Source organism: Shewanella sp. YQ_9, from assembly GCF_043103185.1.
Lineage (GTDB): Bacteria > Pseudomonadota > Gammaproteobacteria > Enterobacterales > Shewanellaceae > Shewanella > Shewanella algae.
Map to the genome: position 1 here is coordinate 1 of NZ_JBICJO010000028.1, position 57,379 is coordinate 57,379.

Annotated in this window: 51 protein-coding genes (1 of these 51 cut by a window edge); 26 read left to right on the forward strand and 25 right to left on the reverse strand. The window is 53.8% G+C overall.

Translation table 11 applies throughout. The features are described 5' to 3' along the window. Positions 1–29 precede the first annotated feature (29 nt). Complete coding sequence (gene asnC, locus ACF8D4_RS08835; protein WP_025888669.1) at positions 30–491, reverse strand: transcriptional regulator AsnC; 462 nt, start codon at positions 489–491, stop codon at positions 30–32. 108 nt (positions 492–599) lie between these two features. Continuing rightward, positions 600–1,277 (reverse strand): bifunctional tRNA pseudouridine(32) synthase/23S rRNA pseudouridine(746) synthase RluA, encoded by a 678-nt coding sequence (gene rluA, locus ACF8D4_RS08840; RefSeq protein WP_107005079.1) that lies wholly within the window; start codon positions 1,275–1,277, stop codon positions 600–602. Between the two features lie 197 nt (positions 1,278–1,474). Here rluA and ACF8D4_RS08845 point away from each other — a divergent pair, with 197 nt between their 5' ends. Continuing rightward, a complete protein-coding gene (locus ACF8D4_RS08845) occupies positions 1,475–3,583 on the forward strand; it encodes a winged helix-turn-helix domain-containing protein (protein ID WP_392464929.1) in 2,109 nt (702 codons plus the stop codon). A 188-nt stretch (positions 3,584–3,771) separates the two neighbouring features. Then, positions 3,772–3,960 (forward strand): hypothetical protein, encoded by a 189-nt coding sequence (locus ACF8D4_RS08850; protein WP_025008933.1) that lies wholly within the window; start codon positions 3,772–3,774, stop codon positions 3,958–3,960. A 204-nt stretch (positions 3,961–4,164) separates the two neighbouring features. Here ACF8D4_RS08850 and ACF8D4_RS08855 read toward each other — a convergent pair whose 3' ends face one another. Genes ACF8D4_RS08855 through ACF8D4_RS08865 form a run of 3 tightly spaced genes read right to left on the reverse strand, consistent with a single transcriptional unit; the run spans position 4,165 to position 5,414 of the window. Then, complete coding sequence (locus tag ACF8D4_RS08855) at positions 4,165–4,455, reverse strand: hypothetical protein (protein ID WP_028779462.1); 291 nt, start codon at positions 4,453–4,455, stop codon at positions 4,165–4,167. A 33-nt stretch (positions 4,456–4,488) separates the two neighbouring features. After that, positions 4,489–5,007, reverse strand: coding sequence for a class I SAM-dependent methyltransferase (locus ACF8D4_RS08860; RefSeq protein WP_392464931.1), 519 nt, complete (start codon positions 5,005–5,007; stop codon positions 4,489–4,491). Next, a complete protein-coding gene (locus tag ACF8D4_RS08865) occupies positions 5,004–5,414 on the reverse strand; it encodes a hypothetical protein (RefSeq protein ID WP_025888676.1) in 411 nt (136 codons plus the stop codon). The genes ACF8D4_RS08860 and ACF8D4_RS08865 overlap by 4 nt, the downstream gene beginning before the upstream one ends. Before the next feature lie 390 nt (positions 5,415–5,804). On the opposite strand from ACF8D4_RS08865, the gene fccA reads away from it, so the two are divergent. The 3 genes from fccA to ACF8D4_RS08880 all read left to right on the forward strand — a co-directional run bounded on the left by fccA (position 5,805) and on the right by ACF8D4_RS08880 (position 9,694). After that, the gene (gene fccA / locus ACF8D4_RS08870) at positions 5,805–7,589 is read left to right on the forward strand and encodes a fumarate reductase flavoprotein subunit FccA (RefSeq protein WP_025888678.1); all 1,785 of its coding nucleotides are present in this window, start codon (positions 5,805–5,807) and stop codon (positions 7,587–7,589) included. A 198-nt stretch (positions 7,590–7,787) separates the two neighbouring features. Further along, complete coding sequence (locus ACF8D4_RS08875) at positions 7,788–8,777, forward strand: 2-hydroxyacid dehydrogenase (RefSeq protein WP_215794522.1); 990 nt, start codon at positions 7,788–7,790, stop codon at positions 8,775–8,777. Positions 8,778–8,956: 179 nt separating this feature from the next. Next, positions 8,957–9,694 (forward strand): dienelactone hydrolase family protein, encoded by a 738-nt coding sequence (locus ACF8D4_RS08880; protein WP_025888680.1) that lies wholly within the window; start codon positions 8,957–8,959, stop codon positions 9,692–9,694. Here the strand turns inward: ACF8D4_RS08880 and ACF8D4_RS08885 are convergent. Next, positions 9,691–10,236 carry a mechanosensitive ion channel family protein gene (locus ACF8D4_RS08885; protein WP_045283018.1) on the reverse strand — a complete coding sequence of 182 codons (546 nt, stop codon included), beginning with the start codon at positions 10,234–10,236 and terminating at the stop codon, positions 9,691–9,693. The two genes, ACF8D4_RS08880 and ACF8D4_RS08885, sit on opposite strands and share 4 nt — an antisense overlap. 93 nt (positions 10,237–10,329) lie before the next feature. On the opposite strand from ACF8D4_RS08885, the gene ACF8D4_RS08890 reads away from it, so the two are divergent. The 5 genes from ACF8D4_RS08890 to ACF8D4_RS08910 all read left to right on the forward strand — a co-directional run bounded on the left by ACF8D4_RS08890 (position 10,330) and on the right by ACF8D4_RS08910 (position 15,569). Continuing rightward, entirely contained in the window at positions 10,330–11,073 is a 744-nt protein-coding gene (locus ACF8D4_RS08890; RefSeq protein ID WP_028779458.1) for a spermidine synthase, read from the forward strand. An 89-nt stretch (positions 11,074–11,162) separates the two neighbouring features. Beyond that, positions 11,163–12,701: a leucyl aminopeptidase gene (locus ACF8D4_RS08895; RefSeq protein ID WP_156018816.1), complete on the forward strand. Its 1,539-nt coding sequence runs from the start codon at positions 11,163–11,165 to the stop codon at positions 12,699–12,701. Between the two features lie 189 nt (positions 12,702–12,890). Then, positions 12,891–13,460 carry an alkyl hydroperoxide reductase subunit C gene (gene ahpC / locus ACF8D4_RS08900; RefSeq protein ID WP_025008939.1) on the forward strand — a complete coding sequence of 190 codons (570 nt, stop codon included), beginning with the start codon at positions 12,891–12,893 and terminating at the stop codon, positions 13,458–13,460. Between the two features lie 104 nt (positions 13,461–13,564). Next, positions 13,565–15,124: an alkyl hydroperoxide reductase subunit F gene (gene ahpF / locus ACF8D4_RS08905; protein WP_071238453.1), complete on the forward strand. Its 1,560-nt coding sequence runs from the start codon at positions 13,565–13,567 to the stop codon at positions 15,122–15,124. 196 nt (positions 15,125–15,320) lie between these two features. Then, entirely contained in the window at positions 15,321–15,569 is a 249-nt protein-coding gene (locus tag ACF8D4_RS08910) for a hypothetical protein (protein WP_025008940.1), read from the forward strand. A gap of 78 nt (positions 15,570–15,647) precedes the next feature. On the opposite strand, the gene ACF8D4_RS08915 is transcribed toward ACF8D4_RS08910, so the two are convergent. Beyond that, on the reverse strand, positions 15,648–15,848 hold the full coding sequence (locus ACF8D4_RS08915; protein WP_392464937.1) for a cytoplasmic protein: 201 nt from the start codon (positions 15,846–15,848) through the stop codon (positions 15,648–15,650). Positions 15,849–16,013: 165 nt separating this feature from the next. Then, positions 16,014–17,414 carry a cytochrome C biosynthesis protein gene (locus ACF8D4_RS08920; RefSeq protein ID WP_107353048.1) on the reverse strand — a complete coding sequence of 467 codons (1,401 nt, stop codon included), beginning with the start codon at positions 17,412–17,414 and terminating at the stop codon, positions 16,014–16,016. Between the two features lie 288 nt (positions 17,415–17,702). Between ACF8D4_RS08920 and ACF8D4_RS08925 the strand changes: the two genes are divergently transcribed. Beyond that, on the forward strand, positions 17,703–19,595 hold the full coding sequence (locus tag ACF8D4_RS08925) for a methyl-accepting chemotaxis protein (RefSeq protein ID WP_392464939.1): 1,893 nt from the start codon (positions 17,703–17,705) through the stop codon (positions 19,593–19,595). A 119-nt stretch (positions 19,596–19,714) separates the two neighbouring features. Here ACF8D4_RS08925 and ACF8D4_RS08930 read toward each other — a convergent pair whose 3' ends face one another. After that, positions 19,715–20,134: a hypothetical protein gene (locus tag ACF8D4_RS08930; protein ID WP_044735148.1), complete on the reverse strand. Its 420-nt coding sequence runs from the start codon at positions 20,132–20,134 to the stop codon at positions 19,715–19,717. Between the two features lie 509 nt (positions 20,135–20,643). Continuing rightward, positions 20,644–21,060 (reverse strand): organic hydroperoxide resistance protein, encoded by a 417-nt coding sequence (locus tag ACF8D4_RS08935; RefSeq protein ID WP_025008945.1) that lies wholly within the window; start codon positions 21,058–21,060, stop codon positions 20,644–20,646. Between the two features lie 113 nt (positions 21,061–21,173). Between ACF8D4_RS08935 and ACF8D4_RS08940 the strand changes: the two genes are divergently transcribed. The 3 genes from ACF8D4_RS08940 to rlmC all read left to right on the forward strand — a co-directional run bounded on the left by ACF8D4_RS08940 (position 21,174) and on the right by rlmC (position 24,013). Beyond that, positions 21,174–21,605 carry a MarR family winged helix-turn-helix transcriptional regulator gene (locus tag ACF8D4_RS08940; protein ID WP_025888690.1) on the forward strand — a complete coding sequence of 144 codons (432 nt, stop codon included), beginning with the start codon at positions 21,174–21,176 and terminating at the stop codon, positions 21,603–21,605. Positions 21,606–21,618: 13 nt separating this feature from the next. Then, positions 21,619–22,806, forward strand: coding sequence for an FAD-dependent oxidoreductase (locus ACF8D4_RS08945; protein ID WP_144379982.1), 1,188 nt, complete (start codon positions 21,619–21,621; stop codon positions 22,804–22,806). A 73-nt stretch (positions 22,807–22,879) separates the two neighbouring features. Further along, positions 22,880–24,013, forward strand: coding sequence for a 23S rRNA (uracil(747)-C(5))-methyltransferase RlmC (gene rlmC, locus ACF8D4_RS08950; RefSeq protein ID WP_392464940.1), 1,134 nt, complete (start codon positions 22,880–22,882; stop codon positions 24,011–24,013). Between the two features lie 11 nt (positions 24,014–24,024). Here the strand turns inward: rlmC and ACF8D4_RS08955 are convergent, their stop codons facing one another. The 4 genes from ACF8D4_RS08955 to ACF8D4_RS08970 are packed head-to-tail and all read right to left on the reverse strand — an operon-like array spanning position 24,025 to position 27,155. Beyond that, entirely contained in the window at positions 24,025–25,218 is a 1,194-nt protein-coding gene (locus tag ACF8D4_RS08955; RefSeq protein WP_096140972.1) for an ATP-binding protein, read from the reverse strand. Beyond that, complete coding sequence (locus ACF8D4_RS08960) at positions 25,215–25,925, reverse strand: response regulator transcription factor (RefSeq protein ID WP_156018822.1); 711 nt, start codon at positions 25,923–25,925, stop codon at positions 25,215–25,217. The genes ACF8D4_RS08955 and ACF8D4_RS08960 overlap by 4 nt, the downstream gene beginning before the upstream one ends. Next, a complete protein-coding gene (locus ACF8D4_RS08965; RefSeq protein ID WP_037436155.1) occupies positions 25,922–26,296 on the reverse strand; it encodes a DUF3019 domain-containing protein in 375 nt (124 codons plus the stop codon). The genes ACF8D4_RS08960 and ACF8D4_RS08965 overlap by 4 nt, the downstream gene beginning before the upstream one ends. Positions 26,297–26,303: 7 nt before the next feature. Beyond that, positions 26,304–27,155, reverse strand: coding sequence for a MipA/OmpV family protein (locus ACF8D4_RS08970; RefSeq protein WP_392464942.1), 852 nt, complete (start codon positions 27,153–27,155; stop codon positions 26,304–26,306). A 615-nt stretch (positions 27,156–27,770) separates the two neighbouring features. Here ACF8D4_RS08970 and chrA point away from each other — a divergent pair. The 3 genes from chrA to ACF8D4_RS08985 all read left to right on the forward strand — a co-directional run bounded on the left by chrA (position 27,771) and on the right by ACF8D4_RS08985 (position 32,626). Then, complete coding sequence (chrA, locus tag ACF8D4_RS08975) at positions 27,771–28,919, forward strand: chromate efflux transporter (protein ID WP_392464944.1); 1,149 nt, start codon at positions 27,771–27,773, stop codon at positions 28,917–28,919. A gap of 100 nt (positions 28,920–29,019) precedes the next feature. Continuing rightward, positions 29,020–30,678, forward strand: coding sequence for a methyl-accepting chemotaxis protein (locus ACF8D4_RS08980; RefSeq protein WP_392464945.1), 1,659 nt, complete (start codon positions 29,020–29,022; stop codon positions 30,676–30,678). A gap of 283 nt (positions 30,679–30,961) precedes the next feature. Then, positions 30,962–32,626 (forward strand): methyl-accepting chemotaxis protein, encoded by a 1,665-nt coding sequence (locus ACF8D4_RS08985; protein ID WP_335899744.1) that lies wholly within the window; start codon positions 30,962–30,964, stop codon positions 32,624–32,626. 92 nt (positions 32,627–32,718) lie between these two features. Here the strand turns inward: ACF8D4_RS08985 and fdhF are convergent, their stop codons facing one another. After that, complete coding sequence (gene fdhF / locus ACF8D4_RS08990; RefSeq protein WP_392464947.1) at positions 32,719–36,966, reverse strand: formate dehydrogenase subunit alpha; 4,248 nt, start codon at positions 36,964–36,966, stop codon at positions 32,719–32,721. A 187-nt stretch (positions 36,967–37,153) separates the two neighbouring features. After that, the gene (locus ACF8D4_RS08995; protein WP_392464949.1) at positions 37,154–38,131 is read right to left on the reverse strand and encodes an ion channel; all 978 of its coding nucleotides are present in this window, start codon (positions 38,129–38,131) and stop codon (positions 37,154–37,156) included. A 273-nt stretch (positions 38,132–38,404) separates the two neighbouring features. Between ACF8D4_RS08995 and prfB the strand changes: the two genes are divergently transcribed. Continuing rightward, positions 38,405–39,503, forward strand: a protein-coding gene (gene prfB, locus ACF8D4_RS09000; protein ID WP_162173410.1) for a peptide chain release factor 2 whose coding sequence is annotated in 2 segments (ribosomal slippage) — positions 38,405–38,479 and positions 38,481–39,503 — 1,098 coding nt in all. Because the reading frame shifts where the segments join, the coding sequence is not laid out codon by codon here. A gap of 17 nt (positions 39,504–39,520) precedes the next feature. Further along, on the forward strand, positions 39,521–41,023 hold the full coding sequence (lysS, locus tag ACF8D4_RS09005; protein WP_025008954.1) for a lysine--tRNA ligase: 1,503 nt from the start codon (positions 39,521–39,523) through the stop codon (positions 41,021–41,023). Positions 41,024–41,100: 77 nt separating this feature from the next. On the opposite strand, the gene ACF8D4_RS09010 is transcribed toward lysS, so the two are convergent. Then, the gene (locus tag ACF8D4_RS09010; protein ID WP_335899712.1) at positions 41,101–42,030 is read right to left on the reverse strand and encodes a diguanylate cyclase; all 930 of its coding nucleotides are present in this window, start codon (positions 42,028–42,030) and stop codon (positions 41,101–41,103) included. 136 nt (positions 42,031–42,166) lie between these two features. Here ACF8D4_RS09010 and ACF8D4_RS09015 point away from each other — a divergent pair, with 136 nt between their 5' ends. Further along, a complete protein-coding gene (locus tag ACF8D4_RS09015; protein WP_392464951.1) occupies positions 42,167–42,706 on the forward strand; it encodes a hypothetical protein in 540 nt (179 codons plus the stop codon). A 36-nt stretch (positions 42,707–42,742) separates the two neighbouring features. On the opposite strand, the gene ACF8D4_RS09020 is transcribed toward ACF8D4_RS09015, so the two are convergent. Together ACF8D4_RS09020 and ACF8D4_RS09025 are read right to left on the reverse strand one after the other, a co-directional pair. Then, entirely contained in the window at positions 42,743–43,909 is a 1,167-nt protein-coding gene (locus ACF8D4_RS09020; RefSeq protein WP_096140965.1) for an AAA family ATPase, read from the reverse strand. A gap of 31 nt (positions 43,910–43,940) precedes the next feature. Next, on the reverse strand, positions 43,941–44,798 hold the full coding sequence (locus tag ACF8D4_RS09025) for a DUF72 domain-containing protein (RefSeq protein ID WP_109247860.1): 858 nt from the start codon (positions 44,796–44,798) through the stop codon (positions 43,941–43,943). A gap of 333 nt (positions 44,799–45,131) precedes the next feature. Between ACF8D4_RS09025 and ACF8D4_RS09030 the strand changes: the two genes are divergently transcribed. Then, entirely contained in the window at positions 45,132–45,569 is a 438-nt protein-coding gene (locus ACF8D4_RS09030) for a hypothetical protein (protein ID WP_025008957.1), read from the forward strand. Between the two features lie 90 nt (positions 45,570–45,659). Here ACF8D4_RS09030 and ACF8D4_RS09035 read toward each other — a convergent pair whose 3' ends face one another. Beyond that, positions 45,660–46,865: an aromatic amino acid transport family protein gene (locus tag ACF8D4_RS09035; RefSeq protein ID WP_107005061.1), complete on the reverse strand. Its 1,206-nt coding sequence runs from the start codon at positions 46,863–46,865 to the stop codon at positions 45,660–45,662. A gap of 369 nt (positions 46,866–47,234) precedes the next feature. Next, complete coding sequence (locus ACF8D4_RS09040) at positions 47,235–48,125, reverse strand: LysR family transcriptional regulator (RefSeq protein WP_044735137.1); 891 nt, start codon at positions 48,123–48,125, stop codon at positions 47,235–47,237. Between the two features lie 99 nt (positions 48,126–48,224). Between ACF8D4_RS09040 and ACF8D4_RS09045 the strand changes: the two genes are divergently transcribed. From ACF8D4_RS09045 to ACF8D4_RS09060, 4 genes are all read left to right on the forward strand, one after another. Then, entirely contained in the window at positions 48,225–48,692 is a 468-nt protein-coding gene (locus ACF8D4_RS09045) for a CidA/LrgA family protein (RefSeq protein WP_025008958.1), read from the forward strand. A gap of 4 nt (positions 48,693–48,696) precedes the next feature. Next, positions 48,697–49,386 carry an LrgB family protein gene (locus ACF8D4_RS09050; protein WP_025008959.1) on the forward strand — a complete coding sequence of 230 codons (690 nt, stop codon included), beginning with the start codon at positions 48,697–48,699 and terminating at the stop codon, positions 49,384–49,386. 296 nt (positions 49,387–49,682) lie between these two features. Beyond that, the gene (locus tag ACF8D4_RS09055; protein ID WP_392464954.1) at positions 49,683–49,940 is read left to right on the forward strand and encodes a hypothetical protein; all 258 of its coding nucleotides are present in this window, start codon (positions 49,683–49,685) and stop codon (positions 49,938–49,940) included. A 180-nt stretch (positions 49,941–50,120) separates the two neighbouring features. After that, positions 50,121–51,365: a dicarboxylate/amino acid:cation symporter gene (locus ACF8D4_RS09060; RefSeq protein WP_028779431.1), complete on the forward strand. Its 1,245-nt coding sequence runs from the start codon at positions 50,121–50,123 to the stop codon at positions 51,363–51,365. A gap of 30 nt (positions 51,366–51,395) precedes the next feature. On the opposite strand, the gene ACF8D4_RS09065 is transcribed toward ACF8D4_RS09060, so the two are convergent. The 3 genes from ACF8D4_RS09065 to ACF8D4_RS09075 form a co-directional block, all read right to left on the reverse strand. Then, positions 51,396–51,842 carry a hypothetical protein gene (locus ACF8D4_RS09065; protein WP_101060040.1) on the reverse strand — a complete coding sequence of 149 codons (447 nt, stop codon included), beginning with the start codon at positions 51,840–51,842 and terminating at the stop codon, positions 51,396–51,398. Positions 51,843–52,277: 435 nt separating this feature from the next. Beyond that, positions 52,278–52,805 carry an inorganic diphosphatase gene (gene ppa / locus ACF8D4_RS09070; RefSeq protein WP_044735135.1) on the reverse strand — a complete coding sequence of 176 codons (528 nt, stop codon included), beginning with the start codon at positions 52,803–52,805 and terminating at the stop codon, positions 52,278–52,280. Positions 52,806–53,012: 207 nt separating this feature from the next. Further along, a complete protein-coding gene (locus tag ACF8D4_RS09075) occupies positions 53,013–54,002 on the reverse strand; it encodes a class 1 fructose-bisphosphatase (RefSeq protein WP_107005058.1) in 990 nt (329 codons plus the stop codon). A 183-nt stretch (positions 54,003–54,185) separates the two neighbouring features. Here ACF8D4_RS09075 and ACF8D4_RS09080 point away from each other — a divergent pair, with 183 nt between their 5' ends. Further along, a complete protein-coding gene (locus ACF8D4_RS09080) occupies positions 54,186–56,423 on the forward strand; it encodes a DPP IV N-terminal domain-containing protein (RefSeq protein ID WP_392464956.1) in 2,238 nt (745 codons plus the stop codon). 59 nt (positions 56,424–56,482) lie between these two features. Here ACF8D4_RS09080 and ACF8D4_RS09085 read toward each other — a convergent pair whose 3' ends face one another. Then, positions 56,483–57,379 carry the 3' portion of a cation:proton antiporter gene (locus tag ACF8D4_RS09085; protein ID WP_044735132.1) on the reverse strand. 300 nt of this gene lie beyond the right edge of the window, so 897 of the gene's 1,197 nt are visible here — the last part of the coding sequence; the start codon falls outside the window, past its right edge; it ends in the stop codon at positions 56,483–56,485.

Here is a 57,379-nt window from a genome sequence, read left to right on the forward strand (position 1 = left end):
CAATTTGGCAGCCTTTTCTTTATCTGTTGTTAAGGTTTTACCGCCCTGACAATTGGATTCTGCAGACTTATCAGGGTTTCGGTAGATTGAATTTCGTCTATCGACTGGATACGGTTAATCAGCACGTGCTGCAGGGCATCTATAGATTGACACATCACTTTGACAAATACGCTGTAGTTGCCTGTGGTGTAGTAGGCCTCTACCACTTCTTCCAACTCATTGAGCTTGGAGATGGCGGCGGGATAGTCACCGGCACTCTTGAGATTGATGCCGATAAAGCAGCAGACATCATAGCCCAGAGCTTTGGGGTTAACCGTTATTTGGGCACCGGTGATAATACCTGCCTGTTTCATCTTTTCGACCCTGACATGAATCGTGCCTGCGCTGACGCTGAAGCGTTTGGCCAGCTCGGCAAAAGGAGTTCGTGCATCCTGCATCAGGGCTTCCAGGATCTGATTGTCCAGTTGATCTCTTTGAAATGATGTATCCACAGCATCACGCCTAAATTGCTTGTAATCAGGCATGAATCTACGTGTTTTATTGTAAAATTGCCAGTCTTATGGCGACTTTTGGCTCAACATCTATGGTGACGTTAGCCGTTATTGCTCACCTTCGGGCGCGAGAAAAGGCACAGGTGCACTGAAGCTCATGGGTTCGCCCGAGTAAGGATGCTTGATGCTGAGGCTGGCGGCATGCAGCAGCAATCTGGGAGCCAATCTTTTTGCCCAGGAGTCGGCGTAGAAACCATCGCCCAGAATGGGATGACCCAATGCCATCATATGCACCCTGAGTTGGTGTGAGCGCCCTGTGATGGGGATCAGCATGACCAGAGTTGAATAGCGCCCCTTGCTAATCACTTCATAGTGGGTCAATGACGGCTTACCCACTTGATGATCGACTTTCTGTCTGGGTCTGTTGGGCCAGTCGCAGATGAGTGGTAGTTCTATACTGCCTTGAGTGGCCTTGATATGGCCGGCGACTCTGGCGTAGTAACTCTTTTGGGTTTCCCTGTCTCGAAACTGACGTTTCAGCTCCCGTTCGGCACTGCGCCTCAGTGCCAGCAAGAGCACGCCCGAGGTGGCCATATCCAGGCGGTGAACCACTTGTGCCTGTGGATGTTCGGCCAGGACTCTGGCATAGGCGCTGTCGTGATGGGCCGGATCCCGTCCGGGAACCGAGAGAAGTCCTGAAGGTTTATTGATGACTATGATGTCCTTGTCTTGATAGAGAATATCCAGCCAAGGTTCGGTTGGCGGATTGTAGACAAAATCTGACATGTCATGGCCTCAATGAAAATGGACGGCAAAGATAACCGCGGCAGCAGGTAGATGCAAGCTCTTGGGCGTTGTTGCATCCAGGCTTCAAAGCATGCGGGGAGTTATTCGCACCTGCCTTTGGTTAATTTGAGCGCTTTACTTCTCTTTTACAACATGGGCAATTAGTATCTTAGTGTTTGAATTGAAAATGGATTGATATGGGAAGGCGCTCAGGTTACCTGTTGGAAGATTGGTTGGTTGACCCTCAGATGAGTACGCTGAGCCGCGAAGAGGCTCAAGTGCGGCTCGAGCTCAGGGTGATGCAGGTATTGCTGTGTCTTATCCATCATGCCAACACCCTGGTGAGCCGTGAAATGTTGATCCAGGAGGTTTGGCACGGCGGCATCATCACGGATAACGCCATTAACCGCATTATCGGCTTGCTGCGTCAGCATCTGCAGGATAATCCCAGAGAGCCACGTTTTATCAAGACAGTGCCCAAGCAGGGCTATGTGTTGATAGCGAAAGTACGCGAGACGACACTCGATGACGATTCGCAGGATGAACCTTTACCGGCAAAACTGGCAGACGCCGAGACTGAGCAAAAGATAGCAGCAGGCGGCAGCAAGTGGGGCTATTTGGGCGGCGCCTTCGGAGTGCTGGCGGCGGGTATTGCCAGTTGGCTCTATCTGGCTCCTGCCCAGGAAAACACCCAGCTTGAGTTGACAGATGTGGCCATCCGGCGTCTGACTCCACTGACTTCGCTCAATGGTCAGGAAGTCGATCCCAGCCTGTCCCCCGATGGCAGCATGCTGGCATTTTCCTATCGGGAACTGAACGCCGATAAGTGGCATATTGAGCTGATGGCGCTCGGCGACAGAGTCATCAAAACCATTCCTGTAGTGGATGATTACAGTCTGCGCTACCCGGCCTGGCGCCACGATGGCAAGGCCTTGGCTTATTTGGCATTCAGTGAGACTCAGGGCTGTCGCATTATGGTGACAGAGCTGACCGAAGAGGGGATGCGAAGCCGCATAGTCAGCCAGTGCCATCAGACGACACAGTCGACCAGCATCGCCTGGAGCCCCTCTAACCGCTCGCTGTTTTATGTTGATGCCGAAGGGGTTGAAGGTTTCAAGCGTGTTTTTCTGCTCAGCCTCAGCGACGGTCGGCGTCAGCAGTTGAGTCAACCACATGTGGTGGGACGCGGTGACTATGCCCTGGCCTTGTCTCCCGACGGTCACAGCCTGGCCGTGCTGCGCAGTATCAACTGGTTCGACACCCAGATCTTACTGTTCGATATCGAATCCGGTGATTGGCAAAACCTGCAGCGGGTGGGGTATCCACTGCGCAGTATCGCCTGGGATAAAGGCGGTAACGCCTTGGTCTACCGAGGTGAAGAGGGACAACTTCACCGCTTGCAACTCAAACCCCGTAAGTTAACCCGGCTGACGAGCGTGTTGCAGGAAATCAATTCTCCCTCGGCCAATAGTGCCGGACGCATGGCGGCGGTTGTCGGTGAACTGTTTGAAGAGGAGATCTGGTTTTGGTCATCGCCCTTCGATGAGACTTCCAAACCGCAGCGCTTTGTGGCGTCCAGTCGCCGTGATACCGCCGGTACCTTGCGCCACGATGGCAAGGAGCTGATCTTTGTTTCCAATCGCAGCGGATTGCCACAACTATGGCGTCGGGACGAACAGGGCACGGAGAAACAACTGAGTCGCCTGAGCACTTTTTCCCATATAGATGAACTCAGTTATTCAGCCGATGACAAGCTGGTGGCCGGCAGCCTCAACCAACAGGTGTTTGTCCTCAACCCTGAAAACGGTGAACTCAAGTTTTTCCCTCAGCTGGGCAATGTTCGTAATGTCAGTTGGGGGCGCAGCAGCAATGAGCTGCTGGCAGCGGTCAGCGTCGATGGTCGCTGGCAGATAAACAGTCTGCTGTTGGACAGTGGCGAGCAGCAGCCTTTGCTGACAGATGGTTTTTCTGCCAAGTATGCCGCCGACGGTACTCTTTATTTTACCCGCCTGTACAAGAAAGGGATTTGGCGCCTGAAGCGGGGCGTCGAAGAACTCTTTTATGACCAATACACCCCCCACTTCGGCAGCAGTTGGCAACTGGCTTCCGAGGCACTCTGGTTGCTGCGGCCCAACGACAATGCCATGGGCATTCTCAAGATAGATCTCCACACGGGCAAGAGAGAGGGGCGCGACATTCCGATGGAGAAAGTTTCCCCAAGATTGCTGTCAGTGACAGATGATGGCCAGATTTCGCTGGCATTATTGGGGCCTGCCAATACAGATATAGTTGAAGTAATTAACTGATTTATAAGACATCACCTTTCCGTCACCTTTTCATTATGGTGCTTTTCCCTGCCTGAGATAGTTTTAGGGACAAGGTTGATTGCCTGACCACCAAAGCGCTTGGTTTTTACCCTGAGTACCGGGCCAAAAGGTCAAAGCAATCTCGGGCGCAGTTTGCGCCCACCCATTTCCCAGCAGGAGAAAAGACGATGAAAAGTTTGAATCAGTTTGTGAAAAATGCGATTGGATTTGCGTTACTTTCTACTCTGTTTGCTTTACCGCTACTGCTGGCGTCGACACCCACCAAGGGCAAGGATGAAGTCAATACGCCATCTCTGTGTGAGCCGTATCCAGAGTGTGTGATTTACAAGATCCCCGATGAGTCCATCAATCTATAACCGTCAGTGGAGGCCATCATGTTGCAGGTCACTCTCTATTTGGTTGGTTCACTGAGCGCTTTTGTATTGGTGTACTACCTGTTTTTAAACTTGGTTCTTGCGTCCGAAGAATCAAGGTTGCTCGACCCTAAGGACAAATAACTCTCCCTTTCCAAGCCAAAGGGGCACGGTGTAAACCGCGCCCCTTTTTATTTATCCGGAAGCTTAGGAGAAGCTGTGACCGCCCACATGCATGATGCAAAAGGTCCAGACCACGAAAGCCAGAATACCGTGTACCAGAGCATAGAAGGCCTGATCCAGGCGACGTAGGCCGGCTGCTTGCCAGATAAGGTGCAGGTGCAGTCCAAGCACCAGAGGGAACAGTAACAACAAGGGATAGAGGGCGAATGGACTGGCATCTCCCAGCAGAGGTCGGGTCAACAACGACCAGAGCACCATAAAGGCGGTGATCAGCGGGGGCAGGGCAAGCCGATACTGCTCGGGATAGGGAAACATTACAGGTCCTTGATACAGCTGAATAAAGGCGGATCAGCGAACGGCTCTGGCTATCAATTGAGCCTTGGCTTGCAGCATTCCCGTTTCTCCGCCGGGCATATGGCCTTCAAAGTAATGTAAAGTCTCGAATTTGGCAAATCTGTGTTGTAGCTCACTCTGATTCAGCAAGAAGTCCGGGTTACTGGGACGGCCAAACTTGGCCTGTTCCTGAGTAAAGATCTCGTAAAACAACAAACCACCGAGTTTGAGTTGTTTGGCTATCCAGGGCAGCGATGGGCGGTGCAGGTAGTTGAACACCAATACCACGTCGAAAGGTTGAAGCTCGGGCTTGTCGCCCTGCTCAAGGTCCCATTCAATGAATTGGCAGTGAGGAAACTGGCGCCATAGGTCATCAAAGCTCTCGGGATTGCGATCGATGAAGGTAACCTCGGCGCCCTGTTTGGCAAACCAATGGCCATTGCGCCCGGTGCCGCAGGCCAGGTCCAGTACTCTGAGCTCAGGTGTTATCTCAGTGTGCCGCTCAAAGGCTGTGATCAGTTCTGCTGTGTTCATCCCTTGATCTCCTTGCGGCTGTCTATTCTGCGTCTGTGAACTATAGAATAATGCCGCAAGCCCGCGGGCCCGTGTGACACTATGACCGACAGCAAAACTACAGTCACAAGCAACTCGCTCTTGTAGTTTGCCAGGGGAATAAACAGCAGGATCAGCAGCAGCTTCACCAGAGTCAATACCCCTTTCAGTTGGATAAGCCAGCGCCAATCCCTGACTATCTCCCACAGCATCAGGCAACTGCCGCTGGCCATGGCCATTATCCAATAGAGTTGCCAGCTTTCTCTGGGTACCGACAGCAAAATACCGCCACCGGCCCCAACAATTCCCAAAATGTGCAGGGCTCTGAGGCTGGTCTTACAAAGGCGCTGCAGCCAAAACTGCTTTTCAGACATCTGTGCTTTAGCCATGGCGATTATATCTGTGATCCAGAATACAAATTTTCCGTTAGCTTAGCAGCATTCGCCAATTGGCGACTATGCTTGATCCTGTATTTGTCGAGTCTTCTCACATGGAAATGCAGATCCCCAAAACGTTAACTTCGTCAGCTATACGGTACGTTAGCCGTGATTTGTATCAATATGTGACCGACTAATCTGCAAGAGTGCACAGAAATGCGGATAGGTGGCGTTGAGAGAAATCTTTTTGTGACTCAGTTAAATATATGCCTAAAGGGGTAGTGATATCTTCTGCCATGGGAGATATGTCGTGCTACAGCCTTGGTATAAATAACTAAAAAGCAATGTGGTACGAAATAGCTATATATGAGTATGTGAAATAATATGGTGGAGGAACACTCTATGTTCACGGGAGCACTTAAGAAAACAGCACTGGCTGCTCTGATTTCCGGCATGATGGCCGGTACAGCTTATGCCGGCGCAGATGTATTGGCGGATTTTCATGGTGAAATGGGCGGTTGCGATACTTGCCACGTTTCCAAGAAAGGCCCGACCGATGACAACCTGACCCATGAGAACGCCCAGTGCGTTAGCTGCCACGGTGATCTGAAAGAGATTGCTGCCGGTGAAAAAGATCTGAAGATTTCTCCACACAAGTCTCACCTGATCGGTGAAATCGCTTGTACTTCTTGCCACAAAGGCCATGAAAAATCAGTTGCTTACTGTGACGCTTGCCACAGCTTCGGCTTCGATATGCCATTCGGCGGCAAGTGGGAGCGTAAGTTCGTTCCTATCGATGTGCAGAAAGATGCTCAAGACAAAGCTATTGCAGCCGGTCCTCGTGAAACCACTGACGTGGTTATCATAGGTTCTGGTGGTGCCGGTCTGGCCGCCGCAGTATCTGCTCGCGACAACGGTGCCAAAGTCATTCTGCTGGAAAAAGAGCCTATCCCAGGTGGTAACACCAAGCTGGCTGCCGGCGGTATGAACGCTGCTGAAACCAAGCCTCAAGCGGCTCTGGGTATTAAAGACAAGAAAGAGATCATGATTGAGGACACCATGAAAGGTGGCCGTAACATCAACGATCCTGAGCTGGTTAAAGTTCTGGCCAACAACTCTTCCGATTCTATCGACTGGTTGACTTCTATGGGCGCCGATATGACTGACGTAGGTCGTATGGGTGGTGCCAGTGTTAACCGTAGTCACCGTCCAACCGGTGGTGCCGGTGTAGGTGCTCACGTTGCCCAAGTATTGTGGGACAACGCTGTTAAGCGCGGTACCGATATCCGTCTGAACAGCCGCGTTGTACGCGTACTGAAAGATGATTCAGGCAAAGTGACCGGCGTTCTGGTTGAAGGTAAGTACACTGGTTACTACGTGATCAAGGCTGATGCCGTGGTTATGGCTACCGGTGGTTTCGCCAAGAACAACGACCGCGTTGCCAAGTACGATCCTAAGCTGAAAGGCTTTGCTGCTACCAACCACCCAGGTGCAACCGGTGACGGTCTGGATGTTGCCATGCAAGCCGGTGCCGATACCCGCGATCTGGAATGGGTACAGGCTCACCCAACTCTGTCTCCACGTGGTGGTGTGATGGTAACTGAAGCCGTACGCGGTAACGGTGCTATCCTGGTTAACCGTGAAGGTGACCGTTTCGTCAACGAAATCACTACTCGTGACAAGGCTTCTGCGGCCATCCTGAAACAGAAAGGTGCCAGCGCCTTCCTGGTGTTCGATGACTCAGTTCGCAAGAGCTTGAAGAAGATTGAAAACTATGTCCACCTGGGCATTGTTGATGAAGGTAAGACCCCTGAAGAACTGGCCAAGAAGATTGGTGTTCCAGGTGCCGAACTGGCCAAGACTATTGCCAGCTACAACGGTTTCGTGAAGTCTGGTAAAGACACTCAATTCGAGCGTCCTAACCTGCCTCGTGAACTGGGTACTGCCCCTTACTACGCTATCGAAGTTAAGCCAGCTGTACACCACAGCATGGGTGGCGTGAAGATCGATACCAAGGCTGAAGTGAAAGCCAAAGATGGTCATCTGATCCAGGGTATGTATGCTGCCGGTGAAGCAACCGGTGGTGTTCACGGTGCCAACCGTCTGGGCGGTAACGCTATCTCTGATATCGTAACCTTCGGTCGTATCGCCGGTGCTGAAGCTGCCAAGTACGCTAAAGAGCACTAGGCCAAACTAATTCTCCGATAGCACGGAGTCGGGGCGCTTGAGCCCCTCATCAAAAAAGCGGACTGTCAGGAGTCCGCTTTTTTCTTTTTGTTGCGCTGCATCATGTTTCCGGTGAGATTGTCTGTGCCAGGCAAAGACAAGTTTAGGTAATTCACTTACACTTTTAGCTATCATTCCAATTACCGGGTCATAAACAGCATGAAGATAGGTTTTTTCAGCGCCAAGCGTTACGACATGCAGCATTTCAACCGTACCAACGAGGCCTTTGGGGCTCAAATCGAGTACTTCGACGTGCGCCTTTGCATGCAAACAGTGAAACTGGCTTACGGATTCGAAGTGATCTGCGCCTTCGTCAACGACGAACTCAATGACGAGGTGCTGACAGAACTGGCCGCCAACGGCACCCGGATCATCGCCATGCGCTGTGCAGGCTTTAATAATGTCGACCTGGATGCGGCCAAGCGTCTGGGAATGAATGTTGTCAATGTCCCTGCTTACTCTCCAGAATCTGTGGCCGAACATACGGTCGCCCTGATGTTGACCCTGAACCGCAAGATCCATAAGGCGTATCAACGCACCCGGGATGCCAACTTCTCTCTCGAAGGGTTGGTGGGCTTCAACATGTTCGGTAAGACTGTGGGCGTGGTCGGCACAGGGAAAATCGGTATCGCCACCATCAAGGTCTTGCTGGGCTTTGGCTGTAAAGTACAGGCGTTTGACCCTTATCCCAACCCGCAAGTAGAGGCGCTGGGGGCTCGCTATGTCACTCTGGATGAGATGTACCAACAGAGCGATATCATCAGTCTTCATTGCCCGCTGACGGCGGAAAACCGCCATCTGCTCAACGCAGACAGCTTTGCCAAGATGAAGCCGGGCATGATGGTGATTAACACCAGTCGTGGCGGCTTGCTCAACGCCATAGATGCCATGGAAGCGCTCAAGCTCGGACAGATAGGTTCGTTGGGGTTGGACGTGTATGAGAACGAGAAAGAGCTGTTCTTTGAAGACAAGTCCAACGAAGTGATCCAGGACGATGTATTCCGGCGTTTATCGGCTTGCCACAATGTGATCTTTACCGGTCACCAGGCGTTTTTGACCGAAGAGGCCTTGGGCGCCATCGCCCACACCACACTGTCCAATGTACAGAAACTCCTCAGCGGTGAGCGTTCGGGTAACGAGCTTTTCTAAGGAAGGTGCGAACAAGTCCCATGTGTGCTCTGCGTCGGCTTACAGGCCTGGATGCACGTGGTTCGCAGCAAATGGCCCTAGTCCTTTGCAAGAATTCCCTAAAGATAAATACTGACACCTGACTCCCCGATTGCTAGATTGAGGTTACCGCATCGGGGAGATGCTCATAGGGAGGTGTCATGCTGGTTACACAGAGTCTTCATCAACTGCCGACGGCAAGCGGCAGCATGCAAACCCGGGTCTATCGTCCCGATAGCGAGGGTTGTTTTCCCGCCATCATTTTTTACTCGGAAATCTTTCAGGAAACCGCCCCCATAAGTCGTATGGCTTGCATGCTGGCCGGTCACGGCTTTGTGGTATTGGTGCCGGAGATTTTCCACGAGCTCAATCCGCCGGGCACTGTGCTTGGTTATGATGACAGTGGCAAGGACAAAGGCAACAGCGATAAGCTGAGCAAGCCATTGGAAGCCCACGATGATGATACTCAGGCGTTGGTGGATTTTATTCGGGCTCAGCCCTGGAGCCGCGGACGGATTGGTGCCATGGGTGTCTGCGTTGGCGGTCACCTGGCGTTTCGCGCCGCCCTTAACCCCGACATAGCAGCGGCATTTTGTCTCTATGCCACTGATATTCACAGCGGAGCTATCCCGAGTGCGCCGGGGAATGACTCTCTGAGCCGCTGCCGGGATATTCGCGCCGAGTTGGTGATGATCTGGGGCAAGCAGGACCCCCATGTGCCGAGTGAAGGGCGCCGTCTCATCCAGCAAAGGCTGGAGCAATGCCAGACCTTATACAGCTGGCAGGAGCTCAATGCCCAGCACGCCTTTATGAGGGATGGCGATCCCCGTTATGACCCGGCATTGGCGCTGCAGATGTACCAGCAGGCGCTGGCGCTGTTTCAGCGCAGGCTCAATTAATCCTGCTTGGTCAGTTGCTCCGGCTCTGTCTCTTGTGCCTGCGGTGCCGAGGCATTGCCGGGTGCCAGCTTCAGCACGGCTTTTTGCAGTATCAGGTTGTTGGGGTAGGTAACAGTATCGCCGTTGTCGCGGCGGATAAGCACGTGAAACAGCCCCACTTCCAACAATACCCCGGTAATATCCTCATCCTTGTCGACGACTTTGATCCGCTCACCGACTTTGTAGGGAAACACAAAAAAGATCAGCACCCCGGCGGTGAGGTTACTCAGTATCGACCACTGGGCCACCAAAGCCACCCCCAGCACAGCAAATGCCGAAGACACGAACAGTGAAACCTCCTGATAGCCGAGTCCTAGAGAAACGGCCATCAACGACAGAGTGACAAAGAACAACAGATAGCTGATAAAGCGGGTCACCAGGCTGGTACGGGCGGCGCTGACCTGTTTCTTGTCCGCCAGGGTTTGCACCGCATTTTTCAGCGCCCGCTGCAGAAAGAAAAACACTCCGAGATAGAGGCAGGCAATCAGAATATTGTGAGTCATATGGCGTATGCTTCTGTGAGAAATAAGGCATTTGCTGGCATACTAGCGACTTTGTCACAGGGGATAAACTCCCCAACCGAGAATTATTCAAGCATGGCAGATTATCGCACCTTAGTGCAGCAACAGGATGAATGGGGCAGCGTCGCTGTCCTCGATGATGGCGACTGTCGGATCTTGGCCTTCGGCGAACACGACGAGCAGAGCAAACTGTTGAAAAAGGCCCCCCATGTACCGCAGCACACCTATGTGCAGGCCATGCTGCTGGCGCTTTTGTACCTCAAACCCAAGAGTGCCATCATTTTGGGGTTGGGCGGCGGCGCCTTGGTGCATGCGCTGAGGCATTTTGATGCCGCTATCAAGCTGACCGCGGTCGAGTTGCGCCCCCTGGTGCTTGAGTTGGCCAAGAGCCATTTTCAACTGCCACTGTCGAAAAAGCTGAACCTTATCAATCAGGATGCCAATCAGTTTCTGGCCAGTGCCGAGCACAAGAAGGTAGATATTATCTTCGCCGATCTCTACGGCTCTGAAGGGGTGGATGCCGGTCAGCTGAGCCAAGCCTTTATCGAGCAGAGCCTGGCACTGCTCAAGAGTGAAGGTTTGCTGGTGCTCAACTGCTGGAAAGAGCACAGTCAGGACAGAGGCCTGCTGGCTCGCCTGCAGCAACATTTCCCCGATGTGCGGGCCTGCCTCACGGGGGGCGGCAACTGGGTAGTGTTTGCCTCAAGGACACCGAAAAACTTTACCAGTGCCGGGCTCAAGCAGGGCGCCGCCGGCTTGTCTGCTGTGCTGGACTGCGATCTCGGCCGCTCTCTCAGTCGCTTCGAACTCTGGCAGTAGGCTAATTTGTAAGGGATTGTTAAGGGCACTAGTCCGTAAAAGCCCTGATGTTATATTTGTCTGCCCCTCAATAATGATAAGCAGTACAAATGAACAAAAACAAAAGATTAGCAGTAAAACTTCTGACCCTATCCTGCCTTATGGGCGCTGGGACGACACAGGCCGAACAGTATGAGTTTGCCACTCAAGTCGCCCCGGCCAACACCTTGGTGATGTTCCAGCATCAGGATGGCACCCTATACTCGGCCGCCGGATTGCAGGCGGATACCCGCAAACAACTGCAGCGCGCCATTGCGGCCGCCAACTTCAAAGGCCAGGAGGGCGAGCTGCTCGAATTGCTGGCCCCCATTGGTACCCAAGCAGAGCGCCTGCTGCTGCTCGGGCTTGGGGATGCTGAACTGACGCCGGGGAAGACAGCCTTGCTGGGGGGCAAGCTGTCCAATCACCTGGAAGCCGTCAAACAACCCAAGGTGGCGGTATGGGCCGCTGATATCCCAAATAGCCAGGGATTTATCGCCGAATTGACCCAGGGGATTTCCCTGGCCAGCTACCGCTATCGTGACTTCACGGCCAAGCCGCGTACCGAAAAACAGTACCATTTTGCGGTCGCCGAGCCCAAGGTAGCCGAGACCAATCACCTCAAGTCGGCAGCGATTGCCGATGGGGTGGCGCTGGCGCGGGATCTGACCAACAAACCGGCCGCCGAACTCTATCCCGAGTCCTTTGCCGATGCGGCCAAGGAACTCAAGCGTCTTGGCGTCAAGATCAAGGTGTTGGAACCCAAAGACTTGGCCAAACTCAATATGGGCGCGTTGCTGGCCGTGGGCAAAGGCAGCGAGCGAGGCCCAAGGCTGGTAGTCGCGCACTGGCAGGGCAGTGATGATGCTCCGGTGGCGCTGGTGGGGAAGGGGATTACCTTTGACTCAGGCGGCTATAACATCAAGGCGACCGGCACTTCGATTGCGCGGATGAAGTCAGATATGGCCGGCGCCGCCACAGTGTTGGGAACGGTCAAGGCGATGGCCGCCTCCAAGGCGCCGGTTAATCTGGTGGGTATCATGCCGCTGGCGGAAAACATGGTCTCGGGTCGTGCAATGATCCCGGGGGATGTGATCAAGACTGCCCAGGGGCTGACGGTTGAAGTCCTCAATACCGACGCTGAAGGACGCCTGGTGCTGGCCGACGGTCTTTGGTATGCCCGCGAGAAATACCAACCACAAGTGATAGTGGATGTGGCGACCCTCACAGGGTCCAAGGTGCGTGCCCTAGGGGTGGAGTATGCCGGCCTGTTCAGTGACTCGGAACCTTTGGTGCAGCAACTGACATACGCGGGACAGCAGGTGGGGGAAAAGCTGTGGCGTCTGCCGCTGGATCCGGCCTACGGCGAAGAGCTGCATTCCAGCATCGCGGATTTAACCAACACAGGCCGTGAAGGCAGCGCCGGGGCTTCTTCGGCGGCGATGTTTCTCAAGCGTTTTGCCGGTGATCAACCCTGGGCTCATCTGGACATTGCCGGTAATGCCCTGGTCAGGAGCGACACTCAACTGGCTCCGGCCGGTGCTACCGGTTATGGTGTACGCCTGCTGAGCCATTGGTTGGAACAGCATAAGTTCAGCGAGAACCAATAGATCAATAACTTGCCCGGGAGCGAAGGGTAATCGCTTTTTTCGCTCCCGACACAAGTTCCTCTGAAAAACCGATTAAGGTAACAGCTTTTATCCGTTATCTTATTTTAAACCCTTTGGTTAATATGACTTCCATCGACGGGCAGCAATGAAGTTGACCCGGACAATTCAAACTGAAAATGGGAGCATACAATGACTCAGTCAATCATCAACTCTGTAATCAAACCCTTTAAAGCTACCGCCTTCCACAAAGGTGAATTCGTTGAGCTGACCGAACAGGATCTGCTGGGCAAGTGGTCTGTAGTTTTCTTCTATCCAGCCGACTTTACCTTCGTTTGCCCAACTGAACTGGGTGATATGGCTGACCACTACGAAAAACTGCAGGCCATGGGCGTTGAAGTTTACTCTGTGTCTACCGACAAGCACTTCACTCACAAGGCATGGCACGATACTTCCGACACCATCAACAAGATCCAATTCCCAATGATAGGTGACCCAACCGGCGCAATCAGCCGTAACTTCGGCGTGCTGGTTGAGGAAGACGGTGTTGCCCTGCGCGGTACTTTCGTCAGCAACCCTGAAGGTGAAATCAAAGTCGCTGAAATCCATGACCTGGGTATCGGACGTAGCGCCAGCGAGCTGGTTCGTAAGATCCAAGCTGCTCAATATGTTGCCACTCACGACGGCGAAGTTTGCCCTGCCAAGTGGCAGCCAGGCGACGAAACTCTGGCTCCTTCTCTGGACCTGGTTGGCAAAATCTAAACTGCCAGTATGATCCGGAAGGCTCCGAACCTCCCCCTGCAAGGGTTTGGAGCCTTTTTCCCCGCACTATTTCTGTTTTCCTTTAGTCTGATTCTGGAGTCATCATGTTGGATGCGAATCTGAAAAATCAACTGCAAACCTATCTGCAGAACCTCAAGCAACCAGTTGAACTTGTCGTATCTGCAGATGAAAGCCCAAAGTCCAAAGAGCTGTTGGCTCTGGCACAGGATATTGCCTCGCTGTCTTCCCTGGTCAGTGTGACCGAGCAGTCACTGTCCCGTACCCCGGCGATGCAGGTTACCTCAATCAAGGGCTCTGACATACGCTTTGCCGGTTTGCCCATGGGGCACGAATTTACCTCACTTGTGCTGGCTCTGCTGCACACAGGTGGGCATCCCATCAAGCTGGAGGCCGAGCTGATCGAGCAGATCCGCAGCCTGCCAGGGGAATATCATTTTGAAACTTTTGTTTCTCTGAGCTGCCAGAACTGCCCGGATGTGGTGCAGGCGCTCAATATGATGGCGGCGATCAACCCACGGATCAGCAATACCATGATAGATGGTGCCCTGTTCCAGGATGAGGTTGAGCAGCGCAACATCATGGCCGTGCCTTCGGTTTATCTGAACGGCGAGCCTTTCTCTGCCGGCCGCATCAGCCTGAAAGAGATACTCAGTAAACTGGATACCAATGCCTCTGCCCGCCAGGCCGAGAGCCTTAACCAGCGTAAGCCCTACGAAGTACTGGTGGTTGGCGCCGGGCCTGCCGGGGCATCAGCCGCCATCTATGCCGCCCGTAAGGGACTGCGCACTGGGCTGTTGGCCGACAAGTTCGGTGGCCAGGTTAGCGAAACCGTGGGCATTGAAAACTTTATTTCGGTCAAGGCGACTGAAGGCCCCAAGTTGGTGGCAAATCTGGAAGAGCATGTTCGCGACTATGAAGTGGATGTGATGGATAACCAGAAGGCGGTTCGCCTTGGCAGCAATGGTCTCTATGAAGTAGAACTGGAAAATGGTGCCGTACTCAAGAGCCGTACTGTCCTGTTGGCCACAGGAGCTCGCTGGCGGGAAATGAATGTCCCCGGTGAACAGGAATATCGTGGCCGCGGTGTGGCTTACTGCCCTCACTGTGATGGCCCGCTGTTCAAGGGTAAACGGGTTGCGGTGATCGGCGGTGGTAACTCGGGTATTGAGGCGGCTATCGATCTGGCCAACATAGTCGAGCATGTGACTGTACTCGAGTTTGACAGCAAATTGCGCGCCGATGACGTGCTGCAGCGCAAGGCTAAATCTATGGGTAACATCACCATCATCACCCAGGCGCAAACGACAGAAGTCCTTGGTGATGGCAGTCGGGTTATCGGGCTCAACTACACAGACAGAGCCAGTGGCGAGCAGCATAATATTGCGCTGGCAGGTATCTTTGTGCAGATAGGTCTGGTGCCCAACACTGAATGGCTGCGCGGCACTGTGGAATTGACTCCGCGCGGTGAGATCATTGTCGATGAACGCGGTCAGACTTCACTGCCAGGGGTGTTTGCCGCCGGTGACGTGACCAACTCGGCCTACAAGCAGATCATCATCGCCATGGGTAGCGGTGCAACCGCCTCTCTGGGAGCCTTTGACTACCTGATCCGCCATTCAGAGGATGAATCGGCAGCGGCTTGATGGGTTAACCACTCAACAGCCTTTAGCAACACAGCAGCCGGCCAAGTGCCGGCTTCTTTTGTTCTAAGGCAAATCTTTGGTTCAGCTGAGCGTCAGTCTCTTTGGGTTAATTTGAACCGTTTAGGGTCAATGCCGGTTGGTGGAAAATGACCTTGCCACTCGATTGCCTTGGCATTCCAGTTTGGAGTACATAACAATGTCTGCATCTTATTTGGCAAAGAGCGCCCTGTTGCCTTTGCTGCTGGGTTTGGGGAGTCTCGGTGGCTGCGCCGATATTCTCTGCTCTGCCCGTACCGACGAAGCGGTAGCCGATGGTTGGCAGGATCACAATCAGTGTGTGCGTCAGGCGGAAGACAACTTACGTCGTCATCAGCAAGAACAGCAAAGGCAGCAGGATACTGCGACGCGTCAGGCATTGCAGGAGGCATTGGCGCAGCATAAGTGAGTCTTAGGTTCGCCCATGTATCCACAATAAAAAACCGGCTTTGCCGGTTTTTTTGCTATCGCCAGAGCCTTGGGAATATCAGGCTGTGGTATTGATATTGTGGCCTATGTTACCAATCGGGCCGGCAGGTTCTTGTGTCGGAGTGGCGGCCTGAATAAGTTGCAGCGCGATTTCGCCTTCGGCTTCTTGTTGCTGCTTGGCCAGCTGCGCGACTTTAACACCGACAGCGCCGGTATCCATATTGACCGACAGCGGCTGGGAGTTGAGAGAAACTGTCATGGCTTTCCTCTGGGTTGGAGAGTCGCTTCGGGACTCGGGCATGATACTGTTATCGGCATCAATAGCTATAACTTTAGCCTAAATCCCGCTTGTCCGGCAAAAAGCTAAGCCACCAATGGGCGACTTGGCTCTTTGCTGCTGCTCTGCACTTCAAGTCGTGATCCATCAAGCGGCCTTACGGCGGCGCTCCAACAGTTTTCTACCGCTGACTATCAGGATAGTGACGACTATGGCGCCGATAATCAGCCCCAATGCCAGGGTGACGCTCTGTAGCGCCGCCGGGTTGACCGCCAGGGTGCCGCCCAAGCCAAGCATCATGATGCCGGACATCAGCTTCAGGGTCTGGCCCTCTTTCTCGGTCAACTTACGTTTACCAAGCGTCATGCTGAAAGCAATCACTATGATGGCCAGTGGGATCACATAGACAATGTTGTACAGCACCAGGTACATATAGCGCTCAAAGCTCGGCAGGTTATGCATGGAGAGCACGCTGGTGTAGATCATAGGGAAGCCCGCAGTACACAAGAGTTCATAGGCGTTGGCCAGAATCGCCAGCACTGTGGTGCCGGCTATCATGGTCGCCAGGCTGGAGGCGCTGGACAGCTTACCCATACGCTTGATAAGCCCGGTGCGGTTTTCCGCCGACATGGAGAGGGTCACTTCTCCTTTGGTAACGAAGTAGTCCTTCACGTTGATACTGCCGGCGATCAACGCCAGTATTCCCGCCGCCAGAATAATCATCCCGCCATCACTGCCGGCCCCCAACAGCTGGAAGATGTTGAGCCAGGCGGTCATAAACAGGAAGTAAATAAAGCCTGAGAAAAACACGAAGATACCACCAACCAACAGCATACGGCTGCGGCTCTTGGCGTTGACCATGATGGACAGCAGGAATAAGAGCACGAAGAAGGCGCAGGGGTTAAAGGCATCGACACCGGCCAGTACCAGCGTCAGAATTGGCAGCGACATGGTTTCAGGTGTCACCACCCCAACCAGAGGCAATTCCACCGGCTGCACTTCGGGCTCTGCCGCCAGAGCCGTGGCATCACAGGTGCCATCGCCACCATCATTGGCGCAGGTGCCAAACAGCGGCGCCTGAGTTGAACCTGTGTTTGCCTGAGTGCTTGTTTGTCCCGGCATATCTTCCGGGCTCAACTGGCCGCCAGCCTGCAGGTAGCAGTTCTTGAGGCGGTTGAGCAGGAACTGACCTGTCACCTCTTCACTGGAATAACCGACTATCGCCTTGCCACAGGTAGCCATATAGGGCACTGAGCGGGCTTCTGTTCCTGTCTCTGTGGCCAACTGCTGCCACAGCTCCTGAGTACCCTTGGCGCCCACCATCACAGAGTGCAGCTCTATCCAGGGGTAGCGCTCCGGCAGAGAGTCGATGAATGGATGCGCTTCAGCGCAGTGGGGACAGGTCTTGGACCAGACAAAATATAAAGGAATTTTGATCTGCCCTTGCTGATCCACCTGTTGCCACTGGATCTGCGACGCCGAATTTTCGGTTGCGGCAAGGCCTGCGCTGAAACTCAGTAACAGGCAGAGAAAGAGGGTTCTTAACATAAGCTTACCTGTGTAAGAGGGATTGAACTGTATCTGAATGACCCATAGCCCGGTTCAGGCTACAAGTACCCTACAAATACTTTACTCCAAGCCCTTGGTATCCATGATAAAGCAGCATCAAAACTGTTAGCAGACTCGAAAAAGTCCCTAAAGTGAGACACATGGACATTTGTTAAGCTTTGAGTAATAAAACCGCATTCGAATGGTGCCATTGTGGTAAGCGACTTCAGTAATTTACTTTTTTGCCGCTAAACTTTTACTCCACCCTAAAAATTTATAGGACTTCTTATGCAGTTCACGCTTAAAACCCGCTTACTGCTGGTCAGTCTGGGCGCCGTTTTGCTTACGGTTGCCGCCCTGGTTGGCCTTTCCTCCTCTTCCATTCGTGATAATGCCATGCAGCGAACCCAGCGCGAGGTCGATCAATTGGCGAACACCTTTGCCGGCGGCATAGGGCAGTGGATGTATGACAGACAAAAAGCGATCAGCAGCATCAAGGGCACGCTGCAGCGGAACCCTGAGGTCAATATCACCCCTTTTCTGATGCAGGCCCATGAGGCCAGCGGTTTTGCGCTGACCTACTACGGCGATGAGCAGGGCAACATGTACCGTCAGGATCCCAGCCTGAATACGGCTGGTTATGATCCCCGGGTTCGCCCTTGGTATCAGGATGCCAAGCGGGAAGGAGCCATGATAATGACGGCACCTTATGTCAGTGCCACATTGCAAAAGCTGGTGGTCACCATAGCCGAACCGGTAATGAACAGCGGTCGTCTGCAGGGCGTGGCAGCGGCTAATCTCACCATAGATCAACTGACAGATGCGGTGCGAACCCTCAAGGTGCCGGGTGACGGCTATGCCGTGATGCTTGAACGCTCAGGCTTGATTATCAGTCATCCGGACAAGGACCTGAACGGCCAGCAGTTCAGCCGTCTTGGCAGTGCCTTCAATCCTCAGTGGCTCAGCGCCAGGATCAGCGCCAATACCCTGGATGAGATGGCATTCGACGGTAGCAGCAAGCTGTTTTACGTGGCGGCAGTGCCTCATACAGATTGGGCACTGATGTTTGTGATGGACAAGGCAAGCATCATGGCCGAGGCCACCGAGTTGGCATGGTGGATGTCTGCGGTGGGCGTGTTGTTTTTGGTGGGCTTTGGTCTGTTGCTGGTATTGGTGTTCAAGAGCCAGTTCCGCGATCTGGAACGTCTGGCCAAGGCGCTCAACGATATTGCCGAAGGGGAGGGGGACCTCACAGTCCGTATCGAGACCCGTAATCAGCACGATGAGATAGGCATGCTCGCCGCCGGCTTTAATCGTTTTGTTGAACGCCTGCACGGCATGATTTCCCGTATGAGTGACATAGCCCAGCAGTTGGGAGGCCAGGCACAGGAGACCCGCCATTCGGCCGAGAGTAACAGCCAGAGCATCGAAGTGCAGCAGGACGAAGTCACTATGGTGGCAACCGCTGTGACCGAAATGGCCAGTGCCACCGAGGAGATCGCCAGCAATGCCGAACTGACGGCACAGACGGCGCAGTCGGCGGTCGGCCTGGCAGGCAGTGGACAACAGCAGGTGCTGCAGAGCCAGGAGTCGATTCGTAGCCTGGCGCAGGAAGTGGATACCGCCAGTCAGATCATCGGCGAGCTCAACGAGCACTCACAGAAGATCAACAGCATTTTGCTGACCATCAGAGGTATTGCCGAGCAGACCAATTTGTTGGCTTTGAACGCCGCCATCGAAGCCGCCAGAGCCGGTGAGCAAGGGCGTGGCTTTGCCGTGGTGGCTGATGAAGTCAGGGTGCTGTCGCAGCGCACTCATGCGTCGACACAAGAGATCCAGACCATGATTGAGACCTTGCAAAAAACCGCTTCCAAGGCAGTGAATTCCATGGCTCAGAGTCATCAGATGGCCGAAACCAGTGTGATGGATGCCGAATCGGCCAGTGCCAGTCTGGAGCAGATAAGCCAAGCGATCACCCAGATATCCGATATGGCCAGCCAGATAGCTACAGCGGCCGAAGAGCAAACCTCTGTCACCAGCGAAATCAACCGTAATACCGAGTCGATTCGTGAGGTTTCTCAAACCCTGTCACAGGAGGCCAACAGCGCCACTGTCAAAGCGCAGGAGTTGGCGGAGTTGTCAGATTCGCTGCGCCGTGAAGTCGGCCGTTTTAAACTCTAGCGCAATGTCTAAGGAAGGTGCGAACAAGTCCCATGTGTGCCTGCATCGGCTTACGGGCCTGTAAGCCACTTCGCACCTTCCCTAAGGGGCATTCATTTGTGGATCTTGAAAGTACTTAGTTATTCGGCGGCGCTTGGCTTTTCAATCGTCGCCATCATCTGTTGGTTATTACACCAATGCAGACTCACTTCGCGATTGTCTTTATGGGTTGCCGTGCGGATACGAGTGACTATGGGGTGAGAGAAGTGTGCTGCGGTTAAATATTCTTTAACCCTTTCAATTCGTCTATTGGCAAGCCACATATTATATTTTTGTAAATCTTCATCGCCGATAGACTTATCCATATTGAATTCCAATAACAGATAGCCGCTTGAATTATCGCTATTATCAGCAACAATTTTATCCAGTTGCAAAGAATCCTGGGTACTGAAATAAGAGCTGTTCTTGGCATAATCGACATTGCCAAGCAAAACGCTTTTCTCACAGGTGGCTTGGGTCGCGCCGGTAAACAGCAGTAACCCCAGAATCAGGGCGCGCATATCATTCTCCTTTGACTATGACTTTATTATTGCTCACGTCCACTTTTGAGGCGCAAATTTAATCGATTGTCCAGGAAAAATCAATTTTATATGAATATCAACCTTTGCTGAATGACTGCGTCATAATACAGAATGAATGACGGAAAAATGTCGCAACAAATATAATTTTAATTGCTGCGACATTTATTTATATTCTTGCCAATAAATTGACTGAATATTAGGGAAGGTGCGAATAAGTCCTCGTGGCACTCTGGCTTACACAGCAATTGGCGTTCAAGGCATCTGACTGAAGGCATGCCGGGGCCTGTCGAAGTCGGATAACGCAGAGAGCCGGTTGCTGTGAAAGCCCCGAAGGGCGTGGCTTACAGACCTGCCTGCTGTGTTGTGCTTCTTGCAAAGGACTAAGGCCATTTGCTGCGAATCACGCCTTGCATCCAGGCCTGTAAGCCGACGCAGAGCACACATGGGACTTGTTCGCACCTTCCTTAGCTCTAAATAATATCAGAGCTTCAGTTGATCTTAATGTCATTCACAGTGAGCCCCACATCAAGGTTGTTGCGGGTGGCATTGGAGTAGGGGCAAACACTGTGGGCCTTGAGTACCAAGGCTTCGGCCTCGGCCTGCGCGAGCGGCAGAGTGACAGCCAGAGATACCTGCAGCGCAAACCCACCATCTTGACTGACCAAGCCGACATCGGCGGTGACAGGCGCGCTGGCAAGCTTGATTTTACCCAGGCGCGCCACATGTAAAATGGCGTTGGAGAAACAGGCGGCGTAACCGGCGGCAAACAACTGTTCCGGATTGGCCCCGGCTCCTGTCCCGCCCATCTCCTTGGGATAGCTTAGGGTCAATGACAGGGCACCGTCATGAGTGGCTACTTCGCCGTTGCGGCCGGCTTTGGCTGTGGCTTGAGTGTGATAGAGCATAGTAGTTTCCTTAATTTAAGTTGCGCGCAATATAATTGCTGGCAATGATAGATCGATATTTGTTCTAAAAGCAAGTATATTGTGTGCAATTAAATTGTGTTTAAGGTTTGCATATGTCAAACGAGCCCCTGTGCCTGGAAAACCAGGTTTGCTTTTCGCTATACAGCGCCGCCAATGCTATGGTGCGGGCCTACCGGCCTGTGCTGGATGCCCTGGATCTTACCTATCCACAATATCTGGCCATGCTGGTGCTTTGGCAACACAAGGGCATCAGTGTCAAGGCGCTGGGTGAGCGTTTGCATCTGGACTCAGGTACCTTGACCCCCTTGCTCAAACGCCTGGAAACTAAAGGCTTGCTGTTAAGAGGCCGCAGTGAACAGGACGAGCGGGTGCGGGTATTGACGCTCACCGATGCCGGGCTGGCTTTGCAAGCGCGCGCCGCCGATGTGCCCGAGCAGATGTTGTGTCGCAGCGCCATGCCGCAGGCTGAGCTGCAACAACTGAAAAGCTTGTGTGACACCCTGTGGCTGCAATTGGAACGTTAACGGAAAGAGGCTGATGGAACAGGTCGATCTGGCAATCATAGGTGGCGGCATATCCGGGGTGGCGGTGGCACAGTGCGCGGCGGCAGCCGGTTATTCCGTGGTGCTATTGGAAAAGTCCACTCTGGCGGCAGGCACCTCCTCCCAGTCCAGCAAACTGATCCATGGCGGCTTACGTTATCTCGAATCCGGGCAACTGGATCTGGTGCGTGAATCGCTGCGGGCCCGGCGCGAGTTATTGCGTCTGGCGCCGACACTGGTCAAGGCCGTCCCTTTCTTTATCCCGGTTTATCGTGACAGTCGCCGCGGCGCCTTGACCCTCCGGGCCGGCCTCAGCCTCTACGGCTTGCTGAGCGAGTTTGACCGCCTGGGCCGTTTTCGTAGCCTGCCTGCCAGGGCTTGGGGGAGCTTTCCCGGACTCAAGCTGGCGGGAATGACCCATATGTTCCAATACTGGGATGCCCAGACGGATGATGCCTTGCTGACCAAGGCGGTGGCCGACAGTGCCAGGCTGCTCGGTGCCGATATCCGCGAGGGCGCCGAGTGTTTGACAATAGAGCATGAGCCTCAGGGATGTAAGCTGAGTTACCGGGATGCGGATGGCGACAAAATGCTGCACTGCCGCTTTCTGGTCAACGCCGCAGGCGCTTTTGTCAACGAGCTGCTGGCGCGGGTGACACCGCCCATAGCCCAGACGGCAATAGACTGGGTGCAGGGGAGTCATTTGCTTCTGGACATTCCAGCGCCGCCCGGGGTGCTCTATCTGGAGTCCTGCTTCGATGAGCGGGTGGTATTCGTGATGCCTTGGTACGGCAAGACGCTGATAGGCACCACTGAGACCCTCTGCCAGGGACCGATTCCGCAGATCACCCGAGAGGAGATAGCTTATCTGCTGGGGATCTATCGGCACTATTTTGGAGGCTCTGGCAGTTTCACGGGTGCTGTCACTACAGAGGCGCTTGAAGCCAAGGTATTGGCGCATTTCAGTGGCATGCGGGTGCTGCCCAAGGGCGATGGCGATGCCTTTGGTCGGCCGCGGGAAGTACAGTTGTACCAGCGTTATTCCCATCCCAGATTGCTGACGCTCTACGGCGGCAAGTTAACCACCTTTCGTGCCACTGCCAAAGCGGTGACGGCAGAGATAAGCAAGGTGCTTGGCAAACGCAGCCCCAAAGCGGATGTCGACAAGCTGATGCTGGGATGATTTTTAGGGTGAAACAGGCTAAAGTGTGCCGCTTTTGCCGCCGGGCTGAATTGGAAACTTGGGATATATTAGAGTGAGATGTGACTTTTTTGCGCAGGGCAAGTGCCGCTCCTGTACTCACATAGAAACGCCAATGGTGCAACAACTGGCCGCCAAGAGTGAGCAGTTGGCGCAGTTGCTCAGCCCCTTTACCCCCTTTGAACTCTTAGCCCCGGTCAGCGGGCCGTCCCTGGGTTTTCGCAACAAGGCCAAGATGGTGGCACTCGGGGCCGCCCATCAACCCATTCTGGGGATAGTTTCCCCGAGTGGTGAGGCCGTGAGCCTGTGCGATTGTCCTCTCTATCCTGCCGATATGCAGGCCTTGCTGCATCGGCTTGAGCTGTTTGTGCGTCAGGCCGGGATCCCACCCTATCGGGTAGATAAGGCCAAGGGCGAACTCAAGTTTGTGTTGTTGACCCGCGCCGAAATCAGCGGCGACTTTATGCTCAGGTTTGTGTTGCGCTCCAGGCAATCCATCGAACGGATTGAGCGTGAACTGCCAAAGCTGCTGGCCGAGTTTCCTGCCATCAAGCTGGTATCTGTGAATCTGCAGCCGGTTCATATGGCCAGGCTCGAAGGTGAGCAGGAGATTTTTATTACCGAGGCGCAGCGTCTGGAGGAGTCCTTCAATGGCGTGCCTCTCTATATCCGCCCCAAGAGCTTCTTTCAAACCAACCCACAAGTGGCGGCGGCCCTTTATCAGAGCGCCAAAGACTGGGTCAGTGAGCTGAAGCCTGAGTCGATTTGGGATCTCTTCTGTGGTGTCGGCGGTTTTGGGCTGCACTGTGCCAATAAAGACACAGAGCTTACAGGGATTGAAATCGAGGCTGAAGCCATCGCCTGCGCCAAGTTATCCGCCGAAAAGCTGGGGCTTGAGCGGGTGAACTTCAAGGCGCTGGATTCGGGCAGTTTTGCCGCGGCGCAGTCGGCAGGCCAGGTACCGGATCTTATGATAGTCAATCCGCCGAGACGCGGCATAGGCGCCGAGCTTTGCCAGGCCATTTCGACCTTTGCGCCGCCGCATCTGCTCTATTCCAGCTGTAACCCTGAATCTTTGGCCAAAGATCTGGCGGCTATCAGTGGTTATCGTGTGCGCAAGGTGCAGCTGTTCGATATGTTTCCGCACACGGATCACTATGAGGTATTGGTGCTGCTGAGTCGCGGCTAAGACAGTGGCTTCTATGCTCTTGGCCAACACAGGCTGATGGCGGCGCCGCCCAGCGATTGCGAGTGGCTCAGCTCCAGCCTGCCGCCGTGCCAGATGGCAATCTTGCGCACTATATAAAGCCCCAGGCCAAAGCCGCTGCCATCACTCTGTTTGGCATCTCTGGCAAAGGCCGCCAGTAGTTTTTTGCCTTTATCTTCAAAGCCTGGGCCATCATCCTCGACTCTGAGGCAGTTATGGTTTTCACTTTGCTCGAAACTCACCTGTATCTCTTTTTCGGCAAAACGCATGGCATTTTGGATCAGGTTCTGGCAGGCCACATTCATTGCCGTCTTATCGAATTGTGCCTGGCCCGGCACAGAGTGAAATCCTATCTGGAAGTCACGGCTATAAAGGCTGTATTTCTGCTCAAGCGCCTGAATAAAGTCAGCGATGGATTGAGGCGAATGGCATAGTTCTCCCTGTTTATGTTCCAGGCGGGCAAAAGAGAGATAGTTGGCCGCCAACTGTTCTATCTCATCTATGTCCTGGGCCAGGCGCGTTGCGTATTGAGGCTCCATCTGCTGCTTGCTCAGCTCAAGGGCAAAGCGCATCCGCGCGAGCGGAGTGCGTACTTCGTGGGAGATGGTATGGGATAACTCTTTATGCATCTGGACAAAACTCACTATCTGGTGGCTCATGCTATAAAGCGCCTGAGCCAACGGAAAGATAGCCGAGCTTTTACGTATGGTTAGCGGTTGCAGCGAAGGCTGACGGCCAAAGCGAATGGCGCTCTGTTGCAGGGTATGGAGATCGCGAAACACAGGCCAGATAAGCAAGATGGCGACCAGGGCCAGGCTGGAATAGAAACCGAGCAAGATCAAACTGGTGACATCCTCCCTGTCTTGCTTCTCTGTTACCGGGCCAAATCTGAGTAGCTCAGTGCCTGAGCCTTGCTTGTAGTAATAGAGCTCGCCGCTGGAGTGACGCAGCGCCAAGGTCTGCCCCTCATTGAGTAGCTGTCTCAGGCTAGTGGGCAGTGCCAGACTGCCGGCGGCAAGAGTTGAGAGATGCGCGCCCTGTCCCCGGGTTTGCAATAAGTCGTCCACCGAGATCAAATAGCTGGCCTCTTCGCTGCGATATTGATCTGTCAGTTGGCCAAAGCTCCACAGCAGCAGGGAGCAGGACAGCAGCAGAAACCCAAACAGTCGGTAAAACTGAAACTTCATGCCTGAATCCTGATCATGGCTTGATTGGGCTGGTAGTTGAACAGATAGCCCTTGCCGTGCACTGTGGTGATCTGCAGGCCGCTTATCTCCAGCTCATCCAGGCGTTTGCGCAGCCTGCTGACCTTGAGATCTATGGCTCTGTCCAGGCCATCATAGGCGCGGCCGATAAACTGCTCGAACAGATACTCCCGTGACAATACCCGACCGGCGTTGATCACAAACACCCACAGGAGTTCAAACTCCTTGGTGGTAAAGGCCAATGCCGAGCCCGCCAGAAGCACCTGCTGCTGATTGGGATCAAGCTGCAGATCGTGCAGACACAAGGTTTTGCGTCCGGGCCGCTGTTGCCTGTTACGAAGTTGAGTACGTATTCGTGCCAGCAGCAAGGGGGGCACCACAGGCTTGAGCAGGTAATCACAGGCGCCCAGCTCCAACCCCAGGATCTGATCGCCTTCACTGTCGCGGGCGGTGAGGAAGATAAGCGGGCAGGGATAACAGGCCGCCAAACGGGGATAGATACCAAAGCCATCTTCACCGGGAAGCATCACATCGCAGAGGATCAGGCTGAAACTGTCACTGTCCTGACGGGCAAGCGCAGCTTCGGCATTGTCCAGATGAACCGGCTCGAAGTCTTCATTGGCCAGATAAGTGCAAATAAGTTCCGCCAGCGGCAGATCATCCTCAATCAGGAGTATTTTTTCTTTCATAGCAGATCCCAACTCAGGCCCCGCCGTCTGCGACTGACGGGCTCGTAGATAGCCACTCTGAGCAAGCGGCTGGCAACTGTGCGGTTTTGCTGATCCCTGAGCTCGATAAGCGTATCCCTGACCAGGCTTAGTTGCAGCTTGTAACTGAAGTCACGGCGTTGATGAAAACAGGTCAAAGGCGCTGCGCTGTTGGCCAGCCAAAGGCACAGAGAGCGAGGCTGTTGGCTGTGAAACTCGAGTTGCAGTTGCAGCTTGCATTCCGATTCCTGATTGGTCATGGCGCAGGTATCCGGCGCCAGCCAAAGCTCTTCTCCCAAGGCGCTTGCCCAAGGACTTATCAGCATGAGTAACCACAGTAGCCATCGATTCATAGAGCCCTCAAAACCGATAACTCAAACCGATGAAACCTGAGAGATAGCCATCCTTGTCTATCATGGGACTGTTGGTGATCCCCGAGTCAAGCCAGGTGTATTCGGTTACCGCTACCAGGTTAATATCCTGCCACAGTGGCAGATTAACCAGCAGGCGGGCGTGATAATTGATACTGGCCGAGGGAGAATAGCTTAGTCTCAGCGGGCCGCTTTCTTCAGGTCTTAGCTGATAGTAGTAACGCACCAGGGATTCACTCTTGCGAATCGCGCCCAGCTCAAATCCCAGAGCCCCCCATGAGTAGAGCAGGCTCTTTCTTAATCTGAACTGCAATTCGTTGCCGTCATGTACCCCGGAAATGTCGTGAAACATGCCCAGATTGATATCTGTGTAGGGCGTGACCCAGGTGACGGAAACTCCGCCCAGATAGGAGATGTGACGCTTGATTTCGTTAAGGATAGGTTCGCTGTTACTGTTGGGGCGTATGACCTGCGCCTTGTAGGGAGAGAAGCCTATGATGTCGCTTAAAAACAACTTGTTAAGCCCATCAAACTCGAAAAAGAATCCATCCTCATTGAGCTTGGTTTGCAGGTCGAATAGCAAGTTGTCCGACTCATGAAGGCTGTAGCCCAGTGTAAAGTTTTCCAGATAGAAGCGTTTTGAGTAGTAGCTCCAGGATGGTAGCAGGAAAGTTTCTATCGGCTTGGCATGCACTCTGGGATTGTCCAGCCGACCATATCCCAGGGCGAGGGCGAGTCTGAACTCATCCACAGGGATAGTTTCCGTCGCATTTTCTTCAGCTGCTGCAGTCAGGTGCAACTGAAGGCCAAGCATCAATATCGCGTACCACCAAAGCTTCATAGCTTACTTCTACTTCCTGCGAACTTTCATTGAATCTAAATAAACGCTTGTTAAAAGTCTGTAAAAATTTAACCAAGTTACAAAATGCTACAAAAGTATTATGTTTTTGGTTCTTTTGTGGTGATTGTATTTGATGTTTTTGTGAATATCTATGCAATTAAAATTGACGAGTGTCAAAAGTGTTGCTAGTCAGCTTAATGACAGTTGGTGTATTTTGGTTAGCATTCTGATTGGTGATTGTTTTTGTTGTGGTTTATTTTTAGCCTGGTTAGTTTGGGCTTATGGGCATAATCCTTGTTAATCACTTTTGAATAAATATTAATTGTTTGAATTATGTTGCGGGTTTGCGCCTGGCGGTGGTCTTAAGACAGCCAAGATACGTGGTTGATTCTGAACGGATACACTTGCCGGCGTGTTGGGAGGTCGCGATTCAGGGAAGATTTACCGCTATTTTGTTTTAATTACAGCTAGTTGAGAGGCTATGACTGATTCTCAGTTGCCTGTTCATTTGTTTGTCTTGCCGTACGCCTACAGACTAAGCCTATGAATATAAGATAAGTGTCACACTTATGTCATACAATGGAGCCAGATCAAACAAGTATAGAGCTAACACAGATGTGGCAGATTTTTGTTCGTTTCTTTTCATTGGGACTGGTGAGTTTTGGCGGCCCGGCGGCGCACATAGGTTACTTTCGCAAGACTTTTGTCGAAGAGTTAGGCTGGCTTGATGATAAAGATTATGCGTCATTGGTGGCTTTGAGTCAGTTTTTGCCCGGCCCGGGATCGAGTCAGGTCGGTTTTGCCATAGGTTACCGCCGCGGTGCCCTTCCCGGGGCGATACTGGCCTTTATCGGCTTTACCTTACCTTCGTTTCTATTGATGTTTCTGTTGGCTGTCAGCAGCTATCAATACCTCTCCAGTGATTTATTTCAGGGGGTTATTGCCGGGCTCAAGTTATTGGCTGTAGTGGTGGTCGCCGATGCCGCCTGGGGTATGTTCAAACAGTTTTGCCGCAGCCATATCACCCAGATGTTGGCCTTGTTGAGTACTGTGATTCTGCTTTTGTGGCCGGGGAATTTGACCCAATTGCTGCTGTTGCTTGCCGGTGCCATTGTCGGTCTTTATTGGCTCAATCGTGAGGCACCAGCGCCGGCCAAGTCGGGAAGTATGCAGCTCAACTGGAGTGCTTTACTGATATTTCTGTTTTTATTGCTGCTCACCGGCCCCTTGCTTGCTCACCCTCTGGCTGAACTCTTCAAACAGTTTTATCAGACCGGCGCCATGGTATTCGGCGGCGGCCATGTGGTGCTGCCCTTGCTGGAGAGCCAACTGGCAAACAGCATAGATCATGACAGATTCCTCACCGGCTACGCCCTGGCGCAAGCCGTTCCCGGCCCCATGTTCAGTCTGGCCGCCTATCTGGGCGCCGAACTGTGGCCGCAAAATGCCCTAGTTGGCGCCTTGGTGGCAACGTTAGCCATCTTTCTGCCCGGTTTCCTGTTGTTGCTGGCGGTGATCCGAGGCTGGCAGGGAATCGCCGAGCGCCCGAAAATGGCCGCTATGGTGATGGGGATTAATGCCACTGTCGTTGGTTTGTTGGCGAGTGCTCTCTATCAACCGGTATTTACCAGTGCTGTGACCCGCCCGGTTGATATGGCCATGGTGCTGGCGGGCTTTATGTTGCTCAAGCTGTGGCGTTTGCCCTTGGTGTATTTGGTGCTCGGATTTGCAGCAATGGGTGCTATTTCCACTCTCTTCATGTAAAACAAATGGTTAAACTTTGATCTCAGGCATTTTTTATACGAACTTAAAGTGAACAAAGTTACTATAATTTGCAGATATTCCATTCCCGGGGGAAACCTAAGTGTCCAGTCTGAGTTTACGAAATAAGTTACTGCTGCTTGCCCTGTTGCCATTGTTGACTGTTTCCATTGTCTTGATGCTGGCGTCCTGGACAGTAGAGTCGGATGCGCTTGAAAGCGAAATTACCAATTTCAGAGAAAAGCTGCTCAACGAGCGTCGTCAGGAGTTGGTGCATGTGACCGAAGTCGCCAAAGAGATTGTCAGCTTTCAGCGCAGTCAGGGCGGAGACTATAAGGCGGCCTTGCGGGATGTGCGTTTTGGCAGCGCCGGTTATTTCTTTGTTTACGACGGTAATGGCAAAAATTTGTTTCATGCCTTACTGCCTAATCTGGAAGGAACAGATCAGATCGGCATGACAGATCCCAAAGGCACCAAGATCATAGTGGGTTTGTTGAATGCAGCCCGCAATGGTGACGGTATCCTTACTTATTACTACCAAAAACCCGGCACCAATGAGTTGGTGGAAAAAATAGGTTATGCCGCGATGATCCCCGGAACTGACTGGATTATCGGTACCGGCGCTTATGTGGATGATATTGAGGCTTCTGTAGCAGAGTATCGGCAGACGGCATTGGCAGATATGGAAGAAAAGTTATGGTTGACGCTGATGATAGTCATAGTCATCACTCTGATCACAGCTATGCTTATTCTGTTTGCTGCTCAGCGAACAGTGACTCCTATTCGCAACATGCTGGATAACCTCAATGATATCGCTCAAGGGGAAGGGGACCTGACCAAGCGTTTGCAGGTGCGCGGTGAAGATGAAATTGCCCAGTTAGGGCAGGCATTTAATCGCTTTGTCGACAAGCTGCAACGTATCATTCGTGATGTGACTACCGCTACCCACGAGGTGCAGGATGCCTCTGGTTCTATTCATGCCCAGACTCAGGCGATAGCGGCGCAGTTGGCCAACCACAACAATGAAACCGATCAGGTGGTGACTGCGATCACAGAGATGTCTTCCACTGCCCAGGAAGTGGCGATGAACACCACCCAGGTGGCGGAGGCGACCCATGTGGCGAGCGATGAAGTGGCCAAGGCTCAGGAGTGCGTCGATACTTCGTTGACCGAGATCTCCACTCTGATGGCGGAAATCAATAGCGCCGCCGACCATATTCAGTCGCTCAACGAACAGTCGCAGAAGATTAACAGCGTGCTGTCTGTCATCGGCGGCATTGCCGAGCAGACCAACCTGTTGGCACTCAATGCGGCCATTGAGGCGGCTCGTGCCGGTGAGCAGGGCCGAGGTTTTGCCGTGGTGGCCGATGAAGTGCGCAGCCTGGCGAGCCGCACTCAGGCCAGCACTTTGGAGATCAACGAGATGCTCAGCGAGCTGCATCGTCTGGTGAGCCAGGCGGTGAGTGCCATGGAAGAGAGCCAGCAAAGCTGCCATCGCAGTGTCGAATCTTCCAGGCTGATTTCCGAGAGTCTGGGAGCCGTCACCAGCTCTGTCACCTCCATCAATGATATGAGTACCCAAATCGCCACCGCCGCCACAGAGCAGAGTTCGGTGACCGAAGAGATCAACCGTAATATCTACGCCATTCAGGAGATAGTCGCCGAGCTGTTGCACTCCAGCGAAGAAGCGGCCAGAGTCAGTCAAACCGTGTCTCACAGTGGTGATAATCTGGGGCAATTGGTCAATCAGTTCCGGGTTTAATCATTCAATATGAAGAAGACAGAAACAGCGCCATTTGGCGCTGTTTCTTTATCTCGACCGTCCAGCACAAGATGCCGTACCGCTTATGACGTTTCCCAGTAACCATTCCCCGCCAATCGTGGAACCTTTCGGTTGGTCGTAAGGTAAAAAAGTAATTTGTGTAACATTTTGAATCATTTGTTTGTCAATTGTTTTATTTGTAATCATATTGATATTGCATGTTGGGGCGCGGGACTATACTCAGTAAAGAGTGTCTGACAGCTACTGGGGGGAAGTTATGTCCTTGTCTGCTCTGAGCTTGAGAAGCAAATTCTTGCTGCTGGCTTTACTACCTTTAATTCTGACTTTGATATTGGTGATGGGGTATTCCTATCGTGCCGAAAATCAATCACTGGAAAATTCGATCGCTTTATTCAAACAAAAGTTGGTCGATGAACGAAAACAGCAACTCAAGGATGCGACAGGGCTGGCTTTGGAAAACATCAACTATCAACTCGGTCTGGGAGACAGAGGTGATGTCAACGCGGCGTTGCGGCAACAGAGGTTTGGCAGTGCCGGATACTTCTTCATTTATGATTTCAATGGGATCAGTGTATTTCATGCGGTTAAGCCTGAGCAGGAAGGCACAGATCAAAGCGGCATGACAGACCCCAATGGCACACAAATTGTGCGCGGTCTTATCGATGCCGCCAGAAGTGGTAAAGGCTTTATCAACTACTTCCATGCCAAGCCCGGAGTGACTGGCCTGGTGGAAAAGATAGCTTATGCCATCCGGGTCCCCGGGAAAGACTGGTTGGTAGGCACAGGTGTTTATGTGGATGATATAGAGGCGGCCGTTGCCGCTTATCGACAAACCGCCACCGAGGAGATGCAGGCCAAGACCATAGGGGTGCTGTTGATGTCGCTGGTGCTGACTCTGGTTACTGTGTTTGCCATTCTCTTTACTGCTCAGCGGATGATAATCCCTATCCGCAATATGTTGGATAACCTCAACGATATCGCTCAGGGGGAAGGGGACCTGACCAAGCGCCTGCAGGTGCGCGGTGAAGATGAGATTGCCCAGTTGGGGCTGGCGTTCAATCGCTTTGTTGAAAAACTGCAGCACATCATCCGCGATGTCACCACGGCCACCCATGAAGTGCAGGATGCCGCCGGTTCCATCCATTCCCAGACCCAGGCGATAGCATCCCAATTGGTGAACCACAACAATGAAACCGATCAGGTGGTGACCGCCATTACCGAGATGTCTTCCACCGCTCAGGAAGTGGCGATGAACACCACCCAGGTGGCGGAAGCCACTCATGTGGCTACCGACGAAGTGGCCAAGGCCCAGGAGTGCGTCGATACCTCGCTGACTGAGATCTCCACCCTGATGGCGGAAATCAACAGCGCCGCCAACCATATTCAGTCGCTCAGCGAGCAATCACAGCGGATCAACAGCGTGCTGTCTGTCATCGGCGGCATTGCCGAGCAGACCAACCTGTTGGCATTGAATGCTGCCATTGAAGCGGCTCGCGCCGGTGAGCAGGGCCGAGGTTTTGCCGTGGTGGCCGATGAAGTGCGCAGTCTGGCGAGTCGTACCCAGGCCAGCACTTTGGAGATCAACGAGATGCTCAGCGAGCTGCATCGTCTGGTGAGTCAGGCGGTGAGTGCCATGGAAGAGAGTCAGCAGAGTTGCCACCGCAGTGTCGAGTCGTCAAAGCTTATCTCCGAAAGCCTGGGAGCTGTGACCAGCTCTGTCACCTCCATCAATGATATGAGTACCCAAATTGCCACCGCCGCCACAGAGCAGAGTTCGGTGACTGAGGAGATTAACCGGAATATTTACGCTATTCAGGAGATAGTCGCCGAGCTGCTGCATTCCAGCGAAGATGCGGCCAGGGTCAGTCAGACTGTGTCCCACAGTGGTGATAACCTCGGCAAGTTGGTCAACCAGTTCCGGGTCTAACACCTATCCTCCACTGGCTTCAGTGCTCAGTAGGAAAATAAGGAAATAAAAAACGGCGCCAACCATGGCGCCGTTTTTAATGTGGCTCAATTTCAAGTCGCTGGGGGCGCCTCGGCGCGCTCTGCCTTGACGGCACACACCTTGAACTCAGGAATATGGGCCACGGGATCAAGCGCATTGATAGTCAGCTTATTGGCAGCCGCCTCAACGAAATGGAATGGCAGGAACAGCACCCCAGGCTGAGCCCGGCGGCTGACAAAGGCCTGAATGAATATCTCACCACGGCGGCTTTCCAGTTTGAGCCAGTCGCCCTTGCCGACGCCCAAACGTTCGGCATCCTCAACCGAGATCATCACTCTGGGGGAGCCGAGTTCGTCCAGCCCGGCGGTTTTACGAGTCATGGTGCCGGTGTGGAACTGCTCCAGCAGGCGTCCGGTCGACAGCATCAAGGGATAGTCATCGTCCGGCAGCTCAGCCGGTAAACGATAATTGACCGGCTGCAGTCGCCCTTTGCCGTGAGTGAAACTGTTGCGGTGCAATACCCGGGTACCCGGATGTTGCTCATCTGGGCAAGGCCACTGCAACCCGGCCGGATTATCCGTGGTTCTGTGCCAACTGATCCCGGCATAACTGGGGGTCAGGGCGGTGACTTCCTGCCAAATTGCCTGTTCATCGCTATAGTGCCAGTCGGCGCCCATGGCATTGGCCAGCAGCTGCAGTATCTGCCAGTCCGGACGGGCACTACCTGGCGATTGCAAGGCGACTTCCAGTCGTTGAACCCGGCGCTCGGTATTGGTGAAGTGGCCGCGCTTTTCGGCAAAGGCCGCTGCCGGCAATACCACATCGGCCATTTCGGCGGTTTCGGTGAGGAAGATATCCTGCACTACCAAAAATGGCAGCTTTTTCAGCGCCTTGAGCACATGTGCCTGGTCGGGGTCGCTCAGTACCGGGTTTTCGCCCATCACAAACAGGCTCTGAAGCAGGCCATCCAAAATCGCCTGCATCATATGAGAGGCCGGAATGCCTGTCTCAGGGCTCAGCTTGTCAGTGCCCCAGGCCCGCGCCAGTTTCAGCCGCGCAGCATCATCATCCAGACGTTGATAGCCACTGAAATAGTTGGGCAGGGCGCCCATATCACAGGCACCCTGGACATTGCTCTGGCCGCGCAAAGGGGTGATCCCGGCGCCGTCGAGCCCGAGGTTACCCAGCAATAGCTGCAAGTTGGCAATGGCGGTGACATTGTCATGGCCTGTGGTGTGCTGGGTGATCCCCATGGCGTAGTAGAGGGCGGTCTTTTTGGCGGTGCCCAGCATTTCGGCCATGGCCGCTATTTCGCTGCTGCTGACGCCTGTCACCCTGGCGGCCTGCTCCAGGCTGTAGTCCGGCCGCAACAGCTCTTCGCGCAAGGCCTCAAAGTCTGTGGTGCGGCTGCGGATATAGGCCTTGTCATGCCAATCGTTAAGCAGTATCTGCTGCATGATGGCGTTGAGCAGCATCACATCTGTGCCGGGGCGATGACGCACAAACAGCTCGGCGCTGTCGGCTATGCTGACCCGCTTGGGATCGGCGACCAGGAGTCTTGCCTTGCCGCGGCTGACGACCGACTTGATCCTCGAGGCAATGATGGGGTGGGCGCAGTCGGTATCCGAGCCCAGGATAAAGATGAGATCTGAATCCTCTATGCCGGGAATATCATTGGTCATGGCGCCGCTGCCGAGAGCATCATAGAGCCCGGTCACTGTGGAGGCGTGGCACAGACGGGCGCAGTGATCCACACTGTTGCTGCCAATAACGGCCCTGAACAGCTTCTGCAGCAGGAAGTTCTCTTCATTGGTGGCCTTGGCGGATGCCAGGGCGCCGAATGAACTCGGACCAAACTGTTCCAATTGTTCTTGCCAGTGGGCGGCAATATAGCTGATGGCCGTTTGCCAGCTACAGGGTTCCAATTTGCCGTTACGGCGAACCAGCGGCTGGGTAAGGCGCTCTTCACTGTTGATAAAGTCAAAGCCGAAGCGGCCCTTGACGCAGAGCATGCCCTGGTTCACAGGTGAGCGCACATCGCCCTCGGCCGCAAGGATACGATTCTGGGTGGTGTCTACCTTGAAGCGGATGCGACAACCGACGCCGCAATAGGTGCAGATGGTGCTGGTCACCTTGGTGTCTGGGGCTTGTCCTTGGGTCTTGTGGCGGGCATCGACCAGGGCGCCGGTCGGGCATACCTGCAGGCAGTTGCCGCACTGAACACAATCGCTGTCGGCCATGGAAACGCTGAAACCGGCTCTGGGCGCCCGGCGTTCGCTACTGCCTCCCGGCAGCGCCGAGAATTGGTTGGCCTCAAAGCTGATGGCCTTGTGGCCACTGCGGCGGTGGCAGATGTCAACGCAGGCACCGCAGCTGATGCAGCGGTTGGCATCGAAACGGATAAAGGGCGCACTCAAGTCTTGGGCAAAGTGTCTGGCCTGCAGTGCCGATTCGCCACTGGCATCCTGCTCTAGCAAGCCCTGGCTGCTGACCTTGTATTCACTGGCGTAGTCTCGCAGGCGACAGTCCATATTGGCCTGACAGCCACATTCGAGGCAGCGTTTGGCCTCGGCTTCGGCCATTTGCGGCGTCAGTCCCAGCTCTACTTCGGCAAAGTTACTCAGGCGCTCGGCCACAGGTAACTCCGGCATCTTGACCCTGGCACTTTTCACCTGTGAAGGGAAAAGATCTTTGGGTAAATCCTGTTGGGACTTGAGCCCTATCGCCTTGCTGGCATTGAACGCCACCGGCGTCAGTGGGCAACTGAGCCCCTGATTGAACAGGGCGTTTATGGCCTCGGCGGCGCGGCGACCATCGGCGACCGCTTCCACCGCAGTGGCGGGTCCGCGGCGCACATCTCCGATAACAAACAGTTTTTCCAGCCCAGTGCTCATGCTGATGTCGCAGCCGTTGATCGTATTCCAGCGGCTGAGCGCCGGAGAGCCTTGCAGCAGACGGTTTTCAGGCTGCTGCAGAAAGGCCAGATCCGGTGATTGGGATACGGCGGCGATCAGGGTATCAAACTCGCAGTCGAAGGTTTCGCCGCTGGGCTGAGGCCGGCGGCGGCCGGAGGCATCCGGTGCGCCCAAGGACATTTTTTCCAGCGTGACTCGTGCAAGACGGCCGTCACTGCCGGCATGGTTGGCCACAGGATTGGTCAGCAGCAGGAAGTGGATCCCTTCCTGTTCAGCTTCATGAATTTCAAAGGCTTCGGCCGGCATCTCCTCTTTGGTGCGCCGGTAGATCAGTGTCACCTCGGCGCCTAGGCGTCTGGCGCTGCGGGCGCAATCGATGGCGGTATTGCCGCCGCCGACAACGGCTACTTTCTTGCCCGTGACCAGTTGGTGGTCCATTGCCAGATCTTTAAGGTAGTCGACCCCGAGATAGCAGCCGGGCAGGTCGCTGCCGGGATAGTCCAGTGGTACGGCCTTTTGCGCGCCCATCGCCAGACAGAGGGCATGATACTCCTTGGCCAGTTTCGGCAGCAGTATTTGTTCGCCTATGGTTGTGTTGGTGTGAATGCGGATGCCGTTTCGCTCCAGCAGAGCTATCTCTCTATCGAGTATCGCCTTGGGCAGGCGATACTCGGGAATGCCGTATCTTAGCCAGCCACCGGCCTTGGGAGCGGCCTCAAAGATGTCCACGTCATGGCCCTGATTGGCGAGGAAAAACCCGGCGCTGAGCCCGGCTGGCCCGGCGCCGATTATGGCCACCTTCTTGCCGCTGGGGTCGGCCTTGGGCGGCTGATAGGGCTCGGTATCGGCCAAGTCCAGATCGGCGGCGTGGCGCTTGAGCTGACGTATCGCCAGTGGCTCATCGATCAGGGCGCGGCGACAGGCGCTTTCACAAAATGCCGGGCAGACCCGACCGATAGACAGAGGCAGAGGCAGGGTCTGCTTGAGGATGCGCACTGCTTCTGTATGGTTGCCCTGACCTATGTGATACAGATAAGACTGTACATCGACGCCCGCCGGGCAGGCTTGCTGGCAGGGGGCTTCGCAATCGGCGAAGTGATCTTTCAATATCCGTTTCAGCGTCTGCTGCCTATGGCTGTGCACTGCCTGGGTATGATTCTTGAGCTGCATTCCGGCAATTGCCGGAGTCGAGCAGGCCAGCAGTGGCCTGTCTGTGTCGGCCATTATCTGGTCGAGCCGGGTCAGTTGGCACAGGTGTTCATCGGCGCCTTCTGTGGTAGCCGAACCGGGGTCTGTATGGTGACACAGACAAGGAATGTCGATGCCGGCCCGCTGGGCCGCCTGCAACAGGGTCTCGCCCTCAAAGGCGCTGACGGCCTGGCCGTCGATATAGATCTCAAACATGGGCAGCCTTGTTATTTGCTCACCTTGATGGCGGTGAAGTAGGGACTAATTAAGCTGATAACCATGCAGTATATCGATCGCGGGGTTTGCTTCATTGAGCTGGAGCAGGCTTTTGCCGGGGAATTCACAAAGCCTATCGACTCTGTGCACTCATCTGAAAAATGGATTTTAGCCAGTGTGATCTGGCTCAGCGGGTCATCTTCTTGACAAACACCACCACAAACAGGGCTATGGTGAAACTGCCGGTGAAGGCTTCAATGGCGGCCACGGCGCGGGAAAAAACCACAGGGGTGAAGTCGCCGTATCCCAGGGTTGTGAAGGTTACCACTGAGTAATACAGGCAGTTGCCGAACAGTGACAGATAGTCTGTGATGGCGCGGCCCGGGGCAAACTGATGGATTCGGCCATCATAACTGACGCCGGTAAAACAGTAGATGAAGGCACAGACAAACACCAAAGCCAGCGAGAAAATCACCACCCTGAGCGGGTCTTCGCCATAACCGCAGAAGAGATCAATCAACTTGGATAACATCCTTCTGCCGCTCCATTTGGGTAGCAGATGGCGCCGCATGGTGAGCTCGCGGCGAATGTAGAGGCCGGCCATGGCAAACAGGCCTTCACGCTCGGCCGCCTTGCGCAGATCCCGGTAGATCTCTTCGGCCTGTTCAAAGTAGTCGTGGGCGATTTCACGTTCACCGACTCTTTCTGCCTGCAGCGCCATGCGTTCCTGACGCAATAGTTTGCCAGTGTAGATATTCTCGATACGGGCACCATTCCATTTGGCTCCCAGCAGATTGCAGTTGTTGAGCTTGGCGCAGTGCAGGTTGGCGTCACGCAGGTCGGCCTTCATCAGGCTGGCGTTATCCAGAGTCAGATTGAACATGTGGGCGCCTTGAAGGTTGGCCCGATACAGCTCGGCATAGCTCATGTCATAGCCGGTTTTGGAGTGATGTTTTACCAGATCGATACCGGCCAGTTCAGCACCCTTGAGGCAGATGCCTCTGAGCATGCCGCCGCCGCGGGCGAAGGCTTCGAGCCTGGCCCTGTCTTCGGGGTGGTTTTTGACGATTCTCGGGTCGTGCCAGTAACAGAGGCCTGACTCACCGGCCGGTTCCTCACAGCAAAAGCCCTCGTCTTCCTGATAACAGCAATTTTTCTGCTCCATGGTTGCAAGTATAGCCTGTCATTGAAAGCTGCTGATCGGCATGCTCGTCTGGTTTATTTACTGATTGAGTTGGCATATTTGATTTTTTGTCACAGTTTTTTCACCGCGGAATTGGCTAGAGTGTGTCAGATGCTTTATCGGAACAGACGCGGAATACGGCGCCGACGAAAAAAAAAACAAGCTTCTGCCCGCAGTGGCATAGGTTTCAGCGGCTGCTTGGGTTAAAATCCCTCGTTTGCATACGTCCTTAACACCAAAGAAAGTTGAAATCGCATGTTTGAAGTCAATCCGGTAAAAAACAAAATCAAGGAGCTTGCCGACCGCACAATGCTCCTTAGGGGGTATCTTTGACTATGACGCCAAGAAAGAGCGTCTGGAAGAAGTAAGCCGCGAGCTGGAAAGCTCCGAAGTATGGAATGAGCCAGAGCGTGCTCAGGCCCTGGGTAAAGAGCGCTCGGCGCTGGAAGTTGTGGTTAAGACCATAGACGATATGGATGCGGGCCTCGAAGATGTCGAGGGGCTGCTGGAGCTGGCCATTGAAGAGGAAGATGAAGAAACCTTCAATGATGCCAACAGTGAACTGGGCGATCTGGAAAAGCGCCTGGAAGAGCTGGAATTCCGCCGTATGTTCTCGGGTCCACAGGACGCTTCCGACTGCTATCTGGACATTCAGTCCGGTTCCGGCGGTACCGAAGCACAGGACTGGGCCAACATGGTGCTGCGCATGTATCTGCGCTGGGGTGAAGAACATGACTTCAACCCTGAACTTATCGAAGTCTCAGACGGCGATGTGGCCGGTATCAAGAGTGCCACCATCAAGTTCAGCGGTGAATATGCCTATGGCTGGCTGAGAACCGAAACCGGCGTGCATCGTCTGGTACGTAAGTCGCCCTTTGACTCGGGTGGCCGTCGCCATACTTCATTCTGTTCTGTGTTTGTTTACCCTGAGATTGACGACTCCATCGAGATCGACATCAATCCGGCCGATCTGCGTATCGACGTGTACCGCGCCTCGGGTGCCGGTGGTCAGCACGTTAACAGAACCGAATCTGCGGTGCGTATTACCCACCTTCCGACCAATACCGTGGTGCAGTGCCAGAACGACCGTTCACAGCACAAGAACAAAGACACGGCAATGAAACAGCTGAAAGCCAAGCTGTTTGAGTTGGAGATGCAAAAGCAGAACGCCGAGAAGCAGGCGGCGGAAGATGCCAAGTCGGATATCGGCTGGGGCAGTCAGATCCGCTCCTACGTGCTGGATGATTCCCGCATCAAGGATCTGCGCACCGGGGTGGAAACCCGTAATACCCAGGCCGTGTTGGACGGTGATCTGGACAGATTTATTGAAGCCAGCCTGAAGTCCGGGCTGTAACAGAGAAGAAGCGGAAAATGACTGAACAAGTATTGGATGAGAACAAGCTGATCGCGGAACGTCGCGCCAAGCTGGAACATGTACGCCAGGGCTGCCCGGCCAATGGTCACCCTAACACTTTCCGTCGCAGCCACAAGGCTGCCGAGCTGCAGGCGCAGTTCGCCGATAAGAGCAAAGAAGAGCTCGAGTCTCTGGGCTTCAAGACCGCCATTGCCGGTCGGATCATGGCCAAACGCGGCCCCTTCCTGGTTCTGCAGGACGTATCCGGCCGCATTCAGGCCTATGCCGGCAAAGAAGTACAGGCTGATCTGAAAGAACGCTATCAGGGCCTGGATATCGGCGACATAGTTGGTGTAAAAGGCACTCTGCACCTGTCCGGTAAGGGCGACCTGTACGTTAATATGGAAGAGTATCAGCTGCTGACCAAGGCGCTGCGCCCACTGCCTGAGAAGTTCCACGGTTTGACCGATCAGGAAACCCGTTACCGTCAGCGTTATGTTGACCTAATCGTCAACCAGGATTCCCGTGACGCCTTCGTAATGCGCTCCAAAGTGGTTGCCGCCATACGTAACTTCATGGTGAAAAAAGAGTTTATGGAAGTGGAAACCCCTATGATGCATGTCATCCCGGGTGGTGCTTCTGCGCGTCCATTTATCACTCACCACAATGCGCTGGATATCGACATGTATCTGCGTATTGCGCCTGAGCTGTACCTCAAGCGTCTGGTTGTCGGTGGTTTTGAGCGAGTGTTCGAAATCAACCGTAACTTCCGTAACGAAGGTCTGTCGCCACGCCATAACCCTGAATTCACCATGATGGAATTCTATATGGCCTATGCAGATTACCGCGATCTGATGGATCTTACCGAAGAGATGCTGTCTTCCATCGCTCAGGATCTGCTGGGTGACACCAAGCTGCCTTACGGCGAGCACAGCATCGACTTCGGCGGCCCTTACGCCCGCATGAGCATGCTGGAAGCGATTCAGCATTACAACCCAGACAACGCCACTATTCAGGCCATGACCTATGAAGAGGTCAAGGATCTTGAGTTTATGCGTAAGCTGGCCAAGGATGTAGGACTGGAAATCGAATCTTTCTGGACCTGTGGTCAACTGCTGGAAGAGATCTTCGGTGAAACCGCCGAGCCTAAACTGATGCAGCCTACCTTTATCACCGGCTACCCAGCTGACATTTCGCCACTGGCCCGTCGCAACGATGACAACGACTTTATCACTGACCGCTTCGAGTTCTTCATCGGTGGTCGTGAAGTGGCCAACGGTTTCAGCGAGCTCAATGACGCCGAAGATCAGGACAACCGCTTCAAGGCTCAGGTTGAAGCCAAGGATGCCGGTGACGACGAAGCCATGTTCTATGATGCCGACTATATTACGGCGCTGGAGCACGGCCTGCCACCGACAGCCGGTCAGGGCATAGGTATCGACCGTCTGGTGATGTTGTTTACCAACACTCACACCATTCGTGACGTGATCCTGTTCCCGGCCATGCGCCCACAGGCTTAAGTTCAGTCGCTCGAATTAGACGAGTCTATGCAATGAAGAAGCCGGCCAAGTGCCGGCTTTTTGTTTGCCCGTGTTTTTTAGGGCGATTCAGTGCACTCTGGCCCCTTGGCCAGCACAATCCGGTTGCGACCCTGTGCTTTGGCTTGGTAAAGGGCGCCATCGGCCCTGGAAACCACGGCATCTATACTGGTATCACTGCATTGAAACTCGCTGAGGCCGCCGCTGATACTGGCGCATTCAGCGGCAATCCCCAAGGCTCTGAGGCGCCGGGCACACTCGCTTCGTAGGCGCTCGGCTATGGGCAATGCCTGCTCGGCAGCAGTGTGGGGCATAAGAATGACAAATTCATCGCCGCCGTAACGGGAGGCGATATCCTGAGTTCTGAGGCTGGCCAGGCAGACCTTTCCCAGGGTGACTATCGCCTTGTCGCCCATCAGATGGCCAGAGCTGTCGTTGAGTTTCTTGAGGTTGTCGAGATCGAAGATCAATATGCTGGTCGGGGTTCGGTAACGCTGAAACAGGGTTAGGTTTTCTGTCAGCAATTTGAGCAATTTACGGCGGTTGTAAAGTCGGGTAAGCGGATCGCGCTCGCATCTTTCCCTGAGTTCCAGCTCCAAATGATGGCGGCGGGTAATATTGCTGGCGACCCAGACCACGGCATCTTCACCCTCTATTTGAAAATCCAGCGCCTGTACCCGACCTTCAAACCAGATGGGCTCTGCGGGGCCTTGCTCTGTGAGTCCCTTGACGTCGTTGCCGCCAAGGCTGTATTCCACCACCCAGAGACGGCGGCTCAGCAAGGCTTGCGCTATCTGGCTCAGAAACCATTCGCACTTGGGCTGCTGGATGACCTGGGAGATGTATTGTCCTATCAAGGCTGTGCCGTCGTGATAGTAGCGACTGTCGGCACCTCCCAGTACCGCGGCATAACGGCCACTGCGGGTCAGAATAAACACGGGATCCGGTAAAGCGGCGAAGATAGATAAGGTCTGGGACAGAGAAAACATTTTGTCTCCTCATGGGGTTTTGGTTTTATCTTAGTCCAATATATTGAATTTACGGGGCAAAATCGATTTTTTCTGCAGAAACTATACTGGAGATCTCGGTGTTGTTGTATCCGAGTTCAACCTGGAGGCTGATTTGATGAAAACTTCAGCTCTAATTTTGACTTTGACCCTGTCTTCCTTCGCCAGTGCCACCCATGCCGCACTCACTGAAGCACAGCAGATGATGTTGGATGACGCCCTGAGTGCCGCTCCGCCCACCATACGTGCCAGTGTTACCGTTGTTGATTGGAACAAGAATGTGCTGCAACAAGGTGATGGCAGCTACACCTGCTTTCCAACTCCGCCACAGCTTAAGGGAACGGCTCCCATGTGTATGGATGGTCCCTGGATGGAATGGGCACACGCCTGGATGGAGAAAAAACCATTTCAAGCCAAAGCGATAGGAATTTCCTACATGCTGGCCGGTGATGGTGGGGCCAGCAATATCGACCCTTATGCCGAAATGGAAACCGCGGATAATCAATGGATAGTCGAAGGGCCGCACCTGATGATTCTGGTGCCGGATGCTGCCATGCTCGACAGTTTGCCGACCGACCCGGCTCAAGGTGGGCCCTATGTGATGTGGAAGGGCACGCCCTATGCCCACATAATGATCCCGATCGGTGCCAGGAAGTAAGGATTCGAGTTACTCACCTTAGCCCGCAATCGCGGGCTAATTATTGTGCCAGCGCCACGGCGGAGTTGAGAGCAAATCTTGCCCCTGGACACAAGTGGCCCCCAGCTGTTTATCCAGCTGCAATGTGTTGCAGTCTCCCTGGGTTTCCAGCGCATGGATTAATCTTGCAGCGTGTGACACTATCCAGAGCTGACACACAGAAGAGGCCTTGATGATTAAACGCGCCAGCGCGGGCAAGAGATCGGGATGCAGGCTGGTTTCGGGCTCGTTAAGCACCATTAATTCCGGTGGTCTGGGAGTCAGTAAAGCAGCCACCAACAGTAAGTACCTTAAGGTACCGTCGGACAATTCACTCAGCGACAGGGGTCTTAGCAGGCCTTGTTGGTGAAATGCCAGTTGCAGCATGCCGGCACCCGTGGCCACTATGCTGATAGTGGCACCGGGAAAGGCATCTTTGATCGCATGATGGAAGGCGTCGGCATCACCTATCTCGAAAATAGTTTGAATCGCCGATACCAGATCGCGACCATCATGGTGCAGCACTGGGGTCAGGGTCGCCAGTTGCGCTCGGCGGGCCGGTGCTTGTTGATCGCTGCGGAAATGATCGTAGAAACGCCAGGCTCGAATTCTGTCCCTAAGGGTGAGGATCTCTGGGCTGCGTTCAGGATCGGCCAGTTGGCTGAGCATGCTGTCGCCGAGATGGAGATGGTTGTCCAGTAGTTGCCAGCCATGCTCCCCGCGTCTTTTCACCAGGGCACCGCGGCGCTCAACCAACACAGAGGCAGGCCGATAGAGGGAGCCGCACCAGATGGCTTCGCGTTTGATTTGGGGATCCAGGCCAAATAGCGTCGTAGAGTCAGGTTTGGGGAGTCCAAGTTCAATGAGATAGCTGAAGTCATCGGCGGCAAAACCCAATTTAAGGCGTTTGCTCTGGTGGCGCACGGTTCCTTCTATATTGGCCGTACCTGCCAACATATCGCGACTGAACTTTTCCGGACCGGCCCAGAAACTGGACTCCAGGCCGCCTTCTTTTGCCAACGCCTTGACCACGCCACCATCAGCCGTTTGCGCCAGCAGTCTCAACGCCTTGTAGAGATTGGACTTGCCGCTCCCGTTGCTGCCTGTCACCAGGTTCAGGCGCTCCAGCGGCAACACCACTTCACGTAACGAACGGTAGTTTTCTATCGCCAGACAACTCAGCATAAGGACCTCGCGGAGAAATAGCTTGTGCCGGTCACAGTGCCAGACCCAGCTGTTGGTTTTGGGAGTCAGCCTGTTCAGCTAGCTGAAACGCCTGAAGAGGTTGGCCGTGTTTGGCTTGCCAGCGAGCGCTCAGTAGACGCTGCAGGCTTATGGCCAGCTCAGGTGCCTGGGCATTATCCGGGGTGTGGATGAACAGATAGGGTTGGCGCTCCTCTTCCAGCCATTGGCATAGCTTGTCCAGCCAAGGCTTGAAGAAGCCCTGATTGGCCTCAAGCTCAGGGTGGCCGATAAAGCGCACTGTGGGATAGCGGCCGGTGGCTATGGCATGTACCGGTACTTTGGGTTTCTTTTCATGGGCGTCGATGACGGCGGCACTGTTTGGCGGTGCGGCAAATACCGGTCGGGTGTCCATTATGATGCGGTTGACCGAGCGCTGCAGCAGCAAGCGGTTGAGTCGACGCTCGGCTTCCCCTTTGGCAAAGAAGGCCGGGTGGCGCACCTCAACCCCGAGAGGCAACTCGGTTGGCAGTTTGCCAAGAAAGGCGTCCAGTGACCCAAGGGCTTCTGGGCCAAAATAGCCGGGCAACTGAATCTTCCACAGACCTGTCTTGGCAAACAGTGGCGACATCACCTGCAGAAACTGCTTGAGTTCATCGTCACAGTGCCTCAGTTGCAACTTGTGAGTGATCTCCTGTGGCAGTTTAAAGGTAAAGCGAAAGTCCTCACCCACGGCATCGCGCCAGTTACTGACGCTGTTTGCTGACGGGGTGGCATAAAAGCTGGTGTTGCCCTCCACCGTATTGAAAACCTCGGCGTAGCGCGCCAGACGCTCGGCTTGAGGCGTCCCTTTTCCATAAAGGCTTTGCTGCCACTGGTTATGGGACCACATGGCCAGTCCCAATTTCAGCTCTGGTATCTGTTGCTGACCGCTCACCACGTGCTCCGTCAAATGAGTCTCCGGCGCTATTGTGTCTGCCGTCACTATCGGGGTCAAGTTTGCCAAGTGAGTACAGCAGGCGCTATTGCCGCCACAAAATGCACAGATTTCCAGCAGAGTTCAAATTGATAACACATTGAGTTTGCGGCGCTTCTTGATGCTTGCGTATAATGAACCGGTCGTTGTGAACGGCAGTAACCACAGACATAAGGACAAGATGTCGTTAAATTGGGTTGAAGCCGACCCGCGTGTTTCAGCCCATTCCATTCAAATTAAGGATGATTTATGCCCGATCCCCAGAGTGCCTCAGCGCAGGATGAGCCGTTACCCCAGACAGTAACCCTTGCAGACTTACCCGCCGATATCCAATTGGTATTGCCGATAGACAATGCGCCGAGCGCGATAGCCAGGTTGGCCTTTGGGGTATTACTGCTGAGTGCCTCCATTCTCTGGTGGCTGCTGGATGACGCTAGTGCGCTGCAAATAGGCAATCCCATGGTGGCTAATCTGCTGGCGCTGGTTGGAGTCTTGCTTGGCGGTGCCAGTTTTATCAGTGGCAGGAGCGCAATGCAGCAAAGGCAGCAGCGGCGCCAACAGGCCCTGGAACAGCAGCTGGATCAGCGAGTCGTCATCAGTGAGCAAGAGATCCCGGAAGGGTTTGACCTGGTTTTTTCTCAGCTGTCAGCCAGTCGCTTCAGAGTATCGTTGGAACCGATAAACTGAAGGATGAACCAAAGTAAAACGCAGCCCGAGAGCTGCGTTTTACTTTAAGTATGGACGGCGGCCAGTTTGCCGACTCCATACAATCCCTTGTTAGCCTACCTTGGTCAGTATCCCGGCCATTTGCAGCAGTTGGCTGAGAATAATCACTACCCCGCACAGCGCTGCCAGCATGAGTGCCGCTTTACCGCCGCCAACCCGGTAGCTGCCCTCGGATATTGGCTGGCTCCTTTGCTTCCAGACCATGGCGACGGGCAGGAATACTGCCAGTATCACCAAAGCTATCGAGGCATAGCCCAGGGCGGCCATAAATCCCTGAGGGTAGAAGAGGGCAAATCCCAGCGGAGGCAGGAAGGTGATGGCCGCCGTTTGCAGCCTGTGGCCGGCACTGTCGTTGCGGCGCAGAATATCGCCCATAAAATCAAATAGCCCCAGGCTGACACCCAGGAAGGAGGTGGCCAGTGCCAGGTCGGCAAATATGGATACAGTCTGGCCTATCATGGGGTTATGCAGCAGTTGCCCCAAGCCATTGATGAATTTGGGGAGCTCCTTGGAGGCCATCAATTCACTCTGGCTCAAGGCGCCCTGACTGGCCAGTTGCCAAAGCAGGTAAACCAGCAGCGGCAGGGCCGAGCCGACAATCATGATCTTCTTCAGCGCCTTGATATCCAGCCCCACATAGCGCACCACAGAGGGGATAGAGCCGTGAAACCCAAAAGAGGTGAAGATTACCGGCAGGGCAGAGATGACCAAACCTTGCTGCAATGGCAGCTCCAGCAGGTATCCGCCTTGGGCGTGGGGCAACAGCAGCGCCAACATGATGACCAGGGCAATAATCTTCAAGGCAAATAACACCCGGTTAATCATATCGACCGAATGAGTGCCTATGGCGACCACCAGGGCTATTAGCAGGGCAAAGCCAATGGCACCCACCTGGGGGGGAAGTGTTAAATCTGCATAGCGAACCAATTTATCGTTGAGCTGGGCACCACCACCGGCAATATAGGCGGCGCACAGGGCGTACAGCAGGAACATCATCGCCAGGCTGGCCAGCAACTGCCCCTTACGGCCGAGCAACTTGTGCGCCAAGGTGTGCAGAGTGGCATGAGCCGGGGCGTGTTGATGCACTTCCAGCATTAACAGCGCTGTGTAGCTCATCAATCCCCAGAGTAGTAGCATCAGTATCGAGGCGACCCCGAAACCCAGGCCGGCAGAAGCCAGCGGCAGTGCCAGCATCCCGGCGCCTATCGTGGTGCCTGCAATGATCAGCATGCTACCGAAGGTTTTGTTGTTCTTCATTTTATTACTTTCTCAACAAGCATTTTCGTACTGGATCCCCAGGGTTTTGGTTTGAGGGGGCCCCAAGAGAGCCGGATAACCGGTAACGAAACCTGACAACAAAGCCACAATGGCTCACAGGAGAGGGAAGTTCAGGTCATTATCCCCATCAAAGCCACTGTGGCTTGGGATAGAGATAAAGCTTGTGTATTGGCCGCATTGCGAACCTCGGGTTGTGTAAATGAACCCCGGGCCCATTGGGCCCGGAAAAGTGTGATTCACCTTAGCGGCGCGAAAAGAGGGTGTCAATGAGTTTGTACTGTTGTAACGGTACACTGTGACTCGGTTGGCGAAAATTAACTCGGCTGCAGCGCTTGAAGCGTCGGGATTTCAGCTCAGCGCCAGCCGTTGTCTGACCAGCTCGACCATGGCCTGGGCGGCAAAAGACAGTGGTTGCCCCCGGCGCCAGAACAGCGACAGCTCCCAGATCAGATCTGAGGCGGCCAGAGGAATACTGATCACCCCGGCCACCGCGTGGCGCTCGGCAATAAAGCTTGGCAGTATCATGGCACCTGTGCCTGCTGCCACCAGGGCGATACCAAAGTCGGGATGACTTACCCGAGTCACATCTTTGGGGCTGAAGCCGGCTCTCTGACAGGCATTTATCACCAGCTCATGCAGGGCATATTCGGGTTCGAACAGTATCTGTGGAATATCTGCCAATGCCTTGAGGGTCAGCTCTTGGCTATTGGCCAAAGGATGTTGTCTTGGCAATACCACCACCATTGGGTCGCGGCGGATCCTGATGCCATCAAACTCATCCTCAAAGGAGATGATCCCGGTTGCCAGCTCGATTTCCCCCTTCTTGAGGGCCGCGGTTTGCTCTACGCCGCCGCGAACCAAGAGATGCATCTGCACCTTGGGATAGCGGCTGCGAAAGCGGGCGATGACAGGAGCAAAGAGTTCGGCACTGCCGAGGGGGGCCAGTCCTAGATGCAGTTCACCCGAGTTGAGACTGCGCTGTGCCGCCAGCTCTCTGAGCATGTTGCGACGTACATTCAATAGTTCCTGGCCGTGACGGTAGACGACCTCTCCGGCTGCTGTGGGACGTAACTGGCTGCCGCGTTTGCCCCTTTCCAAGAGCACAAGATCCAGATCCTGTTCCAACTGGCGAATAGACTTGGACAGCGCAGGTTGGGTCAGGTGGATCTTTTCCGCCGCTTTGGCAAATCCGCCGGCATCCACTATCTCAATAAAGTAGCGAACAACTTTCAGATCCAATTGAATAACCTTATGGAATGCAAACTATGCTTAATATTCATTTTTTCTATTGATATTGCAAGCCTAGAATAAACCCCAGTTAAGTTATTCGGTAAAGATATGCACTCCCTCAGCAAACGCCCGGCTTCTCCTCACAGAGTGGCCAAAGTCATTTGGCTCCAAGGCAAACACATAAGCGCGACCTTGCTGCAAATTGCGGCTATCTGTTTGCTGGCATGGGCCACTCATGCCTTGGCCGCCGCTTTGCATTCTCCCATTCCCGGCAGTGTGCTTGGGATGCTGGTAGTGTTGTTGGCGCTCGGGCTCAAGCTTATACCGGAAAAGGCGTTGCAACTGGGAGCGGCCTGGTTGATTGGCGATCTCTTGCTGTTTTTTATTCCACCCGTGATTTCAGTACTCAAGTATGAAACCCTGCTGGAGGAGTATGGTTTCAATATTATGCTGACCCTGGTGCTTGGCAGCGCTTCGGTATTGCTGGGAACCGGTTTCGTGGTGGATAGGGTGTTTCGCTTCGAGCGGCGCCTCAATTTGAAACGCCAACTGGCCAAACATGGAGTGCAAGGGTAACTCTATGTCTCATACCTTGCTTGCTCTCTTGAGTCTGCTGATCACTCTTATCTGTTATTACGGCGCCAAGGCTTTATATCGCAGGCATCGTAGCTGGTGGTTGGCACCGATATTTTTGGCGCCTTTGGCCGTGCTGGCCGTGGTGCTGCTGTTGGCGATCCCTCTGCCGACCTATTTTGAGTACACCCATTGGCTGATGGCATTACTGGCTCCGGCGACCATAGCTTTCGCTGTACCTATTTACCGCGAGCGCAAGTTAATCCGCCGTTATCCGATCACCATTAGCCTTGGGGTTATGGCCGGACTCATGTTGGGCCTGGTGTCATCCTGGCTGTTGGTCAAGTTGGTGCCTCTGCCCAGTGAACTGAGCCACAGCGTACTGGTACGCTCTGTGTCGACTCCATTTGCCATGGAGGCCACTGGTGCCTTCGGTGGCGTGCCGGAGTTAACCGCCATGTTGGTGTTGCTCACCGGCGTGATAGGCATGCTGGTGTGTGAGCCGCTGTTTAAGTTGGCGAGGATAAAAACATCTCTTGGGAAAGGGGTGGCACTCGGTGCTTCTGCCCATGGGGCCGGCGCCGCCAAAGCTAGTGAGTTTGGTCAGCAGGAAGGCGTGATTGCCAGCTTGACGATGATCTTTACCGGCATTGCCATGGTGCTCGGCGCGCCTTTATTTGCGTTGATTTTTGTTTGATTTAACCGAATTTGATTCAAGTAGGTGACCTGGCCACAAGGGTTACTGCCGTTTTTGAGTCTATCCATCACCCGATGGCCTTTTCTTGTGGTGACCGCCTGCATCGTCAGGCGTTTTTCCTGAGCCTCTCAGGTAATATGTTGCTTGATTTGCCGGTGCGCCCCACCGGCTTTTTTTTTGTCCATTTTTTAGCTAGATGACTATCTTTTCCGATAGCGCATTTATGCTTCCCCTGTCCCGTATTTGTGGTTTCCTCCTTCGCTGTTTATCTCGTATTTTTATGAGTGGTTTGCTCTGTGGCTGCTTTTGTGTTTGAAGCTGTGCAGGCAGGAAATGCCGGTTTGATGGCGAAATTAACAAGCAGGATCTGCAGTAAAATAGCGGTTTGGCTAATTGGCTCACTGCTAAATCCATATTTATTGGTTTTTAATACTTCTCTATATGATTTTTTGGAGTTATTCACTGTCAAGTATTTTGAATTTGTTTGCTGTTTGTTTCTGATTTGTGCTTTTGTAAACGCGCCATTTTTGGGTGAATTTATTTTGGTTGATTAAATGTTGTTTAGAAACAATATATTAGTCACTTTGCTTGACAGTTATTGCATGTTGCCGAGGCGAGTGTTGATCATTTTGTCATTGAATTTTTGAGTAGCATGTTTCACTATCCCTTCCCAGAGCGAACAGGGAAGACAGTTGTGCATCAGGAACGATGCCGAATTGGAACGTACAATGGCGATACTCAAATCTCTTTCCGGACGGATCTTTATGGGTCTGTTCAGCGGCCTGTTGTTGGGCTCTGTGGTGCAATATGGGCTGGGCCATATCGGCTTCTTTTCCGGTACCCTGGTCGAGGTAGCCACCGCGGCAGGCACCATGTTTGTCAATATGATCATGATGCTGGTGATGCCGCTGGTGTTTGTCAGCATAGTCTGTGGTGTCTGCGAGTTGCAGGATCTCAAGAGCTTCGGCCGCTTGGGCGGCAAGACTTTCAGCTTCTATATCATCAATACTCTGGTCGCCATCTTGGCGGCGGTGTGTGTGTCACTATTGCTGCAGCCCGGTGTCGGGGTTGATATGAGTGGTGGCACGGATGTGGCCATTACCGCGACTGAACTGCCCAATTTGATGAGCCTGATTGTCGGCATAGTGCCAAGCAATCCTGTCGATGCCTTTATGTCGGGCAACATGTTGCAGGTGATCTTTATGGCGCTGCTGCTGGGCGGAGTTATCAAGTCGCTGGATGAAGCCGGCAGCTCAGCTGTCAGAGGCTTTCAGGTCGCCAATAGGATCATGATGAAGCTCATTATGACTGTGATGCAGTTGGCGCCATTTGGTGTGTTTGCGCTGATGTTCAAACTGGGTGCCACCCTGGAAGCCAAAGTCTTTCTCAGTGTGCTGGGTTATATGGCGATTATTCTAACCATGCTGCTGCTGTGGATTTTCATTGTTTATCCTCTGGCTGTGGCTGTGTTCACTCCGGTCAGTGCCAAGAGTTTCCGTGCCAAGACCCAAGAGCAGATCCTTTTCTCTCTGTCGACTGCCAGCTCCAATGCCACCATCCCGGTGACCATGCGAACCTTGACCGAAAAGCTCGGGGTTAACAAAGCAGTGGCAGGGTTTGGCGTGCCTCTGGGTGCCACCATGAATATGGGCGGCGTGTCGATTTATATCACTATCGCCATCTTCTTTGTCGCCAACGCCTTTGGCCAGCCTATCTCCAGTGAGCAGTTGCCTACTCTGATATTCAGTATTTTTCTGCTGTCGGTGGGCGCCGGCGGGGTTCCCGGCGGCGGTATGGTGATGATAGGTGTATTAATCCATCAACTGGGCTTACCCGTGGAAGCTTTTGCGATAGTAGCGGCGCTGGACAGAATCATAGATATGGTGCTGACTTCCTGCAATGTGGTGGGCGACGCTGCAGTGCTTACCATAGTGGACCAAACCGAGAAGGTGCATCAGACAGAGGCGGTTAACGCCTGATAAAAGAATCCGGCCACTGGCCGGATTCTTTTATGGCTGACAGCTGGATTTGAGCTGTGCCAGACTGGTTTGGAAATCGCTCATCTGGATAGCCGATGAGAAAGAGCCACCGGAGCGAAACGAGATAACTTCAAGCGAAATTGGCTCACTGTGAAGCGAGGTCAGTTCGGCCCAGAGATCTTCATCGGCGCTGGCCTGGGTGGTGAGTGTTGTCAACGAGCTCACGCTGGCCAGTTGCAGGATCTCACCATCGGCGGTTCTTAACACCAAGACACTGGGATCCTGACTATAGGCATAAGACTGAGGCACCCTCACTATCAATCTCGGCTGGGGTTGTTGCACTGAGCACTGTATCTGCAGTTGAGTCGCATCCTGATGGAAGGATATCTGGTGGAAATGTTCTACATCACCTCGGCAATGAAATGCCATCAAAGCCAACGCGCTTAGCAGAGGTGCAGACAGCAGCAACTTATTCATAGTGTCTCTTGGAAAGGTTAACTAACGGCGTCAAATTAAGTGCTTTTGTCAAAAGCTTGGCGATTTTATAGCAGAGGTTGTTTTTTGGGTAATTATTATTGTTTCGTTTGCTGGTAACTTCTCATTTGTATGACTTTAGGTTTACATGCCTTACTGTATATGGCTTTTGTCTATTTATCCTGTTTGAAACTCATTGCCTGTGGCCTGGAAGTTTGGCCCTGAGAGACGGTTTTCACTAATGGCCATCAATTGGGCCAAAGCTGGATGGAATAGGGCTGATGACTCGGGAGCAGCGAGCCTTGATATGCGGGGGATTTTTCCTGGTAACCAACTTAAACCTATGCACTTAAACCCATGCACTTGAAGCTGTGAAATGCCAATAAAAAAGCCAGCTGTTGGCTGGCTTTTATGCTTACCCTCGGGTTACAGGGCCACTTAGCCTTTGTAACGCTCGGCGCTTGACAGGATTTCGGCGCGGGCAGCTTCGGCATTTTCCCAGCCATCAACTTTAACCCACTTGCCGGATTCCAGATCCTTGTAGTGTTCGAAAAACTGTTTGATCTGGGCTTTCAGCAGCTCAGGCAGATCGTTCACATCCTGGATATGACCGTATTCCTTGGAGATCTTCTCGTGTGGTACGGCAACAATCTTGGCATCTTCACCTGACTCGTCGGTCATTTTCAGTACGCCAACTGGACGGCAACGGATAACGCTGCCTGGCTGCAGTGGGTACTGAGTAGGAACCAGCACGTCTACCGGATCACCATCCAGGCTCAGAGTTTGGTTCACATAGCCGTAGTTGCAAGGATAGAACATAGGCGCAGTCATCATGCGATCCACAAACAAGGCACCTGTGTCCTTGTCCACTTCATACTTGATAGGGTCGTGGTTTTGTGGGATTTCGATGATCACGTAGATGTCATCTGGCAGGGATTTGCCCGCAGGCACTGCATTTAAGCTCATGGAAGTATCCTTAGACTGTGTATAAATCTATTTCAGGTCCGGCCTGAAGTTCAGTGTGGCGCGTATTATAGCGCGATTTGACGGCTTGCCAATGAAAGGCCGCAGTCTTAAGACTAATTGCCAACAGTTCATCCCAGGCTATCTGTCTCAGGCCTTGAATTGTACCGTCAGTTCAGGGCTGCCGACCCCGGCAGCCCCAAGCGGCGTTTAGAGTTCAGGCTCGCCGCTGTAATCCTGCTGATGGTACTCGAGGCAGGCATCGACTTCATTGGCCGAGCCCAGGATGACAGCTACCCGCTGGTGAATTTGCTCCGGTAGGATGTCGAGAATGCGCTGATAACCTGTGCTGGCCTTGCCGCCGGCCTGTTCAACCAGCAGTGCCATAGGGTTGGCTTCGTACATCAGTCTCAGCTTGTAGGGCTTATCCGGGTTCTTGTTGTCAGTTGGGTAGGTAAAGATGCCGCCGCGGCTCAATACTCTGTGCACATCGCCCACCATGGCGGCAATCCAGCGCATGTTGAACGACTTCTCTCTCGGGCCTATTTTGCCGAGCAGCAGATCGGCAATATAGGTCTGCATCGGCGCTTCCCAGAATCTCTGGTTGGACATATTGATGGCGAACTCGGCGGTGTCTTTGGGAATGTTCACTGCTTCATTGGTCAACAGATACTCGCCGCTGTCCGGGTTCAGGGTAAAGAGTTGTACCCCTTGGCCTGTGGTCAGGGCCAGCATGGTCGATGGGCCATAGAGCACATAGGCAGCCGCCAGTTGCTCGCTGCCTTTTTGCAGGAAACTCTGCTCGCTGATCTCCCCCTCGGGTGCCGGCAGTACAGAAAAAATAGTGCCCACCAGTGAGTTGATGTCTATGTTGGAAGAGCCATCCAGTGGGTCGAAACACACCAGAAATTCACCGCTGTCACCGACTTCAACAATATGATCTTCCTCTTCCGATGCCAGGGCGCGCACTGTGCTTTCGGCCTTGAGGGCATCTTTGAGCATTTCGTTGGTGATCACATCCAGTTTCTTTTGGGTTTCACCCTGAACGTTTTCCTGGGTGGTGGCGCCCAGTACACCGGCCAGTGCGCCGTGTCTTACCGCTTGACTGATGGCGACTGAGCTTTGGGCCAGAGTGAGGAGCAATTGGGACAAGGCTGGGCTGACAGCCTGCTGTTTGAGGGTTTGGGCCAGAGTCTGCATCTTGTTTCCTTAAAAGAGGTCTGAGCTTTTTCTGGGACAGGATCATAACCGAGAACCGGCGATATTTCAGCGGCCAATTGCACGGGTTTGCCGATCCCTTGTCAATTGGGGCAGAATGAGGGCTGTTTTTTGGGCTGTGGCCGGATGCCAAAGCCCCTGTATCCTACAATTCCGGAAATAATAATGAAAAAAACTTGGATGGCTTCGGCGCTTATGGCAATACCTTTGACACTGGCCTCCGGCCAGTCTTTCGCTCTGGAGGGTGGCAAAACCCCTTTGACGGTTGAGCGTCTCTATTCTTCACCGGCATTGGCCGGTGCCAGCCCCCGAGGGCTGAAACTGTCTCCCGACGGCAAGCGGGTTACTTACCTGGCGGGCCGTAAAGACAATCAGTATTTCTACGATCTTTGGCAGATGGATGTCGCCACAGGCCAGGTCAGTTTGCTGCTGGACGCCTCCAGGCTCGAAGCCGGTGAACTTTCCGATGAAGAGAAGGCCCGCCGCGAGCGGCAGCGAGTGTATGGCCAGGGGATCATGGAATACTTCTGGGCCGACGACAGTCAGGCACTGCTGATCCCGGCGGCCGGCAAGCTCTATTACTTCAGCCTGGCCGATGCTAAGGTGACTATGCTGCCGACAGGGGATGCCTTTGCCACAGATGCCAAACTGTCGCCCAAGGGCAATTTTGTCTCCTTTGTAGCCGAACAAAACCTCTATGTACTCCAGCTGAAAGACCATAAGCTCACGGCGCTGACCCAGGATGGCGGCGGGGCCATCAAGAACGCCATGGCCGAGTTTGTGGCTCAGGAAGAGATGGACCGTATGACAGGCTACTGGTGGGCACCGGATGAATCGGCCATCGCCTATACCCGCATCGATGAATCGGGCGTGGAGCTGGTGACCCGCAATGAGATCTATGCCGATGGCATCAAGCTGACCGAGCAACGTTATCCCTATGCCGGCAAGCCCAATGTCGAGATTGCCCTGGGGGTAGTGTCGCTGGCGTCTGGGCAGACCCAATGGATGGATCTCGGCAGTGAGAAAGATATCTATCTGCCGCGGGTGAAATGGCTGCCGGACAGCAAGCACTTGTCGTTCCAGTGGCAGAATCGCAGTCAGCAGCAGTTGGATCTGCGCCAGGTAGACAGCCGCGAGGGCAAAGGCGCCGTGACTCTGGTTTCCGAGCGCAGCGATGCCTGGGTTAACCTCAACCACGACCTCTATTTTCTCAAGCAGCAGCCCGGCTTTATCTGGGCATCCGAGCGTGATGGCTTCAACCATATCTACCTGTTTGATGACAAGGGCAAGGTCAAACGGCAACTGACCCGGGGAAAATGGGCGGTCGATGAGATAGAACACCTAGATGAAAAGCAGGGCTGGGTTTATTTCAGTGGCCGTAAAGACAGTGTGGTCGAGCGCCATCTGTATCGGGTCAGCCTCAATGGCGGTGAGATAGAACGGATCAGCCGGCGTGGCGGCATGCACAATGCCGTGTTTGCCGACAAGGAATCTGTTTACCTCGACTATTTCAACAGTCTGTCGCAGCCTCCCCAGGTGAGTCTGCACAACCAAAGCGGTGAGCATCTGGCTTGGGTGGAAGAGAACGCCGTCAAGGCCGGACACCCTCTGTATGACTATGCTGGGCTGTGGCAGTTGCCGGAGTTTGGCACCCTCAAGGCCAAAGATGGCAAGGCGCTGCAATACCGCCTGTTCAAGCCGGTGAATTTCGATAGTCAGGCTAAATACCCCGTGGTGGTGCGGGTTTACGGTGGGCCTCACGCCCAGTTGGTGGTCAATAGCTGGAGTGAGCAGGATTACTACACCCAATATCTGTTGCAGCAGGGCTTTGCCGTGTTCCAACTGGATAACCGGGGCTCGGCGCATAGAGGCTCGGCCTTCGAGCAGGTAATCTACCGCCATCTTGGTGAGGCCGAAGTGGAAGATCAGAAGACAGGTGTCGATTTCCTGCGCACCCTTCCCTGGGTCAAGGCCGACAGCATTGCCATCTATGGCCACAGCTATGGCGGCTATATGGCGCTGATGAGCCTGTTCAAGGCGCCCGACTACTTCAAGGCGGCCATCAGTGGCGCTCCTGTAACCGACTGGGCCCTGTACGACACCCACTACACCGAGCGCTACCTCGGCCATCCTGACGACAACGCCCGGGGCTACGAGGCCAGCAGTGTCTTCCCCTATGTGAGCGAGTATCGTTCAGGCTTGCTGATGTATCACGGCATGGCCGATGACAATGTATTGTTCGAGAACAGTACCCGGGTATACAAGGCGCTGCAGGATGAAGGCAAGTTGTTCCGCATGATAGATTACCCTGGCTCCAAGCACTCGATGCGGGGCGATAAGGTGCGCACCCATCTGTACCGCTCGCTGACCGACTTCCTGGAGACAGAGTTGAAAGGCAACTGAGCCGGTAAGCTGAAGTTATCTGGTAGCTGAAAATGCCGCGCCTCATATGGCGCGGCTTTTTATGCTTCGCCCTCCTTGGGCAACAGGCGTCTGAGCAACAAGGGGCCGAGCAGGGTGGTGATGGCTATTACCAACACCAATTCGGTAAATACCTTGGCCGGAATGATATCCAACTGCCGCCCCACTTCTGCAAAGACCAAACCGACTTCACCTCTGGGCACCATGGCACTGCCGACTATCAGCTTTTGCCGCCAAGTGCCGCTAACCACCAAACCGGCGGCCAGCTTGCCGATAAATGCCAGCAGTATCATCGCCAGCAAGAGTAACAGGCTGTAGGGGCTGAGGTTCAACTGGCTCAAGTCGAGGCTTATCCCCACATAGACAAAGAACACAGGCGCGAACACATCGGTCAGCGGTTGCATCGATTTTTCCAGCTTGTGGGTAAAGGGAAAGGGGTTTTGCAGATACTTCTGCCAGGGCCAGATAAACTGCCTTGATAGCGCCAAACCGGCGGCAAAACCGCCGAGCAGTGCCGGAGCGCCGAAAAGGTGTGCCAGCCAGGCAAACAGGCAGATCAGTGTCAGCATAACCACGGCTTCATAGCCGGGTGTCTGGGACTGGTAGCTGAATACCCGCAGCAGATAGACCAGCATTCTGCCAAGAGGCGGCGCCAGCAGCAGAAACAGCAGCAGTAAGCCACAGAGTTTGATAATTGCCAGCGGTGCCAACTGGCCTTCACTGGCAAAGTTGAACAGCAAACTGAGCAGTATTACCCCGGCAATATCGTCGAATACCGCCGCTCCCAGAATCAAATGACCGGCACTGGATTGTTGCTGGCCACTGTCGCTTAGCACCCTGAGGGAGATGCCTATGCTGGTAGCCGTCAGGGTACAGCCGTAGAAGAGGGCGGCAAACAGCGACAGCTCCAGCCAGTAAAAGGCGGCCAGGCCGGTGAG

Coding starts and splice junctions, on each gene's coding strand:
- rluA (WP_107005079.1), bottom strand. CDS start 1,277: ATGTCAGATTTTGTCTACAATCCGCCAACCGAACCTTGGCTGGATATT.
- ACF8D4_RS08845 (WP_392464929.1), top strand. CDS start 1,475: ATGGGAAGGCGCTCAGGTTACCTGTTGGAAGATTGGTTGGTTGACCCT.
- ACF8D4_RS08850 (WP_025008933.1), top strand. CDS start 3,772: ATGAAAAGTTTGAATCAGTTTGTGAAAAATGCGATTGGATTTGCGTTA.
- ACF8D4_RS08855 (WP_028779462.1), bottom strand. CDS start 4,455: ATGTTTCCCTATCCCGAGCAGTATCGGCTTGCCCTGCCCCCGCTGATC.
- ACF8D4_RS08860 (WP_392464931.1), bottom strand. CDS start 5,007: ATGAACACAGCAGAACTGATCACAGCCTTTGAGCGGCACACTGAGATA.
- ACF8D4_RS08865 (WP_025888676.1), bottom strand. CDS start 5,414: ATGGCTAAAGCACAGATGTCTGAAAAGCAGTTTTGGCTGCAGCGCCTT.
- fccA (WP_025888678.1), top strand. CDS start 5,805: ATGTTCACGGGAGCACTTAAGAAAACAGCACTGGCTGCTCTGATTTCC.
- ACF8D4_RS08875 (WP_215794522.1), top strand. CDS start 7,788: ATGAAGATAGGTTTTTTCAGCGCCAAGCGTTACGACATGCAGCATTTC.
- ACF8D4_RS08880 (WP_025888680.1), top strand. CDS start 8,957: ATGCTGGTTACACAGAGTCTTCATCAACTGCCGACGGCAAGCGGCAGC.
- ACF8D4_RS08885 (WP_045283018.1), bottom strand. CDS start 10,236: ATGACTCACAATATTCTGATTGCCTGCCTCTATCTCGGAGTGTTTTTC.
- ACF8D4_RS08890 (WP_028779458.1), top strand. CDS start 10,330: ATGGCAGATTATCGCACCTTAGTGCAGCAACAGGATGAATGGGGCAGC.
- ACF8D4_RS08895 (WP_156018816.1), top strand. CDS start 11,163: ATGAACAAAAACAAAAGATTAGCAGTAAAACTTCTGACCCTATCCTGC.
- ahpC (WP_025008939.1), top strand. CDS start 12,891: ATGACTCAGTCAATCATCAACTCTGTAATCAAACCCTTTAAAGCTACC.
- ahpF (WP_071238453.1), top strand. CDS start 13,565: ATGTTGGATGCGAATCTGAAAAATCAACTGCAAACCTATCTGCAGAAC.
- ACF8D4_RS08910 (WP_025008940.1), top strand. CDS start 15,321: ATGTCTGCATCTTATTTGGCAAAGAGCGCCCTGTTGCCTTTGCTGCTG.
- ACF8D4_RS08915 (WP_392464937.1), bottom strand. CDS start 15,848: ATGACAGTTTCTCTCAACTCCCAGCCGCTGTCGGTCAATATGGATACC.
- ACF8D4_RS08920 (WP_107353048.1), bottom strand. CDS start 17,414: ATGTTAAGAACCCTCTTTCTCTGCCTGTTACTGAGTTTCAGCGCAGGC.
- ACF8D4_RS08925 (WP_392464939.1), top strand. CDS start 17,703: ATGCAGTTCACGCTTAAAACCCGCTTACTGCTGGTCAGTCTGGGCGCC.
- ACF8D4_RS08930 (WP_044735148.1), bottom strand. CDS start 20,134: ATGCGCGCCCTGATTCTGGGGTTACTGCTGTTTACCGGCGCGACCCAA.
- ACF8D4_RS08935 (WP_025008945.1), bottom strand. CDS start 21,060: ATGCTCTATCACACTCAAGCCACAGCCAAAGCCGGCCGCAACGGCGAA.
- ACF8D4_RS08940 (WP_025888690.1), top strand. CDS start 21,174: ATGTCAAACGAGCCCCTGTGCCTGGAAAACCAGGTTTGCTTTTCGCTA.
- ACF8D4_RS08945 (WP_144379982.1), top strand. CDS start 21,619: ATGGAACAGGTCGATCTGGCAATCATAGGTGGCGGCATATCCGGGGTG.
- ACF8D4_RS08955 (WP_096140972.1), bottom strand. CDS start 25,218: ATGAAGTTTCAGTTTTACCGACTGTTTGGGTTTCTGCTGCTGTCCTGC.
- ACF8D4_RS08960 (WP_156018822.1), bottom strand. CDS start 25,925: ATGAAAGAAAAAATACTCCTGATTGAGGATGATCTGCCGCTGGCGGAA.
- ACF8D4_RS08965 (WP_037436155.1), bottom strand. CDS start 26,296: ATGAATCGATGGCTACTGTGGTTACTCATGCTGATAAGTCCTTGGGCA.
- ACF8D4_RS08970 (WP_392464942.1), bottom strand. CDS start 27,155: ATGAAGCTTTGGTGGTACGCGATATTGATGCTTGGCCTTCAGTTGCAC.
- chrA (WP_392464944.1), top strand. CDS start 27,771: ATGTGGCAGATTTTTGTTCGTTTCTTTTCATTGGGACTGGTGAGTTTT.
- fdhF (WP_392464947.1), bottom strand. CDS start 36,966: ATGTTTGAGATCTATATCGACGGCCAGGCCGTCAGCGCCTTTGAGGGC.
- ACF8D4_RS08995 (WP_392464949.1), bottom strand. CDS start 38,131: ATGGAGCAGAAAAATTGCTGTTATCAGGAAGACGAGGGCTTTTGCTGT.
- lysS (WP_025008954.1), top strand. CDS start 39,521: ATGACTGAACAAGTATTGGATGAGAACAAGCTGATCGCGGAACGTCGC.
- ACF8D4_RS09010 (WP_335899712.1), bottom strand. CDS start 42,030: ATGTTTTCTCTGTCCCAGACCTTATCTATCTTCGCCGCTTTACCGGAT.
- ACF8D4_RS09015 (WP_392464951.1), top strand. CDS start 42,167: ATGAAAACTTCAGCTCTAATTTTGACTTTGACCCTGTCTTCCTTCGCC.
- ACF8D4_RS09020 (WP_096140965.1), bottom strand. CDS start 43,909: ATGCTGAGTTGTCTGGCGATAGAAAACTACCGTTCGTTACGTGAAGTG.
- ACF8D4_RS09025 (WP_109247860.1), bottom strand. CDS start 44,798: ATGTGGTCCCATAACCAGTGGCAGCAAAGCCTTTATGGAAAAGGGACG.
- ACF8D4_RS09030 (WP_025008957.1), top strand. CDS start 45,132: ATGCCCGATCCCCAGAGTGCCTCAGCGCAGGATGAGCCGTTACCCCAG.
- ACF8D4_RS09035 (WP_107005061.1), bottom strand. CDS start 46,865: ATGAAGAACAACAAAACCTTCGGTAGCATGCTGATCATTGCAGGCACC.
- ACF8D4_RS09045 (WP_025008958.1), top strand. CDS start 48,225: ATGCACTCCCTCAGCAAACGCCCGGCTTCTCCTCACAGAGTGGCCAAA.
- ACF8D4_RS09050 (WP_025008959.1), top strand. CDS start 48,697: ATGTCTCATACCTTGCTTGCTCTCTTGAGTCTGCTGATCACTCTTATC.
- ACF8D4_RS09065 (WP_101060040.1), bottom strand. CDS start 51,842: ATGAATAAGTTGCTGCTGTCTGCACCTCTGCTAAGCGCGTTGGCTTTG.
- ppa (WP_044735135.1), bottom strand. CDS start 52,805: ATGAGCTTAAATGCAGTGCCTGCGGGCAAATCCCTGCCAGATGACATC.
- ACF8D4_RS09075 (WP_107005058.1), bottom strand. CDS start 54,002: ATGCAGACTCTGGCCCAAACCCTCAAACAGCAGGCTGTCAGCCCAGCC.
- ACF8D4_RS09080 (WP_392464956.1), top strand. CDS start 54,186: ATGAAAAAAACTTGGATGGCTTCGGCGCTTATGGCAATACCTTTGACA.